51 protein-coding genes (1 of these 51 running past the window's edge) are annotated in these 57671 nt (G+C 61.0%); 3 read left to right on the top strand and 48 right to left on the bottom strand.

What is annotated here, in order from left to right:
- From FGQ61_RS00260 to pyrR, 29 genes are all read right to left on the bottom strand, one after another.
- Nucleotides 1-2753, bottom strand: the 5' portion of a protein-coding gene (locus FGQ61_RS00260; protein ID WP_229025870.1) for an FtsK/SpoIIIE family DNA translocase. It extends 25 nt beyond the left edge of the window; the window shows 2753 of its 2778 coding nt (coding positions 1-2753); it begins with the start codon at nt 2751-2753; its stop codon lies off the left edge, out of view.
- A gap of 1 nt (nt 2754) precedes the next feature.
- On the bottom strand, nt 2755-4425 hold the full coding sequence (locus FGQ61_RS00255; RefSeq protein WP_006235967.1) for a ribonuclease J: 1671 nt from the start codon (nt 4423-4425) through the stop codon (nt 2755-2757).
- Between the two features lie 637 nt (nt 4426-5062).
- Nucleotides 5063-7309, bottom strand: a complete 2247-nt coding sequence (locus FGQ61_RS00245; RefSeq protein ID WP_055309899.1) for a polyribonucleotide nucleotidyltransferase — start codon at nt 7307-7309, stop codon at nt 5063-5065.
- 149 nt (nt 7310-7458) lie between these two features.
- The gene (gene rpsO, locus FGQ61_RS00240; protein ID WP_035138510.1) at nt 7459-7737 is read right to left on the bottom strand and encodes a 30S ribosomal protein S15; all 279 of its coding nucleotides are present in this window, start codon (nt 7735-7737) and stop codon (nt 7459-7461) included.
- A gap of 138 nt (nt 7738-7875) precedes the next feature.
- Nucleotides 7876-8625 carry a DNA repair protein RecO gene (gene recO / locus FGQ61_RS00235; protein WP_117629181.1) on the bottom strand — a complete coding sequence of 250 codons (750 nt, stop codon included), beginning with the start codon at nt 8623-8625 and terminating at the stop codon, nt 7876-7878.
- Nucleotides 8626-8640: 15 nt separating this feature from the next.
- The gene (gene era, locus FGQ61_RS00230; protein WP_171021458.1) at nt 8641-9717 is read right to left on the bottom strand and encodes a GTPase Era; all 1077 of its coding nucleotides are present in this window, start codon (nt 9715-9717) and stop codon (nt 8641-8643) included.
- Between the two features lie 12 nt (nt 9718-9729).
- The gene (locus tag FGQ61_RS00225; RefSeq protein WP_138374188.1) at nt 9730-10107 is read right to left on the bottom strand and encodes a diacylglycerol kinase family protein; all 378 of its coding nucleotides are present in this window, start codon (nt 10105-10107) and stop codon (nt 9730-9732) included.
- Nucleotides 10108-10116: 9 nt separating this feature from the next.
- Complete coding sequence (gene ybeY / locus FGQ61_RS00220) at nt 10117-10626, bottom strand: rRNA maturation RNase YbeY (RefSeq protein WP_138374187.1); 510 nt, start codon at nt 10624-10626, stop codon at nt 10117-10119.
- Nucleotides 10623-11609 (bottom strand): PhoH family protein, encoded by a 987-nt coding sequence (locus FGQ61_RS00215; protein ID WP_138374186.1) that lies wholly within the window; start codon nt 11607-11609, stop codon nt 10623-10625. The genes ybeY and FGQ61_RS00215 overlap by 4 nt, the downstream gene beginning before the upstream one ends.
- Nucleotides 11590-12882 carry a MiaB/RimO family radical SAM methylthiotransferase gene (locus FGQ61_RS00210; RefSeq protein ID WP_138374185.1) on the bottom strand — a complete coding sequence of 431 codons (1293 nt, stop codon included), beginning with the start codon at nt 12880-12882 and terminating at the stop codon, nt 11590-11592. The genes FGQ61_RS00215 and FGQ61_RS00210 overlap by 20 nt, the downstream gene beginning before the upstream one ends.
- 9 nt (nt 12883-12891) lie before the next feature.
- Nucleotides 12892-14040 carry a molecular chaperone DnaJ gene (dnaJ, locus tag FGQ61_RS00205; protein WP_138374184.1) on the bottom strand — a complete coding sequence of 383 codons (1149 nt, stop codon included), beginning with the start codon at nt 14038-14040 and terminating at the stop codon, nt 12892-12894.
- 81 nt (nt 14041-14121) lie between these two features.
- Complete coding sequence (locus FGQ61_RS00200) at nt 14122-15225, bottom strand: DnaJ domain-containing protein (protein ID WP_171021457.1); 1104 nt, start codon at nt 15223-15225, stop codon at nt 14122-14124.
- Nucleotides 15226-15283: 58 nt separating this feature from the next.
- Nucleotides 15284-16516 carry a radical SAM family heme chaperone HemW gene (gene hemW, locus FGQ61_RS00195; RefSeq protein ID WP_138374183.1) on the bottom strand — a complete coding sequence of 411 codons (1233 nt, stop codon included), beginning with the start codon at nt 16514-16516 and terminating at the stop codon, nt 15284-15286.
- A 2-nt stretch (nt 16517-16518) separates the two neighbouring features.
- Nucleotides 16519-17562: a tRNA dihydrouridine synthase DusB gene (dusB, locus tag FGQ61_RS00190; protein WP_138374182.1), complete on the bottom strand. Its 1044-nt coding sequence runs from the start codon at nt 17560-17562 to the stop codon at nt 16519-16521.
- Between the two features lie 4 nt (nt 17563-17566).
- Nucleotides 17567-19378, bottom strand: coding sequence for a translation elongation factor 4 (gene lepA, locus FGQ61_RS00185; RefSeq protein ID WP_117770326.1), 1812 nt, complete (start codon nt 19376-19378; stop codon nt 17567-17569).
- Between the two features lie 96 nt (nt 19379-19474).
- Entirely contained in the window at nt 19475-19741 is a 267-nt protein-coding gene (gene rpsT / locus FGQ61_RS00180) for a 30S ribosomal protein S20 (protein ID WP_022094714.1), read from the bottom strand.
- 133 nt (nt 19742-19874) lie between these two features.
- On the bottom strand, nt 19875-20837 hold the full coding sequence (holA, locus tag FGQ61_RS00175; protein WP_138374181.1) for a DNA polymerase III subunit delta: 963 nt from the start codon (nt 20835-20837) through the stop codon (nt 19875-19877).
- A gap of 78 nt (nt 20838-20915) precedes the next feature.
- Complete coding sequence (locus tag FGQ61_RS00170) at nt 20916-23219, bottom strand: DNA internalization-related competence protein ComEC/Rec2 (RefSeq protein WP_138374180.1); 2304 nt, start codon at nt 23217-23219, stop codon at nt 20916-20918.
- Nucleotides 23216-23929, bottom strand: a complete 714-nt coding sequence (locus tag FGQ61_RS00165; RefSeq protein WP_138374179.1) for a helix-hairpin-helix domain-containing protein — start codon at nt 23927-23929, stop codon at nt 23216-23218. The genes FGQ61_RS00170 and FGQ61_RS00165 overlap by 4 nt, the downstream gene beginning before the upstream one ends.
- Nucleotides 23930-24142: 213 nt before the next feature.
- Nucleotides 24143-25387, bottom strand: coding sequence for a tRNA uracil 4-sulfurtransferase ThiI (gene thiI, locus FGQ61_RS00160; RefSeq protein ID WP_118289040.1), 1245 nt, complete (start codon nt 25385-25387; stop codon nt 24143-24145).
- On the bottom strand, nt 25388-25669 hold the full coding sequence (locus tag FGQ61_RS00155) for a DNA-directed RNA polymerase subunit omega (RefSeq protein ID WP_035138532.1): 282 nt from the start codon (nt 25667-25669) through the stop codon (nt 25388-25390).
- 5 nt (nt 25670-25674) lie between these two features.
- A complete protein-coding gene (gene gmk / locus FGQ61_RS00150) occupies nt 25675-26244 on the bottom strand; it encodes a guanylate kinase (protein ID WP_138374178.1) in 570 nt (189 codons plus the stop codon).
- Nucleotides 26245-26553: an integration host factor, actinobacterial type gene (mihF, locus tag FGQ61_RS00145; protein WP_006236130.1), complete on the bottom strand. Its 309-nt coding sequence runs from the start codon at nt 26551-26553 to the stop codon at nt 26245-26247.
- A 239-nt stretch (nt 26554-26792) separates the two neighbouring features.
- On the bottom strand, nt 26793-27509 hold the full coding sequence (gene pyrF, locus FGQ61_RS00140; RefSeq protein WP_138374177.1) for an orotidine-5'-phosphate decarboxylase: 717 nt from the start codon (nt 27507-27509) through the stop codon (nt 26793-26795).
- The gene (locus FGQ61_RS00135; protein ID WP_006236128.1) at nt 27503-28411 is read right to left on the bottom strand and encodes a dihydroorotate dehydrogenase; all 909 of its coding nucleotides are present in this window, start codon (nt 28409-28411) and stop codon (nt 27503-27505) included. Before FGQ61_RS00135 ends, pyrF begins: the two co-directional genes overlap by 7 nt.
- A 14-nt stretch (nt 28412-28425) precedes the next feature.
- Nucleotides 28426-29193: a dihydroorotate dehydrogenase electron transfer subunit gene (locus FGQ61_RS00130; RefSeq protein ID WP_138374260.1), complete on the bottom strand. Its 768-nt coding sequence runs from the start codon at nt 29191-29193 to the stop codon at nt 28426-28428.
- A 116-nt stretch (nt 29194-29309) separates the two neighbouring features.
- Nucleotides 29310-30599: a dihydroorotase gene (locus FGQ61_RS00125; protein WP_138112661.1), complete on the bottom strand. Its 1290-nt coding sequence runs from the start codon at nt 30597-30599 to the stop codon at nt 29310-29312.
- The gene (locus FGQ61_RS00120; RefSeq protein ID WP_035138537.1) at nt 30583-31527 is read right to left on the bottom strand and encodes an aspartate carbamoyltransferase catalytic subunit; all 945 of its coding nucleotides are present in this window, start codon (nt 31525-31527) and stop codon (nt 30583-30585) included. Before FGQ61_RS00120 ends, FGQ61_RS00125 begins: the two co-directional genes overlap by 17 nt.
- Nucleotides 31528-31531: 4 nt before the next feature.
- Nucleotides 31532-32116 (bottom strand): bifunctional pyr operon transcriptional regulator/uracil phosphoribosyltransferase PyrR, encoded by a 585-nt coding sequence (gene pyrR / locus FGQ61_RS00115; RefSeq protein WP_138374176.1) that lies wholly within the window; start codon nt 32114-32116, stop codon nt 31532-31534.
- Between the two features lie 452 nt (nt 32117-32568).
- Here pyrR and rpmB point away from each other — a divergent pair, with 452 nt between their 5' ends.
- From rpmB to FGQ61_RS00100, 3 genes are all read left to right on the top strand, one after another.
- Nucleotides 32569-32757, top strand: coding sequence for a 50S ribosomal protein L28 (gene rpmB, locus FGQ61_RS00110; protein ID WP_022094725.1), 189 nt, complete (start codon nt 32569-32571; stop codon nt 32755-32757).
- A gap of 411 nt (nt 32758-33168) precedes the next feature.
- A complete protein-coding gene (gene adhE / locus FGQ61_RS00105) occupies nt 33169-35817 on the top strand; it encodes a bifunctional acetaldehyde-CoA/alcohol dehydrogenase (RefSeq protein WP_138112664.1) in 2649 nt (882 codons plus the stop codon).
- Nucleotides 35818-35905: 88 nt separating this feature from the next.
- Nucleotides 35906-36670, top strand: a complete 765-nt coding sequence (locus FGQ61_RS00100; RefSeq protein ID WP_006236119.1) for an aminoglycoside phosphotransferase family protein — start codon at nt 35906-35908, stop codon at nt 36668-36670.
- Nucleotides 36671-36851: 181 nt separating this feature from the next.
- On the opposite strand, the gene FGQ61_RS00095 is transcribed toward FGQ61_RS00100, so the two are convergent.
- The 19 genes from FGQ61_RS00095 to FGQ61_RS00005 form a co-directional block, all read right to left on the bottom strand.
- Complete coding sequence (locus tag FGQ61_RS00095) at nt 36852-38573, bottom strand: proline--tRNA ligase (RefSeq protein WP_229025872.1); 1722 nt, start codon at nt 38571-38573, stop codon at nt 36852-36854.
- Entirely contained in the window at nt 38574-39656 is a 1083-nt protein-coding gene (gene ispG / locus FGQ61_RS00090) for a flavodoxin-dependent (E)-4-hydroxy-3-methylbut-2-enyl-diphosphate synthase (protein ID WP_138374175.1), read from the bottom strand.
- Between the two features lie 13 nt (nt 39657-39669).
- Nucleotides 39670-41031: a M50 family metallopeptidase gene (locus tag FGQ61_RS00085; RefSeq protein WP_138374174.1), complete on the bottom strand. Its 1362-nt coding sequence runs from the start codon at nt 41029-41031 to the stop codon at nt 39670-39672.
- Between the two features lie 24 nt (nt 41032-41055).
- On the bottom strand, nt 41056-42243 hold the full coding sequence (dxr, locus tag FGQ61_RS00080; RefSeq protein WP_138374173.1) for a 1-deoxy-D-xylulose-5-phosphate reductoisomerase: 1188 nt from the start codon (nt 42241-42243) through the stop codon (nt 41056-41058).
- Nucleotides 42243-43142, bottom strand: a complete 900-nt coding sequence (locus tag FGQ61_RS00075; protein WP_233504739.1) for a phosphatidate cytidylyltransferase — start codon at nt 43140-43142, stop codon at nt 42243-42245. The genes dxr and FGQ61_RS00075 overlap by 1 nt, the downstream gene beginning before the upstream one ends.
- 2 nt (nt 43143-43144) lie before the next feature.
- Nucleotides 43145-43939, bottom strand: a complete 795-nt coding sequence (locus FGQ61_RS00070) for an isoprenyl transferase (RefSeq protein ID WP_138374172.1) — start codon at nt 43937-43939, stop codon at nt 43145-43147.
- Nucleotide 43940: 1 nt separating this feature from the next.
- On the bottom strand, nt 43941-44477 hold the full coding sequence (gene frr / locus FGQ61_RS00065) for a ribosome recycling factor (RefSeq protein ID WP_006236112.1): 537 nt from the start codon (nt 44475-44477) through the stop codon (nt 43941-43943).
- Between the two features lie 2 nt (nt 44478-44479).
- The gene (gene pyrH, locus FGQ61_RS00060) at nt 44480-45202 is read right to left on the bottom strand and encodes a UMP kinase (protein WP_035138557.1); all 723 of its coding nucleotides are present in this window, start codon (nt 45200-45202) and stop codon (nt 44480-44482) included.
- Between the two features lie 117 nt (nt 45203-45319).
- A complete protein-coding gene (gene tsf, locus FGQ61_RS00055) occupies nt 45320-46189 on the bottom strand; it encodes a translation elongation factor Ts (RefSeq protein WP_022094736.1) in 870 nt (289 codons plus the stop codon).
- 45 nt (nt 46190-46234) lie between these two features.
- Complete coding sequence (gene rpsB / locus FGQ61_RS00050; RefSeq protein ID WP_006236109.1) at nt 46235-46963, bottom strand: 30S ribosomal protein S2; 729 nt, start codon at nt 46961-46963, stop codon at nt 46235-46237.
- A gap of 219 nt (nt 46964-47182) precedes the next feature.
- Nucleotides 47183-48091 (bottom strand): tyrosine recombinase XerC, encoded by a 909-nt coding sequence (locus tag FGQ61_RS00045; protein ID WP_229025877.1) that lies wholly within the window; start codon nt 48089-48091, stop codon nt 47183-47185.
- Between the two features lie 8 nt (nt 48092-48099).
- Nucleotides 48100-49437, bottom strand: a complete 1338-nt coding sequence (gene trmFO, locus FGQ61_RS00040; RefSeq protein WP_117745959.1) for a methylenetetrahydrofolate--tRNA-(uracil(54)-C(5))-methyltransferase (FADH(2)-oxidizing) TrmFO — start codon at nt 49435-49437, stop codon at nt 48100-48102.
- 14 nt (nt 49438-49451) lie between these two features.
- Complete coding sequence (locus tag FGQ61_RS00035; protein WP_138374170.1) at nt 49452-50387, bottom strand: DNA-processing protein DprA; 936 nt, start codon at nt 50385-50387, stop codon at nt 49452-49454.
- Nucleotides 50384-51907 carry a YifB family Mg chelatase-like AAA ATPase gene (locus FGQ61_RS00030; RefSeq protein ID WP_138374169.1) on the bottom strand — a complete coding sequence of 508 codons (1524 nt, stop codon included), beginning with the start codon at nt 51905-51907 and terminating at the stop codon, nt 50384-50386. The genes FGQ61_RS00035 and FGQ61_RS00030 overlap by 4 nt, the downstream gene beginning before the upstream one ends.
- Nucleotides 51907-52392 (bottom strand): YraN family protein, encoded by a 486-nt coding sequence (locus FGQ61_RS00025; protein ID WP_055285132.1) that lies wholly within the window; start codon nt 52390-52392, stop codon nt 51907-51909. The genes FGQ61_RS00030 and FGQ61_RS00025 overlap by 1 nt, the downstream gene beginning before the upstream one ends.
- Before the next feature lie 189 nt (nt 52393-52581).
- Nucleotides 52582-53370, bottom strand: a complete 789-nt coding sequence (locus tag FGQ61_RS00020) for a ribonuclease HII (RefSeq protein WP_138374168.1) — start codon at nt 53368-53370, stop codon at nt 52582-52584.
- A gap of 93 nt (nt 53371-53463) precedes the next feature.
- The gene (gene rplS / locus FGQ61_RS00015) at nt 53464-53805 is read right to left on the bottom strand and encodes a 50S ribosomal protein L19 (protein ID WP_006236098.1); all 342 of its coding nucleotides are present in this window, start codon (nt 53803-53805) and stop codon (nt 53464-53466) included.
- A gap of 209 nt (nt 53806-54014) precedes the next feature.
- Nucleotides 54015-56765 (bottom strand): pyruvate, phosphate dikinase, encoded by a 2751-nt coding sequence (gene ppdK, locus FGQ61_RS00010; RefSeq protein ID WP_138374167.1) that lies wholly within the window; start codon nt 56763-56765, stop codon nt 54015-54017.
- Nucleotides 56766-57045: 280 nt separating this feature from the next.
- Nucleotides 57046-57671, bottom strand: a 626-nt coding sequence (locus FGQ61_RS00005) for an IS3 family transposase (RefSeq protein WP_138374166.1), incomplete at its 5' end; no start/stop codon positions are given.

The raw sequence follows: 57671 nt of genomic DNA, 5'->3' as shown, positions 1-57671 counted from the left end.
TCACGTGCCATCTCGGCGTCGACAGACTCCAGCGCGGCAAGCCCCTCCTCGTCCAACAGGACCTCGCGCGGCTTGGAACCGTCGGGCGGGCCGACGACACCCTTTTCTTCCAGCATGTCCATAATACGCCCGGCGCGCGCATAGCCAACCTTAAGGCGGCGTTGCAGGCCAGATGTGGAGCCCAGCTGCGATTCCACCACAATATGGGCGGCTTCCCAAATGAGCGGATCATCGTCTTGCGGCTCGGCAACTCCGGTGCGGACAATGCCGCCACCCGCCATGGACATGGAAGCGGGCGCCACAGCCGACAGGATCTCCTCATGGTAGTCGGGCTCGCTTTGCGACTTGACGAACTCGACAATCTCGTTGATTTCATCGTCCGAGACAAAGCAGCCCTGAATACGACGAGGCTTGCCCCAGTCGACCTTGGAGAACAGCATGTCGCCCAAACCGGTGAGCTTTTCGGCACCCATCTGGTCGATGATGACGCGCGAGTCGATGCCCGTGGCGACGTTAAAGGCGATGCGGTTGGTGATGTTGGCCTTAATGAGGCCCGTCACCACGTTGGAGCTCGGGCGCTGCGTGGCCACGATAAGGTGGATACCGGCGGCACGGCCCAGCTGAGCAATACGCACGATCGAGGCCTCGACATCCTTACCGGCGACCATCATCAGGTCCGAGAGCTCGTCGATGATAATGACCAGATAGGGCATCTTTTGCGGCGGGTTATCGTAATGTTCAAACTCGCCGGCGGCCTGCTTTTCGTTATAGGTCGAGATCTTACGTACATTGAGACGCTCGAAGACCTTCAGGCGACGCTCCATCTCGGACACGGCCCATTGCAGAGCGCTCGCGGCCTGCTTGGGCTCGGTCACTACAGGCACGTAAAGATGCGGCAGACCGTTATAGCCCGCAAGCTCGACGCGCTTGGGGTCGACCATGATCAGGCGAACGTCCTCGGGAAGCGCGCGCATGAGCAGGGTCGTGATGATGGAGTTGATCATCACCGACTTACCAGAACCGGTCGTGCCGGCGATCAGCAGGTGGGGCATCTTGGCGAGGTCGGCGACGACCGGCGTACCCTCGGCATCGCGACCGATGGCCAGCTCGAGCGGACCGCCCTTCACATAGGGCAGCACGTCGCCCAGGTTGACGTTCTGGCGCTTGCGATTGGGGATCTCGATACCCACGAGCGACGTGCCGGGGATCGGGGCAAAGATACGAACCGACTGAGCTGCGAGCGAAAGCGCGATATCGTCCTCGAGGCTCGAAATCTTGCTCACGCGCTCGCCCTCGCCAGGTTGCAGCTTAAAGGTCGTCACCGTGGGGCCGGCGATCCAGCCGACCACGCGGGCGCTGCGGCCAAACTCAAGCAGGGTCGACTGCAGCGACTCGGCAGTTTGCTCCAGCTCCTTGTCCGAAGACGCAGCGGAAGCCGACTGCGGGTTGGCATGCAGAATCTCAAGTGGCGGAAGTTTGAGGCCGTCCTCTTCTTCGCCCTCGTTATCTGCGGCGCCGCCGTCCGTTCCCCCATCGCTGGCCGCAGCCGATTCGACAGCACTCAAGGCAGGCGCATCGGCAACCTTGGGATGCTTCAAGAAGTCGGGGATCTGAGGTGCTGCCGAGACAGGATTCACGGCAAACGGCGGCTCGGACTCGTCGATCTTATCGGGGTCGTCTTCCATCGAAAGCTGACCGGTTACCTGGTCGCGCTTTGCATGGCGACGCGGCAGCAAAGTTGTCTTTGCGGTCTCAATCGGAGCCTCGTCGTCCTCGTCATCACCCTCGGTGAGCTCAATCTCGCTCTCGGACCAAGACGGGTCGGGCTCACTCGTATTGAGTTTGGGCGCAGCCTTGCCCTTCTTGGCATGGCGGCGCGGCAACAGCGTTGTCTTGGCCCGCTCGGCCTCCACGGCCTCAGACACGTCGACAAACGGATCTTCGTCCACGTCCTCATCGTCCAGAATCGGATCGACTTCGCTACCCATAACCGTAGTCACGGCCGCATCGGGGCCCTTTTGACGAAGAATGCTCAGGTGCGGACGGGCAACGCCGGGCACCGACAGGGCTTCGTCGTCACCCCACGGGCTGGCGTTGACATCGGCACGGCGGCGCTCGGCAAAATCGGCCGCACGGTCGCGAGCAGAGCGCAAAACGCCGCCAACCGAAAAGCCGATGATGACCAAGCCCACGACGACAAAGCCCAACAGGACTACCATCGCGATAGGCTTACCCAGGGCATTCTGCAGCGCACTCGCAATAAACGCACCGATGTAGCCACCCGAGGCGGACAAATTTTGCGGCGTGAACATAAGGTCACAAGAGACACTCGTACCCGGCACCATCAGCGAAAGAATGGAGACGACGGCGATAAAGACCACGGCGCCGCCCGCAACAGAGCGTACGTTGAGCGGCGAGTCCTCGCCTAAAAAGAGCGTGGCGGCAAACAGCAAAATGACGATCGGCAGCACGTAGGCGCCCAGACCAAAGCCCAGGTGGTAGAAACCGGCAACCGCAGCCGTAACGGGTGCGGTCGCCGGCGAAATCACGGCAATGAAGGACGCAATCGCCAAAACGGCGATGACCACGCCGGCGATATCACGGTTGGCCGAGGGCTCAACCAAAGGCTCAAAATCGTCGAAGTCCGCCTCGTGGCCCTTATTGGCACGCAGATGGGAACCGGCACCCTTAGCAGATGCCGGTTGGTTATTGGCCTTATTGCTTTTGGCGTTTTGTGCAGATCCACGCGCCAAACTAAACCTCCATGACGACCGGGATGATCATCGGACGGGTGCGCGTACGGCTCCAGATAAAGTTAGAGAGCGAATCGCGCACGGCCTTACGAATAGCATCGGAACCGCTGCTCGTAAAGCTGAACTTGCCCTTCTCGATCGTCTTCATGATGGACGCGGAGGCATCCTCAGAGAACTGGTCGTCGATGGCAAACGAGACGCCGCGGCCCGAGAACTCGATGGCCTCGATCTTCTTGTGTTTAAGCGAGACGATGGCAACAGCGGTAACCATACCGTCATTGGCGAGCTTCTGACGATCGCGCAAGACGATGGGGTCGGTATCGCCGATACGAAGGCCGTCGACGTAGACGACGCCGGACTCGACGGGCGTACCGCGCTTGACGATACCGCCGCGCATCTCGAGCGTGTCGCCGTTATCGAGGATAAAGATATGATCGTCCTTGATGCCCATCTTGCGGGCAAGCTGGGCATGGGCGCGCAGATGCACGGCCTCACCGTGAACCGGCATAAAGTAAGTGGGCTTGGCCATGGCCATCAGGAGCTTGAGCTCCTCCTGGCTACCGTGGCCCGAGACGTGGACAAGAGCGCGGTTCTTATCCCACACGTCGCAGCCGAGCTTGGCCAGGCTGTTGACGACCTGCTGGACGGCTTTCTCGTTGCCGGGAACGGGAGTTGCCGAGAGGATGACGGTATCGCCCTCGTGGATAGAGAGCGTCTTGTGCTCGCCATTGGCCATGCGGGACAGGGCCGACAGCGGCTCGCCCTGCGAACCGGTGCACATGACGACGATCTTGTCGTCGGGCAGGTTATCGATATCGAAGGCATCGATGATATCGGCATCGTCGATGTTGAGGTAGCCCAGCTCGCGCGCGACGCGGGTGTTGGTGAGCATGGAACGACCGGTCACAACGACCTTACGGCCGCACTTGCGGGCGGCATCGCAGATCTGCTGCAAACGATGGATATGGCTCGAGAACGAAGCGACGAACACGCGACCCGGGGCGTTCTTGATGGCATGCAGCAGGTTGGGACCAACCTCGGCCTCGGACTTGGTAAAGCCGGGAACCGTGGCATTGGTGGAGTCGGACAGCAACAGGTCGATGCCCTGCTTGGCAAAGCGGCTGATAGCGGCATAGTCGGGCGTGACGCCGTCGATGGGCGTCTGGTCGAGCTTAAAGTCGCCGGTGTGCATAACGGTGCCCTGATTGGTGCGGATGAACACGCCCAGAGCGCCGGGGATGGAGTGCGTCATCGAGAAGAAGTCGAGCGAGATGCCGCCGAGGTTGACATGGCTGCCGCCCTTGACCTCGCGGAACTTGGGTGCGCGGATGCGGAACTCAGAAAGCTTACCCTCGATAAAGCCAAGCGTCAGCTTGCTCGAAAAGATGGGCACCTTGTTGTTGAGGTCCTGCAGCAGATACGGAAGCGAACCGGTGTGGTCCTCGTGGCCGTGGGTAACGACGATACCGCGGAGCTTTTCCTCGTTCTCCAAAACATAGGTGTAGTCGGGAAGCACCAGGTCGATACCGGGCTGGGAGTCATCCGGGAACATGAGGCCGGCGTCGACGAGCACCATGTCGTCGCCGCACTCGAAGACCGTCATGTTCTTGCCGATGCCGTCAAGGCCACCGAGCGGAATGATCTTCAAGGGAGATGATTTTTTAGCTGCCATAGGTTAGTGTGGTTTCCTTTCTTCGAAACGGGTCTGGAACAACCGGCGGGGCGCTTCTGGCAAACCGACCGCCGGGAACGTACAAACATGCATCATAGAGTCGACGCAGTAACCTCAGTATGATACCCATTTGCCCACCAACAGACCACCCATGCATCAAAGCCCCATCTGAACTGGTCCATCCCGCCGGTTTCCCGTGGGGCGGGCACTGATGAAGTTTCCTGCTCTACAGTCCTGCTCACGACGGAGGCCACATTAAGTGGCCTCCTGTTCGTGCGGAACTCGCGATAAACTTCATCAGTGCCCGCCCCACGGGAAACCTGCCAAATAGAGACAGGTTTATTTTGGTCGGTTTTATCTGGGAAGATGCTGCTGCGGCTATCTACAGATCTGTAATCTGACTACTGAATAGACTGTCTAACTAAATAGCGAGCGGCATTAACCAGCCCTTTTGCTTGCGCCCGGGAGGGACGCATATGAAGTTTATCGCGAGTTCCGCACGCAAAGGAAAGCACTTAATATGCTCTCCGTGCGAGCAGGACTGTAGAGCAGGAAACTTTACCTGCGGCCCCGCCGAGAATAGCAAAAGGGCGACCCCCTTAGGAGTCGCCCTTGTTGAGCTGCTTATGTACGGCTGTTACTCGGCGTCGTGGTGACGGCGAGGCTTGCGGCCTCCGTTGTCACCGGGACGGCGCGGACGGTCGCTGCGCTCGGAGCGCTCGCGACGCGGACGCTCACGGCGCTGGAAGTGCTCGCCGTCGCCCTCAGAAGCACCCTCGGCGCGAGCCGGGGCCTCGGGCTTATCCAGACGATCAAGCGAGATCTTGCCACGATCGTCGACCTCGATGACGACGACCTTGACCTCGTCGCCCACGTTGAGGACGTCCTCGACCTTCTCCACGCGGCCCTTGGCGACGCGAGAGATGTGCAGCAGGCCGTCCTTACCGGGCAGCAGGTTGACGAAGGCGCCGAAGGGCTGGATGGAGACCACGCGACCGGTGTACTCCTCGCCCGGCTCGGGAACCTTGATGATGAGCTTGATGCGCTCGACGGCCTGGTCCACGGACTCGCCGGTGCCGCCGACAAAGACGGTGCCGTCCTCCTGGATGTCGACCGAAGCGCCGGTCTCGTCCTGAATACCGCGGATGACCTTACCGCCGGAACCGATGACGTCGCGGATCTTGTCGGTCGGGACCTGGATGGAGACGATGCGCGGAGCGGTGCTGCGTGTGGTGTGGCGCGGCTCGGGGATCACATCGAGCATCTTCTGCAGGATGAAGGCGCGACCCTCCTTGGCCTGCTGCAGGGCGCGGGCCAGGATGTCGAAGGTGAGGCCGGTGGCCTTGTTGTCCATCTGCAGGGCGGTGATGCCCTCGGTGGTGCCGGTGACCTTAAAGTCCATGTCGCCCAGGAAGTCCTCGAGACCCTGGATGTCGGACAGGACCACGGTCTTACCCTCCTCCTGGATCAGGCCCATGGCGATACCGGAGACCGGGCGCTTAATGGGCACGCCGCCGTCCATAAGGGCGAGCGTGGAGCCGCAGGTCGAAGCCATCGAAGAGGAGCCGTTGGACTCCATGACCTCGGAGACGACGCGGATGGCGTAGGGGAACTCGTTCTCGTCGGGAAGCACCGGAAGCAGAGCGCGCTCTGCCAGATTGCCGTGACCGATCTCGCGACGCTTGGGGCTGCCCATGCGGCCAGTCTCGCCGGTGCAGAACGGCGGGAAGTTGTAGTGGTGCATGTAGCGCTTGCCCTCGGTGGGCTCGATGGTATCCAGACGCTGGCCCTCGTTGAGCATGCCGAGCGACAGGACGGAGAGCACCTGGGTCTGGCCGCGCTGGAACAGACCGGAGCCGTGAACGAGCGGCAGGTAGTTGTCCTTCACCATGATGGGACGGATCTCGTCGGCGGCACGGCCGTCGACGCGCTCGCCGGTCTCGACGACCATAGTACGCATGGCCTTCTTCTCGAGCTTCTTGAGCGCCACGGGGATCTCGCGCTCCCAAGCAGCCTGCTCCTCCTCGGTGAACTCGGCGCGGATGGACTCCTTCAGAGCCTCGACCTTGCCGATACGGGAGAGCTTGTCGGCGTCGCGCAAGGCGGCTGCCATCTCGTCGTAGTGGGCGAAGATGCGCTCCTGGACCTCCTCGACGGGCTGGTCGAGCGGGTACTCCTTCTTGACGATGGGGCCGTTGACCTGCTCCCACTCGGCGACGAACTCATCCTGAGCCTGGCAGAAGGCAGCAAGGGCCTCCTGGCCAAACTTCATGGCGGCGAGCATGTCGTCCTCAGAGATCTCCTCGGCGCCGGCCTCGACCATCGAGATGAAGTCGGCGGAGCCGCCCAGCTCCAAGTCCAGATCGGAGTTCTCGCGCTCCTCGTAGGTGGGGTTGACGATAAACTCGCCGGTCTCCACGTTACGGCCGATGCGCACGCAGGCAAGCGGGCCCTCGAAGGGCACGCCGCCGAGCGTCATGGCCAGGGAAGCACCCATGACGTTGATGACGTCAAAGGGGTTGACCTGGTCGGCGACAAGCGAGGTAGCGACGATGTGCACCTCGTTGCGGAAGCCGTCCGGGAAGCTCGGGCGAATCGGACGGTCGATCATGCGCGCGGTGAGCGTGGCCTTCTCGCTGGGACGGCCCTCACGCTTGAGGTAGCCACCCGGGATGCGGCCGGCAGCGTACATCTTCTCGTTGAAGTCGACGGTCAGCGGGAAGAAGTCATAGTTCTTGCGCTCCTTGGAGACGACCACGGTATCGAGCATCGTGGTGTCGCCCTGCTTGACCAGGCAGGCGCCGGTGGCCTGCTTGGCAAGCTCGCCCGACTCAAAGGTGTAGGTCTTGCCGTACAGCTCAAAGGTCTTGGATACGAGTGTCATTGTTCTCCTTTACCCCACAGGCCCCTTGCCTGCGGGCTTCTCATGTGACGCGGACCCCCTGCCCCCGCCACGCTTCAGAGCGTGATTGTTCGCGCCCTTACACAAAAAGAGCGCCCCGCTGCGCAGGACGCTCTTAGCATGTACAAATCCTACTGGATGTTGTCGCGGATGCCCAGAGCCTTGATGAGCTCACGGTACTCGACGATGTCGTTCTTCTTGATGTAGGAGAGAAGACGACGACGACGACCGACGAGCATGAGCAGACCACGACGGGTGTGGAAGTCCTTCTGATGGGACTTCATGTGCTCGGTCAGCTCCTTGATGCGCTCGGACAGGATGGCGACCTGAACCTTGGGGTTGCCGGTGTCGACCGGGGTGTTACCGAACTGGGCAGTCAGCTCCGCCTTGCGCTCTTTGGAAACAGTCATTGTTTCACCTTTCTTTTTGCGTCGCCATCGGGCGACTCGATTCGCCTCGGACTGGGAAGCCGCCGGTGGAGCGAGCAACCAAGGTCGAGGTACCAACAGGTCGGTATGTTACCACAAGCAGCCCGCGCCTGCGCATCATCACCGACCCAACATGAATTCCATCGCACGGAGGCGCTGATCGGTGTGCGTCGCAGCCCAAACATGCGAAAGCCCCAGCAAAAAGGCTGCGGTATGCGGGTCGATTCGCTCGGCCAAAAGCGCATCGAAGGTCATGGACATGAGGGCGCGCAGCCATGCGGCCTCACCGGTCGACACCAGTTCGGCACCTGGAACGCTCGACGCGCACGACCCGCACATGAGGCCGCCCGCCTGGGGCGAAAAATACGACAGCATGGGGTCTCCGCACAGCACGCAGGCCGAAAAATCGGGTCGATAGCCAACGTGCGACAGCAGCTTAAAGACATATGCCGCCACAAGTAGATCCATATGCGCCGTGTCGAGCCCGCTGCCCACCAGGGCAAGCGCTCGCTGCGTGATGGCAAAGGTAAACGGGTCCTCGGCGTCCTCGAACGAGCACACGCGCGCGACCTCGGCGATCGCGCTTGCGGCGCAGGTCGTCTCGTAATCGGGCGCAACGCCGAGCGGCGCCTCCATAAGCTCGGCCTGGGAAACCACGTCGAGTGACCGTCCATGTGCGAGCAGCATATCTACCGTACAGAACAGCTCGCAGCGCGCAGCCAGGCGTCCGCCGGGTTTGCGGGCGCCCTTTGCCACGGCACGAACCTGCCGCCCCCGCTCGTCAAGCATCGTCAAGATCAGGTCGGTCTCTTTGAGCTTAGTCTTATCGAGCACGAGCACTTTCGTGCGATATGTCCGGGAGCCTGCCATGCGCGCCGCGCGTCCTTAGTCCTCGGCGTTATAGCCAAAGCGGCGAATCTGGGCCTCGTCGTCACGCCAGCCGGCCTTGACCTTCACGTCCAACTCCAAAAAGACCTGCGTGCCAAAAATGCGCTCAAGATCGCGACGGGCGTCGATACCGATATGCTTGATCATCTCGCCGCCCTTGCCGATGATGATGCCCTTTTGGCCCTCGCGCTCGACGTAAATGGTGGCGTGCACGCGCAGCACCTTCTTGGTCTGCTCGAGCGCATCGCAGATCACGCCAACGGAGTGCGGGATCTCATCACGGGTGCGGCGCAAGACCTTCTCGCGCACAAACTCGGCAACGAGCGTCTCATCGGAAGCGTCGGTACCCATGTCCTCGGGGAACCAACGCGGGCCCTCGGGCAAAAAGTGGGCAACGGTCTCGATGAAGGCGTCGACGTTGAAGTTCTTCACCGACGAGGTCACGATCTCGTCGTCGTATTCCATAAGCTCATGCGCTGCCTTAAGCTGCTCCATGACCTGCGCGGGGTCGGCCTCATCGGCCTTGGTGAGCACCAGGACCTTCTTAGAACGGGCGCTCTTGACGCGCTCGGCAACCCAGGCGTCTCCCCTGCCGATCGGTTTGGTGGCATCAATCAAAAACGCGACGACATCGACATCGTTCAGCTCGAACAGCGCGCTCTTGTTGAGCTCGGACCCCAGGCCGTCCTTGGGCTTGTGAATACCCGGGGTATCGACAAAGACCAGCTGGTAGCCGGGACGGTTGACGACGGCGCGCATGCGGCGGCGGGTCGTCTGGGCCACAGGCGAGGTGATGGCGACCTTTTTGCCATAGCAGGCGTTGAGCAGCGTGGACTTGCCGGCGTTGGGGCGGCCGACCAGGGCCACGAAGCCGCTGCGGAAACCGGGCTCAACGTCTCCAAAGCCCGCGAGGCTGTCGTCCTCGTCGCACAGGGCGTCGAGCTCCTCGTCGCTCATGCCCTCAAACGGGTCGAACTCCTCGATCTCCTCGTATGCCTCGGCCGCTTCGGCATCCACCGCATCCAGGGACTCGTCATCCAGAGTTTCATCGATAGGCTGCATATTGTCGGACATGGAAATCCCTTTCTAAATAAAGTCGAGCGCGTGGGCAAATACCAGCAATCCCACAATCGCGGCGGTGATGGAAAGCACGTATACGGAGGCGGCGGCGATATCCTTCGCACGCTTTGCCAGCGGATGAAGTTCCTGGGTCGCCAGGTCGACGATCGCCTCCATAGCGGTATTGCACAGCTCGCCGTGAATCACCAAGCCACAGCAGATGATAACTGTGGCCCACTCGGCAATGTCGAGGCCGACAATGCAGCCGGCAACGACGGTGCAAACGCCCGCCGCGAGCATAACCTTAATGTTGCGCTCGGTCTTGACGGCGGTGACGAAGCCCTCCATGGCGTAGGAGAACGACTTTAAGAAGGACGGATGGTCCTTGTTCGATCCGGGAATCATAGACGGCTCCTAGTCGTGGGCGTGGTTGGTGATGGGGCCGACGTGGACCAGCTTGGGGTCCTCGCCGCGCTCGAGCGCCAGATCGCGCAGGATGACGTCCTCACGGGCCTCCATGACCTCGGCCTCGTCGTCCTCAATATGGTCATATCCCAGCAGGTGCAGCATGCCATGCACGAGCATCAGGCGGCACTCGTCGGCAGGGCTATTGCCAAAGCCGGGGGCCTGACGGGCAATGACCTGCGGGGCCAGGATGATATCGCCGAGCTCGAGCGTCTTGTCTGCGGGAATATCCTCATCAAAGGCCGAGTCGCATTCAAACGAGAGGACATCGGTGGTACGGTCGATACCGCGCCACTCGTGGTTGAGCTCGTGCATCTCGTCCTCGTCGACATACGAAAGGGAAATCTCAACTTCACGCTCAACGCCCTCGGCGGTAAGCACGACCTCGCAGATGTGCTCTACCTCCTGCGCGTCGAGCAGCGTATCGAGCTCGGCATCGTTGCTGATCAATACACTCAACGGGACTCCTTTCGATCGTGCACGCGCTTCTCGCGTACATCATCATAAGCATCGTATGCCTCAACGATACGCCCCACCAAGGCATGGCGCACCACGTCGGCACGCTCGAGGTGAGAAAATGCGACATCGTCGACACGGCCTAAAATCCGCTCAACGTCGGCAAGACCGCCGCGACGACCCACCAGGTCGCGCTGACTCAGGTCGCCGGTAATCACAAACTTGGAGTTAAAACCCAGGCGCGTCAGGAACATCTTCATCTGCTCGGGCGTGGTATTTTGCGCCTCGTCGAGCACCACGAAGGCATCGCTCAGCGTGCGGCCGCGCATGTAGGCAAGCGGGGCGATCTCGATCACGCCACGCTCCATAAGCTCATCGGTGCGCTCGCGATCCATCATGTCAAAAAGGGCGTCGTAGAGCGGACGCATGTAAGGATCGATCTTTTCCTCGAGGGTACCGGGCAAAAAGCCCAGGTTCTCCCCCGCCTCGACAACCGGACGCGTCAAGATCAGACGGCCCACCTCGTGACGCTTGAGCGCGGCAACGGCGAGCGCCATGGCCAGATAGGTCTTACCGGTACCGGCAGGACCCAGGCCAAACGTGATGGTATGCGAGCGGATGGCATCCACATAGCGCTTTTGACCGAGCGTCTTGGGGCGAATGACACGGCCGCGATACGAAAGCAGCACATCATCGCGAAGCGATGTAGCCTCGTGCTCACCGTCGCGCAATACGGCCAGGCAGCGAGAGACATCGTCGGCAGAAAGCGTGCGCCCGGAAGCAGCCTCACGAAAGGCATGTTCGAAAAAACGCGCGACCAGTTCGACCTCGTCCGGGTCACCGCTCACGGCGATGCTGTCGCCACGGGCGACCACGTGGGCGCGAACTGAGCTCTCCAGCGCACGAAGGACGCCGTCGCCGGCACCCAAAACGCGCGAGGGGTCAATACCCTCGGGAACGGTAAGTCTAATCTTCGAGGCTTCCATGAACCTCCCTGCGTGCATGGACCAAGCCGGAATCATCGACTCCGATGATAGCAACATCGAGCAGGCACGGGGCTGTAAGTCCACAGGTATCGTCAAGACGGGCATGATGGAACGAGCCGAGCGTCAGGTTGTCACCATACTCGAGCACGGCACGCTCGACCGTGCCCACGCGACGACGAGCGTCGGCAATAGCGAGCTCCTGTGCGGCGGCCCGCATACGGCGGCTGCGCTCGGCCATAACCTCGGGTGGCACCTGGTCGGGCATGTCGGCAGCAAGGGTACCGGGACGCTTGCTGTAGCGGAACACGTGCATACGCGAGAAACCCACACGGCGGCACAGCGCCAGCGACTCCTCGAACTCCTCGTCCGTCTCACCAGGAAAACCGACGATGACATCGCACGAAAGGGACGCCTGGGGCAAGTTGGCGCGAATCATACGCACCGTGTCCTCAAAGGCCTCGGCGCTATAGGGACGGCCCATGCGATGCAGGGTCGCCGTGCAGCCGGACTGCACGGGCAGGTGCAAAAACGGGGCGATACGCTGCGGGTAGCGCGCCATAACCTTAAGCAGGCGCTCGGAGATATCCATGGGCTCGACCGAGGAAATGCGCACATGCGGAATAGACGTGCGCTCCATGATGGCCTCGAGCAGCTCATCGATTTCGACGTGCTCGTCGGTCGCGCTCTTGCCATCGTAGGCACCCAGGTTCACACCGGTCAGCACCACCTCGGGCACGCCGGCCTCCTGGGCCTCGCGAACTTGCTCGAGCACGGACTCGACGGGCACGGAGCGCTCGGGGCCGCGCGCCTTCCACACAATGCAATAGGTGCAGCGATGGTTGCAGCCATCCTGAATCTTCACGCCCAGGCGAGAGCGACCGAGCGTATCGACCACCTCGCCATCGCTGCAGGCGGGAACGCTATCGGACTCAACACCCAGCACCTCGCAAACACGTTCGGCGACATCTATCTTGGACGGCTCGGCAATCACGCGATCCGAAAGCTCCGACAGCTCCTCGGGATGCAAATTGACCACGCATCCGGTCACGACCACATAGGGCTCGTTTGGATGGGCCAGCGCATGACGGACGGCCTTACGGGTCTTAGCCTCGGCCTCGCCCGTAACGGCACAAGTGTTAATGACGATCAGATCGGCATCCTGGGGCTCCACAATAGCAAAGCCCAAACGCATAAGATCGGCAGTGATACGGTCAGACTCAACCCGGTTGACACGGCAGCCGAGGTTGACGACGGAAATATGGGGTGCGAGCACGCGGGCTCCTTAATCGAGGATATCGTCGAGGGCACTCTTGATACGGTCGGTCACCGACTTCTTACCAGAAGCGACGTCATCGCCCATCTCATCGGCAAAAGCACGGAGCAGCTCGCGCTGCTTATTGGAAAGATTGGTGGGAACGACCACGCGCAGTTGCACGATCAGGCGGCCACGCGAACCGCCACCGCCAATGCGCGGCATGCCGTAATTATTGACGCTCACGGTGTCGCCGTACTGGGCGCCGGCGGGAACCGTCACCTTAACGACCTCGTCGGGCATAATGCCCTCGACCTCAATCTCGCAGCCGAGCGCAGCCTGCGCAATCGAGATATCGCTCACCAGGTACAGGTCATCACCGTTGCGCTTAAAGCGCTCATGGTCGGCGACGCGCACGTTGACAATCAGGTCGCCCGAAGGCTCGCCGCGAAGGCCGGCCTCGCCAAAGCCGCTCACACGAAGCTGGCGACCGGTCGAAACGCCGGCGGGAATATCGATGTCGATCTTTTCGTGCGAAGGCGTGCGGCCTTGACCGTCGCAGGTCTCGCAGGGATGATCGATAACCGTGCCCTCGCCATGGCAGTCGGGGCAAGGCGAGGAAGACTGAACCTGGCCCAAAAACGATCGCTGAACCGTCGTGACGTAGCCCGTACCGTGGCAGCGGCCGCACTGCTTTTCCTGTGCGCCCTCTGCCCTACCGGTGCCATTGCAGTCCTCGCAAGGAGCAAGGCGGTCATAGCTGATTGTCTTTTTGCAGCCGAGCGCCGCCTCCTCGAGCGTCACCGAAAGCGAGATGGCCATATCACGTCCGCGACGACGCTCACGACGGCTGCGGGCGCCACCGCCGGCACCGCCGCCAAAGAACGACGAGAACAAGTCGTCCATGCCCATGCCACCAAAGATATCGTTGATATCGACGTAGCCGGAGCCACCGGGGCCGTCGGCAGTGCCGTAACGGTCGTAGTTAGCACGCTTCTGCTCATCGGAAAGAACGGAATATGCCTCGTTGAGCTCTTTGAACTTAGCCTCGGCCTCGGGGTCGTCCGAAACGTCCGGGTGTACGGTACGGGCCTTCTTTAGAAACGCGCGCTTAATCGTCCGCGCGTCGGCATCCTTGTCGACGCCAAGCACCTCGTAGTAATCCCTATTTTCCGACACGACCGAATCCTTCCGACTTTCATTATTGTCACAGTGCGTCCTATACCCAAGCTGGGCCGGCCGCAAACAGAGGGTTTGATGTTATTGCATTGCGTAGGGCGAAAGCATGGCACGTTGCGAGCAGCTCGCAAACCAAACCGACACGAGCGCAAACATAAATCCGTTGGCAAAACCGTTGGCAAACTGCATCGCGCCGCGCTTCCACCACAGCAGGCTGCGGTGCAGCACGCCGTCCGAGAGCACCATGAACAGGCCCATGGCAAACGGAATAAAGCACATCACGGCAAAGGCCGAGAACACGCCCGAGATGGCCGATAGCACCAAAAACGGCGCCACGATGCCCATCAGGTAAAAACCGGTACGGGCCTTGCCTTCCAGGCGCTCGGCCTCAACATGGGCCCGACCGACCAGATCACCGCCAGAGGCGCCGTTGGTGCCGGCGTGACCCATGCCGCCAATACGGACCTCGTCGCCATCGTGCGTGCCGGCGGGAAACTCAATCGTCTGCTCGGAGGTCACACGGGTTCGCCCGCTGCCGCCGCAATCGGGACAGGGGTCGGCGACGACCTTACCGGAGCCACCGCACTCAGGGCAGACAGACTGGAACGTGCCGGCACCAAACAGAAAGGACAGGTCGACATCGATGTGGCCGCGACCGCCGCAGCTCGGACAGGTATGTGCATGCTCGGACGAAACAGAGCCCGAACCGCCGCAGTGACCACAGGTATCGAAGCGCGTATAGCGGACGGTCTTGCGGGCACCGCCCTTGGCCTCCTTGGCGTCGAGCTTAATATCGACGACGACGTTGGCGCCGTTCTCGGGATTATAGGCAGCCTGCCCGCGACGCGGCTGACCCCAGGCGCCACCAAAGGGAAAGCCGCCCTCAAAGGGATTGCCGTAGCCCGCGCTGCCGGCGTAACCGCCGCCATAGGGCGAAGCCGTGGGAGCGCCGGCAAAGGGATTGCCCGAGCGCATGGCGTCGTAGCGCGCACGCTTCTGCTCGTCCGAAAGCACAGCATAGGCCTCGGAAACCTCTTTGAACTTTTCCTCGGCATCCGGTTCTTTGTTGACGTCCGGATGGAGCTTGCGGGCCTTTTGCTGGAAGGCTTTCTGTATATCACGCGAGGTGGCGTCCTTGGAGACACCCAAAATCTCGTAGTAATCTTTTTCGTTCATCGTCGCCATGCGCGGCAACCTCCTGCTCACAGCAGCGTATATATTGCGGTAATTCTACCCGAGCGGCCTAGGCTAGACCCCAAAACAGCTCGAACAGCACATTTCCATCGAGCCAGCCCAAGTGAGTGGGCGCTAAACGAGCACGGACGCGACCTGCGATAACGTCTTTCGAGGTGACGCGCCCCGCATGTCCTTCAATATGATCGGGCACCCAGGTGGCAAGGCCCAACTCGACCGCACGGTCGCAGGCCGCCGCCAACTCATCTGCAGCGATCACGCTTGCCGAGCGAACCAACAGATCGGGCCCAATGCCACGCGTCATGCGACAGGCAAGCATCAAATCCTCGGCCGCCGCCTCGCGCTGCGACAGATACTCGGCATCAAACGTCGTCGCGGCATCGTCGCGTTGCACCAAGCGCACGCGATACGCATCGCCGCGAGCAAGCACGTCGGGAAACAGCCCGGCCAAGCGATCGAAATCCTCGGCGTCGAGCATACCGGCGGCAGAGCGGCCCAAACCCAGATAGCCCTGTCCGGTCCAATAGGCAATGTTGTGGGCGCACTCATGGCCGTCGAGCGCGTAGCTTGCCACCTCATACGGGTGATAGCCGGCCGCACTCAGGCGCTCACGCGCCGCATCCATGCATGCAGCCTGAAAATCCTCGTCGGGCTCGAGCGACTCGTCGCGACACGCCATGCGATAGAGCGGCGTGCCCTCCTCGAGCGTGAGCGGGTACACCGACACATGATGCGGCGCCGCCGCCAACACGCCATCGAGTGTGCGCTGCCAGCTTAGGTCGGTCTGCCCGGGAAGGCCGCACATCAGGTCGCACGACACGACAAGCCCAGCGTCCTTGACCGTCGTGATGGCAGCGAGCGCCCGATCGGCATCGTGAATGCGGCCGATGGCGGTAAGTTCGGCGTTATCGAGCGTTTGCACGCCCAGAGAGACGCGCGTGACACCCACCCCGGCAAGCGCAGTGGCAAGCTCTGCGGTCAGCGATTCGGGATTGGCCTCGCAGGTAAACTCAACAGGCTTGCACCACGCAGAGATACGCCGGGCAAATTCTACCAAACGCTCCCCCGCCAGCGACGGCGTGCCGCCGCCAACATAGACGGTGCGGATCTGTGCAAGCGCGCCTGCGTCGCCAAAAGCATCGAGGCGCGCATACAACTGCTCAAAATAGGTATCGAGCGCAACGCTCATGTTGCACGGAGCAAAACTGCGTGAGTCAAAGTCACAGTACCGGCATTTTTGGGCGCAAAACGGCACATGCACGTACAGCGCGGCAACGGCCACCGTTAGGCCTCCAACGGATGAGCGGGCACCGACTCGCCGGCGGCAAGTGCGGCCTCACAGGCCACCACATCGTGCTCGATATCATCGACCAGTGCCATGAACTCCTCGTATGTGGAGCAACGCACCACCTGAGCGCGCCAGGCGGCAGCATGGGGCATGCCCTTTAGATACCAGCTTGCGTACGTGCGGGCACGCGACATGAGCGGCAACAGCTCGTGCGTGAGCGTCAGGTGCTCGCGCAGGGCATCCAGGCGCTCAACCGAGGAGCGAGAAGGAACCGGCGTGCCATCGAGTGCAAGGGCTCGGGCATCGCCGAACACCCATGGATTGCCGTAGATGCCGCGCGCGATAAACACCGCGCTGGCACCCGAGCTTTGCAGATGCTCAGCAGCGTCCTCTGCCGAGAACACATCGCCCGAACCGATAACGGGAATCTCGACGGCGTCGGCCACCTCATCGACGACCGACCAATCGGCCTGGCCCGTATAGAGCTGCGTGGCGCAGCGACCATGTACCGCCACCGCGGCGGCCCCTGCTCCCTCAAGCATCTGGGCAAACGTCGCGGCGTTGCGGTCTTCGGCGTAAAAGCCCTTACGGATTTTTACGGTCACGGGCACATGCGCCGCGCCCACCGCCGCCTCGACGATCTGCTCGGCCAGATCGGGAGTGCGCATAAGCGCCGAGCCCTCGCCCTTGGTGACGACCTTGCGAGCCGGGCAGGCCATGTTGATATCGATCAGCGACAGGCGATCGCCCACACGCTCCTCGACGGCAGCAACAGCGCTCGCAAACTGATCGGGCTTGGAGCCAAAGAGCTGCACGCAGATCTGCTGCTCCTCATCGGCCGGCAGTACCAGGCGCCACGTCTTATTGCTGGCATAGGCAAGGCCCGCCACGCTCACCATCTCGCTATAGGCAAGATGGGCACCGCGACGGCGGCACATGATGCGATAGGCGGGATCGGTCACGCCCGCCATGGGAGCCATAAGGAACGGCTGCTCGGCATAGGCGCCAAGCAACCGCTTGCTGTATTCAGAAAGTGCCATGGACCTACTCGTCCACCTTGAGAATCGCCATAAAGGCCTCCTGCGGAACCTCGACCGAGCCGATGGCCTTCATGCGCTTTTTGCCCTCTTTCTGCTTCTCGAGCAGCTTGCGCTTTCGCGAGATATCGCCGCCATAACACTTGGCCAGCACGTCCTTGCGGCGCGCTTTGACGGTAGAGCGGGCAATGATCTTGTTGCCGATGGCGCCCTGGATAGGCACCTCGAACAGCTGGCGCGGAATGATTTCCTTGAGCTTGTCGCACAGACCGCGGGCCAGGCCATAAGCCTTATCCTTGTGCACGATAAACGACAGCGCGTCCACCTCGTCGCCCGAAAGCAGGATGTCGAGCTTGACGAGCTCGGAGGGGCGATATTCGTTGAACTCGTAGTCGAGCGAGGCGTAACCCTTGGTGCGGCTCTTGAGCTGGTCAAAAAAGTCCAGAATGAGCTCGGCAAGCGGCATGTCGAAACGCATCTCGACCGATTTGCTCGTGAGATGGATCATGTCGGTTGTAATGCCGCGATGCTCGATAGCGAGCTGCATGACGGCACCCGTATACTCGGGCGGACAGATAATCTTGGCCTTGAGGTAGGGCTCCTCGATGCGCTCGATGCGCGTAGCCTCGGGCAGATCCTGCGGGCTGCGAACATCAATCATCTCGCCGTCGGTCTTGTAGACGTGATAGTCCACCGAAGGGCTCGTGGCAATCAGGTCCAGGTTGAACTCGCGCTCCAGGCGCTCCTTGACGACCTCCATATGCAGCAGGCCCAAGAAGCCAACGCGGAAACCAAAGCCGAGCGCCACCGAAGTCTCGGGCTCCCACACCAACGACGGGTCGTTGACATGCAGCTTATCGAGCGCGTCACGCAGGTTCTCGTAGTCCTTGTTATCGATCGGGAACAGGCCCGTATAGACCATGGGCTTAGCCTCGCGGTAACCGGGAAGCGGCTCGGGGCAGGGGTTCGACGCCCAGGTAAGGGTGTCGCCCACGCGAACGGCCTCGGGGTCCTTCAGGCCCGTGACCACGTATCCGACCTCGCCGACCGTCAGCGCGTCGACCGGCGTCTCGGCGGGACGCTTGACGCCCACGCCATCGACCAAAAAGTCGCCCTTTGCCTGCATCATGCGCAAGGTATCGCCCTTTTTGATGGAGCCGTCAAAGATGCGCACCGTGGCGACGACGCCACGATACTCGTCGAAGTATGAATCCAGAATGAGTGCCTTGAGCGGCGCATTCGCATCGCCCTTGGGCGGAGAAATCAGAAAGACAATGGACTCCAGCAGATCGTGGATGCCCTCGCCGGTCTTGCCCGAGACACACACGGCATCATCGGCAGGGATCGCCAGGTCATCCTCGATCTCGGTCTTAACCTCGTCGGGATGAGCCGAGGGCAGGTCGATCTTGTTGATGGCCGGCACAATGTCCAGATTGGCGTTCATGGCGAGCGTCGCGTTGGAGACGGTCTGCGCCTCGACGCCCTGCGTGGCGTCGACAACGAGCACCGCGCCCTCACAGGCTGCCAGCGAGCGCGAGACCTCATAGGTAAAGTCCACGTGGCCCGGCGTATCGATCAGATTGAACTGATACGTCTCGCCATCGTCGGCGTCATAGGACACGCGAACGGCATTGGACTTGATCGTGATGCCGCGCTCGCGCTCGATATCCATGGTGTCGAGCAGCTGCGACTCCATGTCGCGTTCGTCGACGGTATGGGTGAGTTCGAGGATACGGTCACTGATCGTGGACTTGCCATGGTCGATGTGCGCAACGATTGAGAAGTTGCGGATGTGGGAAATGTCAATTGAAGTATTCATGCGGACTATCTTACCCGAGCGGTACAAAAAATGGAGCCTGTTCCATAAAACAGGCTCCATTTATGCGCGTAATCTGTGTGGTGTGAAATTTACAACTTAGGCGTTGATGCTGTTCACGAGCTTGGCAAGACCGGACTTGCGGTTGGAAGCCTGGTTCTTGTGGATAACATGCTTGGCGGCAGCCATGTCGAGACGCTTGGTGACGGTTTTGAGGGCAGCCTGGGCCTTCTCGGCGTCGCCCTCGGCGACGGCGGACTGGACGTGCTTGGTCAGCGTCTTGAGCTCGGACTTGACAGCCTTGTTACGCATGCGAGCTGCCTCATTGGTGCGGATACGCTTCTTCTGAGACTTGATGTTTGCCACTTCTGGAGTTCCTTTCGAGTTCCTTGCAAAAAATGTATGACACCTCTGAGACACGGTGAGGTCATGCAAGCGCCTACTATAGCACGCTCCCCCTCAAAGGGATAGAACGAATTTGTCAAATAGGCAGGTATCATCACGATTTTCTCAAGATGTTCGTAATCCAGAGTAAAAGCGCGGTCTCAGAATCGGCCGAACCCTTGAGCGCGAGCTCCACATCAACGGCACCCTCGAGCGCTGCGACGAGCTCTGCCATCGAAAAGCGACGTGCCCAGGTCAGGTGATTCTTGACCTGCCAGGACTGGAGCTTGAGCGTTGCGGCCAGCTCACGACCCTGTCCGCGCGCATCGAGCGCCTTGGCAACGATAAGCTCGCGAATGCGGCCGCACAGCAATGTGTACGTCCACACGTAGCTCTTGGCGGGCATTAGATTGAAGAGCTCGAGCGAACGGCGCATGTCACGGGCCGAGACCGCATTGAGAAAGTCCCAGGGTTGAACCTCGGCCGTACGTACAATCCAGCGCTCAACGTCGGCAAGCTCAATCTGGGGCGCCTCGACCATCTGGGCAAGCTTAGCCAAGTCGTTATCGAGCATGCGAGTGTTTTCACCCGAACGCGAGACGAGCTCCTCGGCGGCCGCCGTCGAGATCGACTTGCCGTGCTGCGTCGCCATCTGCTGCACGCGGCGCGGAAGCTCCCAGCGCTTGGTGCCGGAGCAATCGATCACGGCCTTCTTGTCGATCTTGGCGATCGCCTTATACAGGCGCGTGTTCTTGGCAAGCGAGTCAGCAATGATGAGGCAGACCGTTGTGGGGCTGGGACTCGCCAAATACTCGACAAGCGGCTCCGAGACCGCCTTGGCGAGCTTTGAGCAGCCATCAAGGATTACCAGGCGAAACTCGCTGCCCATCGGAAAGGTGTTAAGCGATCCGATAATGGACTCGATATCGGGGTCCTTGGTCATGTCGCGCTCGTCGAGGTTGAACTCAACCATACCCGACTTTTCCAGACGCGCTTTCATACGCGAGACGGCGTGATCGCGCTTGACTCCGTCGGTACCGACAATCAGATATGCCGGCAGCAGACCGGTTTCGGACATTGCGCTCCCCTCCCGCAGGCCTTCGTATTCGCTCCGTGCCATTCTAGCCCAGGGGCCCACCACACGCCAACGACGTCGTCACGGTCGCTGGCATCGCATCGCAAAGCCATTCGCAGCCGGCGTGACGGTAATGTCGCCGTGTTCGATAGTGCACGCGAACACGCCGCCCGCTTCCTTAACGGCATCGATGCAGGCATCGGACGGATGGCCGTATCGATTCCCTTCGCCCGCACTCGCGAGGGAAAGCTCGGGCTTCAGGACGTCCAGCAACTCATCATCGACTGAAACCTTAGAGCCGTGATGCCCAAGTTTAAGTACGTCGATATCCCCCACCTCCTGCACGAATTCCCGTTCTTGGTCGATCTCGGCATCACCGGTGAGGAGCATACGCAGGCCCTTGCCTTCCTGAACATATGAGAGCAGCAGGACAAGCGAGTCCTCATTTCCCTCGCCATCCACGGACTCGAATGGCCACATCACGCGGGCGCAAAATGAGCCGATATCGACCGTATCCCCACGGCGCACCTGCCGATACTCCACGCCAGGTCGGTTCAATACCTCGGCAGGAGCATCCTCCAGCGCATCCGCCGCCACGGCAATCGTACCGACCGAAAACTGTTCGAGCACGGCAGGCAGACCACCCCAGTGATCCTCATCCCAATGCGTCACAAAGACGGCATCGATATGGTGCACGTTATTGCGAACCAACGCCGCCACCACGCGCTCGTCGAGCCCGCAGTCGACGAGCGCCACTGCGCCGCCCTGGCGAATAATAATCGCATCGGCCTGGCCCACATCGAGCACCGTCACCGAAGGCGGAGCGAATCGATCCCAGTAGACGTACGGAATCGCAGCCAAGAGCACCAGGCATGCAAGCCCCACCGCCATAGGACGTGCACGGGGACGCGGCCACCAGACAAGCAGAACCGCCAGCAAACACGGCACTAGGTAAATCCACATGCTATCGGGCGGCACGCTCACGGATGCACCCGGCACGGCGGCAAACAGCTGCTCAAAGAACAGCGCGCAACGGGCGGCAATCATGGGCACAACGAGCGCCCAAGTCCGCAACGGCGCCAGGAGCGAAAAGGGAACCAGCACGATCGATACGGCGAGCAGTGCGCTCACCACCGGACCGAGGACCGCATTTGCGAGCGGAGCAATGAGCGAGAACGTACCGAAGGCAGGAATGGTAATGGGAAGTGTCGCCAGTTGCGAGCACAGCGTGACGGAAAGCATGCTGGCAACGCCCGACGGAACACTCAGCTCACCCAAAGCGTAGGTCGCATAGGGGCAAAAGCACAGAATGGCTAAGACGCTGGCACATGAAAGCTGAAAGCCCATCTCGAACAGAACCGTCGGCCGCAGCAACACAAAGATGGACATGGTAACGAAGAGTGCCGATGCGCCGTGCCGGCGCCGCCCCGCGCCGTTTACGACAAGCGTCGCGAACACCATGCAGCACGCGCGCACGGCAGAGGGAGACGCGCCCGTAAAAGCAGCGTAGCCCACAAGCGTTATCGCCAATATCGCCCGTTGAAGACCGCGTGAACACCGAGTCTTTTGCAATACACCCTCGATTACAAACCCCACGATTGCCAAATGGCTGCCCGAGACGGCGATAAGATGCGCCGTTCCCGTCACCGAAAACCAGTCGCCCGCCGGCTGGGCGCGCAGCTCGGCCGAACGACCGCAGACGACACCGGCTATGAGTGCACGCGCCGGGTCGGTCGCAGGCGCGATGGACGCAAGCAGCCCATTTCGCAGCCGAAGCAGCGGCCCCGGAGAGTCTTCATCGACCGACAAAATCCGAACGACTTTAACCTTGCGCACCTCGCCTCGGAGCACGCGCGATCGTCCATACGCATCGTTCTCAAAACGTGAAACGCGACCGATAACACGCACGTGCGCCCCGACCTTGAGCTCGAGGTCGCACGATAGGCGAACCATTGCCAAGTTCTTACCGTCCGTGCGTGCCTCGCAGGTATAGGAATACACGTCGTCGTTTATGGATGGGTCACCCTGCACGACAAACTCAAGGCTGCTTGCCGCTCGACCGTCGAGCGCCTTCGAGGCGCTTAGCACGCCCACAGCCCACCACGCCGAGACGACCGCTCCCGCCACGAGACCGACGGACGCGGCATACAGCCACCGCTTCCAAGGGGCAAGCCGCGCACAAGATTGAGCCAGCACAACGAATACCGCCGCCGTAACGGGAATGGCCCATAGCGGCCCGACCGCCGAAGCCCGCTCCCACAGCAGCGCATCGGCGGCCACGTTGAGCACCAAGGCGCAGCTCATGCACATGCCGGCACACAGGGCCATCGTCCACGGCATCAGAGGCCGCGGAGGCATCACATGCTCGCGCTCGGTCGCACTCATACGCAGATGGAATCTTTGATTTTGGCAAGCTTCTTCTCGCCGATTCCCGACACACGCATCAGATCGTCAACCGAGGCAAAACCACCGTTCTTTGTCCGCTCATCGATAATCGACTGGGCCATGGAGGGACCGATGCCCGAGAGCGTCTGCAGCTCTGCCGCGCTTGCCGTATTGATATTTACTAGGCCTGTTACGCCACTCACGCCCGATGATGCGGAAGCCCCACCATCAACACCAGCTTCCGCAATGGACGCCTGCTGCTCCCCTACCGTTGGAACGTGAATCTTCTGTCCATCGACGACCTTAGATGCCCGATTGAGCCCCGTAACGTCTGCCTCGGGCGCCAGCCCGCCGGCGGCATCAATCGCCTGAGCCACCCGCGCGCCGTCCTTGAGACGATATACACCGGGCGACACAACGGCGCCATCAACATCGACATAAACCTCTGCCGCGGCAGACGCCTTAGGCGAAGAGCCTTCGGATGTCTTTCCGCTCGAGGCATCGCCGGATCCCGGCTCCACTAACGAACCCGAACCATCAGTGTGCTCAAACGACACACTGCCGGCACCGCCGCCAAGGTTCGCCATCGCCAGTCCACTCGCCATCGCAATGACGACCAGTATCGCCATCACCACTGCCTTATGACCGAGCAGCTTGTCCGCCAAGCGGTCCATCCGTTTGACCCGTTCGTGTTGTTCGCGCTGCGCCATAGCAAAACCTCCCAACAACATCGTGTCAGGAAAAGAGTCCTGCAACAGCCATTCTCCAAAACCGGTTTTCGCGGTCAAACCAAAAGCCGACCAAAACCTTGCGAAATACTGTCCATTTATTCAGGCACACGTCAGCAAATGAACACTTAGCCGCAAAATGCCCAGATAGCAAAAGACCGACGATGCAGACGCATCGTCGGTCTATGCACAAAATTACTCGTGATCTTGGTAAATCTCACGCGGAGCAAGCTCCGAATGTTTGCGTTTTAAGGTCTTAGGGGCCTTATACGTGTTGCTCTCGAAGTCGATGTACTCGGTCTGCTTGAGCAGGCGCTCGATCATCTCCTCGTGATCGAACAACTCCCAGGCCTCATGCACGGCATCGAGTTTAGCGTGCGTCTCGGGACGGCGCGGCATAAACAGCGTGCAGCAGTCGGGAGCGGCCTCAGTCGAGATATCGAACGTACCGATCTCCTCGGCGCGCGCGATGATCTCCTGCTTGTCCGAACCGATGAGAGGACGGAACACGGGGATCTTCACGGCCTCGTTGACAGCCATGATGTTCTCAAGCGTTTGGGAGGCAACCTGCCCAAGCGATTCGCCCGTAACGATGGCCTTAGCGCCCTCGATATGCGCGATGCGCTCGGCAACCGAATACATAATGCGGCGATACATGATCACGCGAAGGTTACTGGGACAGGTGACCGAAATCTCACGCTGGCAGTCGCCAAACGGCACCACGTACAGGCGGCCGATCTGGACACCCGGCTCAAGCGCACGGATGATATCCTGCACCAAATACTCGCTCGTATCGGGCGTCTGCGGACGACCGGAGAAATGTACCGGCACGCACACCGCGCCGCGACGCGCGAGCATCCAGGTCGCCACCGGAGAATCGATACCTGACGACAGCAGCGTCACGACCTTGCCGGCAGAACCCACCGGCAGACCGCCCACGCCGCGCTCGGAGCGCGCGTACACATAAACGCTACCCTGGACCACCAGTACGTGCACCATCGCATCGGGGTCGTGCATTTGAACCTTTTTATCGGGGAAGGCCTCACACAACACCTCGCCCACCTGACGATTGATGTCAATCGAGGTGAGCTCATAGTCGGTATTGGAGCGCTTAGCGTGCACCTTAAACGAATCGAAGGAACCAAACTCGCGCAGCGCCTTGACGGCGGCGGCGCAGTACTCCTGCGGGTCGCGGTTAGTGTGATACGCCAAAGACACACGAGCAACGCCGGGAACGGTGCGAATAACACGCGCCGCATCATCGGCCTGATGCTCGTTAAAGGTCACGAGGATATAACCGGAAATTCGAGACACGGCGTTCACGGAAAAGGCGGCCAAAGCCGCCTTAATGTTATCCATGAGGATATGCTCAAAATGTGCGCGGTTCTTGCCCTTCAGTCCAACCTCGTGATAGTGGACCAGGCAGACGCGAGCCGCCATTTAGGCTTCAGCAACCTTGTGGCCGAGCGCCTTCTCGTAACGGGCCTCGTCGTAAGAGATGTCGCCGTCGACAATCTCGTCCATAGCCATCGAGATGGTATCGGCACCGGAAAGCCCGATGGTGATGTCATCGACATCCTGGACGGCAAGCACGCGGTTGTGCTGGCCACGCAGCATGCTATTGATGTCGCAGGCGCGCTTGGAGGCAAGCGAAGCGAGCAGGAAGCGGTTGTGATCGGTCTTCTCCAGAAGATCGTCAATGCAAGGCTTTACAACGGACACGGACCTCAGATCCTTTCATGCATATCGAGAACGCGAACGAGCTCATCGGTCGCGCGGTCGAGATCGTCATTAACCACGACGTCGTCGTAGCGGTCGGCAAGGGCAAGCTCATCGGCGGCGTTTGCCATACGCAGCTCAATCGTCTCGGGCGTCTCGGTACCGCGACCGACTAGACGCTCGCGGAGCACCTCAAGCGAAGGCGGCTTGATAAAGATCAGCACGGCCTCGGGGAAACGCTCCTTCACCTGCAGGGCGCCCTGGACATCGATCTCCAAAATCAGAGACGAACCAGAGGCGAGCTTGGACTGGACCTCGCTCACCAACGTGCCGTAGCAGTTACCGTGGACCTCGGCCCACTCAACAAACTCACCGTTTGCCACGCGGCGGTCGAACTCCTCGCGCGTCAGAAAAAAGTAGTTGACGCCGTCGACCTCACCTTTGCGTGGTGCTCGCGTGGTAGCCGAAACCGTCAGGCCCAGGTTCGAGCGGCGCTCGCGCACACGAGTGACGAGCGTACCCTTGCCTGCGCCTGACGGTCCAGAAATCACAAAGAGCTTGGAATCCTGAGCGCTCACTTATTTGGTCAGCTGCTCGAGGAGCTGCTCGCGCTGACGGACGCCGAGGCCCTGGACGCGACGGGTAGCGGAGATACCGAGCTCCTCCATGATCTTGGCGGCCTTGGCCTTGCCATAACCAGGAAGAGACTCGATGAGGGTGGAAACCTTCATGCGGGAAGCGATGGGGTCATCGGAGTTGAGCACGGACTCGAGGGACTTCTCGCCCTTCTTGATCTGCTCGCGAAGCTCAGCGCGGGCGTGACGTGCGGCAGCAGCCTTCTCAAGAGCCTGCTTGCGCTGCTCATCGGTAAGCTGAGGGAGTGCCATTCGTACCTCCAAGTAGTTGGGTTATATCTGATTCAATAATTGGCATTTTAGCACGTAGAACGTACAAAATGCCCAATCGCGGCTCCATAGGTTAGACGATACCCGCAAAAAGTGCAATATACTGCGCCCAAAGTTAAGCCCCTGACCTGCGATTCCACACAAAGGATGGGAAAGTTTACGCAGGCACAGGGGCTATTTTGTGCTAATGAGACCCAAAAGTGGTGACTTGGGGGAATCTTTTACGCGACGTTTTCGACCAGCTCGGCGACGATGGCGTCAAAGGCGGCAACCGGATCGTCGGCGCCGGTGATGGGACGGCCCACCACAATATGACTTGCGCCGCGCTCGATAGCCTGGGAAGGCGTCGCCACGCGGGACTGGTCACCAAGGGCGGCACCCACCGGACGCACGCCCGGAGTCACGATCAGGGCATCAGAACCCAGCAGCTCACGCATGTCGTGAGCCTCCATCGGCGAGCACACGATGCCATCGATGCCGTTGGCCTGAGCGAGCTTTGCCAGGCGGGCGGCCTCCTCGGACACGGGCGACTCGACGCCGATCTCGCTCAAGGCATCCTGATTCATGCTCGTGAGAACGGTGATGGCGACGAGCTTGGCGCGGTCCTCGCGCGCCTCCTCGGCACCCTCGCGGCAGGCAGCGAGCATGGCGCCCGAACCCAAGCCGTGAACCGAGAGCAGGTCGGCACCAGCAAGCGAGGCCGAACGGGCGGCGCCGCGAACCTGATGCGGAATATCATGGAACTTAAGGTCGAGGAAAACCTTAAAGCCCAAATCCTTGAACGTCTTGACGATCTCAGGACCCTCGGCGTAATAGAGCGTCATGCCAACCTTGAGCCAGGCGGCATGGCCCGAAAGCTCGTGGGCAAGCTCGAGCGCACGCTCACGGTCGCAGTCGAGAGCGACGATAACACGGTCGCGGGCATCGGTCTCTAGCATTCGAACGCACCTACCAGTTCGTTGATGTCCTTCACGCCCTGAGACTCGGCCCAGGCCTCGAGCTCGTGCGCGATCTTGAGCGAAGCGCACGGATCGACGAAGTTGGCCATGCCGACCGACACGCAGGTGGCGCCGGCCAGAATAAACTCGGCCGCATCCTCGCCCGTCATGACGCCGCCGACACCGTTGATGGGGATATCGACGGCCTGGGCAACCTCCCAGACCATGCGCACGGCGATGTGGTGGCACAGCGGGCCCGAAAGGCCGCCCTTGGGCTTGGCCACGCGGGACTTGCGGGTATGGACGTCGATGGCCATGCCCTGGATGGAGTTGATGACCGAAAGGCCGTCGGCACCGGCAGCCTCGAGGGCCTTGGCAATCTCGGCAACGTTAACCGGAGCCATCTTTACGAACAGCGGCTTATCGGTCACCTTGCGGCAGGCAGCCATAACGGAAGAGGCGCCCTCGGGCGTGGAGCCCATGGCGGCACCGCCGGCGGCGATATTAGGGCAGCTCACGTTGATCTCGTAGCCGGCAGCCCAGGGGCACAGTTCGACATACATCTCGAGTGCGCGGACAAACTCGTCAACGGAGTGGCCGGCAACCTGACAGATGACCTGGCAGCCGTCCTTGGAGAGCTGCTCGAGCCACGGACCGGACTCGCGGGCAAAGGCGGCCACGCCGGGGTTCTGAAGGCCCACGGAGTTGATCATACCGCCGGGAATCTCGGCCATGCGGGGCGCGGGGTTGCCGGGCCAGGGCTCGGCAGCGCAACCCTTGGTGGTGATGGCGCCCAGCTGGGAAACATCAAAGAAGTTCTGGAACTGCCAACCGTAGCCAAAGGTACCGGCTGCGGTGTTGATGGGGTTCTGCATCTTGACGCCGCCGAAATCGACGGCCATGTTCACGGTACCCACTAGAAGACCACCACCTTGGAAGCATCGAACACGGGGCCGCACATGCAAGCACCCTTCATACCGTCGACCGTTTCGACATTGCAGGTGTTGCAGGCGCCAAAGCCACAGCTCATCATGCGCTCAAGCGACACCTCGCAGTACGCACCGGCCTCGGCAGCGGCAGCGGCGACTTTCTTCATCATGACAGCGGGGCCGCAGCTGGCCACATAGTCGTAGCCGCCCTCGCCGAGCAGCTCGGCTGCCGGGTCGGTGCAAAAACCGTGCGTGCCCAGCGTGCCATCGTCGGTGCACACGTTAACCGTGGCGCCCAACGCACGGAACTCATCGACACCCACGGCCTTGGAAGCGGTGCCAAAGCCCAGGCAAACGTCGACATCCACGCCCTGCTCGACAAGAATGCCGGCGAGGCACAGCACGGGCGGAACACCGATGCCGCCCGCCACGAGCAGCGCCTTCCTGGTGCCCTCGGGAACAAGCCAGCCGCGGCCGCCAGGGCCCAACAGGTTGGACTTGGAGCCAGGGCCCATCTGGGACAAACGACGGGTATCGTCGCCCACGACGGCGTACCACAGCTCGACGGTGCCGGCCTCGGCGTCGGCGCGGTAGTAGCTCAGGGGCACGCGAAGCAGCGAGGACGCATCGCCGGGTACGGCGATGTTCACAAACTGACCGGGCTTGAGCGCACTTGCAAGCTTGGGGGCCGAGATGACGAGCGAGAAGATGCCGTCGGCAATCTCCCGGTTCGAGACGACCTCGAAGTCGTGCATGCGTGCAGTGGAAGGTGTGGGCATAGACGCTCCAATCCCCCATGCGGTTGCATGGTCCAAACGAATAGAAAGCGCGGCACCGCAAGGGCACCGCGCATAAAAGCGATAAGGCTATGCTAGCAGATGCAGCCGTCGGCAAGCGTCTGCTTACCGCCGACAAACACATCGGTGGCACGACCGGTAAGCGTGCGGCCGGCAAAACCGGAGTTCTCGGCGCGTGACTCGTAACCGTCCTCGCCAACCGTCCAGGTTGCGGAGGGGTCGAACACGGTCAGGTCGGCAACGGAGCCCGCCTTGACCTGAACCTGGTCGAGGCCCAGAATCTCACGCGGCTTGATGGCCATGAGCTCGACCATGCGAGCCATGCTCATCTTGCCCGTGTTGACCAGCTCGGTGAGCACGAGCGACAGCGAGGTCTCGAGACCGATCATGCCAAAGGGCGCAAGCTCGAACTCGCGGGCCTTCTCCCACGGGGTGTGGGGAGCGTGATCGGTGACGATAACGTCGACGGTACCGTCGATGACACCCTGACGGATGGCCTCGGCGTCCTCGTCGGTGCGCAGCGGCGGATTGACCTTGAGCGAGGTGTTGTAGGTCTCGTCCAGGTCGTTCTCGGTCAGGAACATGTGGTGCGGGGTAGCCTCGCAGGTCACCTGGACACCGGCGGCCTTACCGGCACGCACGAGCTCCAGGCCGTGAGCGGTGGAGATGTGCTGGATGTGCAGCTTGGCACCGGTCAGCTTGGCGATCTCAATGTCGCGGGCGATCTGAAGCTCCTCGCCGGCAGCCGGCCAACCCTCGAGGGCCAGACGAGTCGAGACCTTGCCCTCGTTGATCTGACCGTGGCCGACCAGATCCTCGTCCTGGCAGTGGCTCATAAAGACCTTGCCGAACATCTTGCCGTAGTCCATGCAGCGACGGAGCATGCCCGCGCCCTGCACGCCGCGACCGTCGTCGGTGAAGGCGACGGCGCCGTGGGCGACCATATCGCCCATCTCGGACATGGCCTCGCCCTTAAGACCGCGGGTCATGGCGCCCGACGGATAGACGCGGCAGTGGCCGACCTCGGCAGCGCGGGCCTTGACGAACTCCACGACAGTGCCGTTATCGGTGACGGGATCGGTGTTGGGCATGGCGCACACGCCGGTGAAGCCGCCCTTGGCAGCAGCACGGGTGCCACTCTCGATATCCTCTTTGACCTCGTAGCCGGGCTCGCGCAGGTGCACGTGCATATCCACCAGGCCGGGGACGAGATACTTGCCGGAAAGGTCGCGGACCTCGGCTCCCTCGGCGGCGAGGTTCTCGCCGACCTCGGCGATCTTGTCGCCGTCAATCAGGACGTCGACGACACCGTCAAGCTCGACGGACGGATCGACGACGTGGGCGTTCTTAAGAAGCAAGGCCATTATCGGCACCTCCAAGCAGCAGATACAGGATAGCCATACGCACGCAGATGCCGGCGTAGACCTGCTCCAGGATGACGGAGCGTTGCGGGTGGTCGGCCATATAGGAGTCGAACTCGACGCCGCGGTTGATGGGGCCCGGGTGGCAGATGATCGCATCGGGCTTCATGAGCTTCTCGCGATCCTTGGTCAGACCGAAGAGCTTGTGGTACTCACGAATCGTGGGGAACGGTGCGCCCTCGAGGCGCTCCTGCTGCACGCGTAGCATATAGACGACGTCCAGCTCGGGCAGGACGGAATCGAGGTCGCTCGTCACGTGGTCGCAGCCCAGGACCTCGGGCGCCGGCGGCAGTAGCGTGCCGGGGGCGACGGCGTAGGTCTCGCAGCCCATGATCTTAAGGGCGGGGATCAGCGAGCCGCACACGCGGGAGTGCGCGATATCGCCGACGACGGCGACCTTCAGACCGTGGAAGTCACCCTTGTGCTCCCAGATGGTATACAGGTCCAGCAGGGCCTGCGTGGGGTGGTTGTGCTTGCCGTCGCCGGCGCAGATAACGCTCGCGGGCGAGTTCTGCGTGACGATGTAGGGCGCGCCGGCGTGCTTGTCGCGCACGACGATGCAGTCGATCTTGTAGGCGTTGAGGGTCTCGACGGTGTCGACAAGGCTCTCGCCCTTGACCGTGGAGGTCGAGGAGCCGCCAAAGTTGAGGCTGTCGGCCGAAAGACGCTTCTCGGCGAGCTCGAAGGAGCTGCGGGTGCGCGTCGAGGGCTCGTTGAACATGTTGACGATGGTCTTGCCCTTGAGCGTGGGGACCTTCTTAATCGCACGCTCGTTGACCTCGGAGAACGCCTTGGCGGTCTCGAGGATGAGCTTAATGTCCTCTTCGGAGTACTCGGTAATGTCGATCAGGTGCTTATGGTTGAACGCCACGGTACTACTCACCTCCCAGCGGCGCAGAACCCACGTGGGAGCCCGGCGCGACGTCGTTGATCTCGACAGCGGTACGGCCGTCGACTTCCTTCATATATAGGTGCACGTTCTCCTCGTGCGACGAGGGAACGTTCTTGCCGACAAAGTCCGGCGAGATGGGGAGCTCGCGGTGACCGCGGTCAACGAGAACTGCCAACTCAATGCGGCTCGGACGGCCCAGATCCATGACGGCGTCCAGAGCGGCGCGAATGGTACGGCCCGTGTACAGGATGTCATCCACCAGCACGACGCGCTTGCCGTCGACGCTGAAGGGAATGTTGGTAGCGTGGATCGCGGGAGCGAAATTGGTCGCATAGTCATCGCGATAGAAGCTGATGTCCAGGCTGCCAAGCGGAACGTCGACACCCTCGATCTCCTTGATCGCCTCGGCGAGCTTCTTTGCCAGAAGGTCGCCGCGCGTGACGATGCCGACCAGAGCGAGGTCTTCACAGCCCTCGTTGCGCTCGAGGATCTCGTGCGCGATGCGGGTCATCGCTCGGTTGACGGCGGTCTCGTCCATGATGACCGCCTTGGGGGAAGTCGTGCCCATCGATCTCCTTCCTCACATGTCTTGACTGTTGACACAGTCAAAAAAATAGATGCCCGACCGCTCAAAGCGGACCAGACACCCACAAGGAAGGGCTGCTCTATGGCAGCTATGTAATTCCATGTGGGTATCTCGTACCCCTTTAATGGTCAAGGGATAGTGTAGCCAACCTCGAGCTTAATTGCGAGCATAAATACGGAGCAATCCGTAAACGGAGCCCAACGCTCAATAAACCTATATATATTTGTGGGACGAGCTTGAAAACCTTGTTGCGAGCTGGCATAATCCCCTCTGCTGCACGCAAATCGGATCTACGTCCAGGGCCGTGGCGTGGGCACTATCGCCAAAAGAGAAATATCTCTGTGTAGATTACGCACAGGGAGCTGCTTCTGTGCTATAGTTCAGGCTTGTTTGTTAACGCGACATGTTCGTTTGTCGCCCAAGGAGGGTCAGTTATGTCCAAAGTTTGCGAAGTTTGCGGTAAGCACCCCGTTGCCGGTCGCTCCATCAGCCACTCTCACCGCGTCACCAACCGTAAGTTCCGCCCCAACATCCAGCGCGTTTACGTCGTCGTCGACGGTCACCGTCGCAAGATGAACGTTTGCTCCACCTGCCTCAAGTCCGGCAAGGTTGCGCGCTCCTAAATAAGGTCTTACCAACAAGTACCTCGGACTCTCCGGGTCAAAGACCTCGCGTTCACATAGAACTTACCAAAGGCGCCCTCCCCTACGGAGGGCGCCTTTTTGGTTTATTGACTACCAACTGATCGTAAGACGACAACTACTAACATATGAATATGCAAAAGTCGTTCTCGATAACCCGACGCCTTTAAGCCAAAAACCCTCTGGAACCAAATGCTGGCCAATACGGCTTCAGGGCACCTACAAGGCGCAAAGCATCCGATCTTTCCTACGCTAAGTAGCATAATTTAGTTGAAACGGTTCATTTGATTGAAGCGTTTTAGTATGCCTTTTACGGGAATCTGACCGTTTACCGAATTATTTCTTGCTATCATGCAAGGCGTAGGGTAAATCTCCGATCGCAAGGAGACACAAATGGTGAAAAAGTCACCGGAAAACACTACTCCCGCCATCGTGGACAACGTGGAGGCGCTTGAGGCCAAACTCAAATCTATGCGTGAGGCCCAGGCTAAATTCGCTGAGTACACTCAGGAGCAGGTAGACAAGATCTTCTACGAGGCTGCTATGGCCGCCAACAAGGCTCGTATTCCTTTGGCCAAGCTCGCCATCGAGGAGACAGGCCGTGGCGTTCTCGAGGACAAGGTCATCAAGAACCACTACGCCGCTGAGTACATCTACAACGCTTACAAGAACACCAAGACCTGCGGTGTCATCGAGCGCGACGACGCTTACGGCATCACCAAGGTCGCCGAGCCGATCGGTATCGTTGGCGCTGTCATCCCGACCACCAACCCGACCTCCACGGCCATCTTCAAGACGCTCATCTGCCTGAAGACCCGTAACGCCATCATCATCTCCCCGCACCCGGCAGCCGCCAAGTGCACCATCGCCGCCGCCAAGCTCGTTCTCGACGCAGCTGTCAAGGCCGGTGCTCCTGAGGGCATCATCGGCTGGGTCGACAAGCCGTCCATCGAGCTGACCAACATGGTCATGCGCGACGTCGACATCATTCTCGCAACCGGTGGCCCGGGCATGGTCAAGGCTGCTTACTCCTCCGGTAAGCCCGCACTCGGCGTCGGCGCCGGCAACACCCCGGTCATCATCGACGATACCGCGGACATCAAGCTCGCCGTCAACTCCATCATCCACTCCAAGACGTTCGACAACGGCATGATCTGCGCTTCCGAGCAGTCCGTCACCGTCCTCGACTCCATCTACAAGGATGTCAAGGCTGAGTTCCAGCGTCGCGGCTGCTACTTCGTCAAGCAGGGTGCCGAGATGGACGCCCTGCGTGCCGCCATGTTCAAGAACGGCGCACTCGATCACCGCATCCCCGGCATGGCTGCCGCCAAGATCGCCGAGCTCGCCGGCATCGAGGTTCCCGCCAAGACCAAGATCCTGATCGCCGAGGTCACCTCCACCGATCCCGAGAAGGAAGAGTTCTCCCACGAGAAGCTCTCCCCGGTCCTCGCTATGTATCACGCCAAGGACTTCCAGGAGGCCGTTGACAAGGCAGAGCACCTCGTCCTCGCAGGTGGCCCGGGCCACACCGCCTCTCTCTACGTGCACCCGGCACAGAGCGAGAAGATCGCTAAGTTCCAGCACGTCATGAAGGCCTGCCGCATCGTCATCAACACCCCGTCCTCGCACGGCGGCATCGGTGACCTCTACAACTTCGGCATGAAGCCGTCTCTAACCCTGGGCTGCGGCTCCTGGGGTGGCAACTCCGTCTCCGAGAACGTTGGGGTGAAGCACTTGATCAACGTCAAGACCGTGGCAGAGCGCCGCGAGAACATGCTGTGGTTCCGCGCACCCGAGAAGGTCTACTTCAAGAAGGGCTGCACGCCCGTCGCGCTCGACGAGCTCGGCACCGTAATGGGCAAGAAGCGCGCCTTCATCGTTACCGACCAGTTCCTCTTCAAGAATGGCAACACGCGTGCCATCGAGGCCAAGCTCGATGAGATGGGCATCGCTCACGACTGCTTCTACGACGTTGAGCCCGATCCCTCCCTGCAGTGCGCACGTCGCGGCGCCAAGCAGATGACGCTCTTCGAGCCGGATGTCATCATCGCCGTCGGCGGCGGTTCCGCAATGGACGCCGGCAAGATCATGTGGATGATGTACGAGCACCCCGAGGCGAACTTCGAGGACATGGCCATGGACTTCATGGACATCCGCAAGCGTATCTTCACCTTCCCCGAGATGGGCAAGAAGGCTTACTTCGTCGCCGTCCCGACCTCTTCGGGCACTGGCTCCGAGTGCACGCCGTTCGCCATCATCACCGACAAGGAGACCGGCATCAAGTGGCCGCTCGCCGACTACGCGCTGCTCCCCAACATGGCTATCGTCGACGCCGACAACTGCATGACCGCCCCGAAGGGCCTCACCGCAGCTTCCGGTATTGACGTCATGACCCACGCCATCGAGTCCTACGTCTCCATCATGGCTTCCGATTACACCAAGGGCCTCTCCGAGCGCGCCGCAAAGCTCGTCTTCGAGAACCTCCCGAGCTCCTTCACCAACGGTGCCAAGGATCCGCACGCTCGCGAGGAGATGCACAACGCATCCTGCATGGCCGGTATGGCATTCGGTAACGCCTTCCTGGGCCTCAACCACTCCATGGCCCACAAGCTCGGCGCTTTCCACCATCTGCCCCACGGCCTCGCAAACGCCGTCATCCTGACCCGCGTCATGCGTTACAACGCCGCCGAGGCTCCTGTCAAGATGGGAACCTTCTCTCAGTATCCTTACCCCAACGCGCTGCACAACTACGCCGAGATGGCTCGTTACTGCGGCATCGACGGCAAGGACGACCGTGAGGTCTTCGAGAACTTCATCACCAAGCTCACCGAGCTCTGCGACTTCATCGGTGTCAAGCACACCATCGCTGAGTACGGCGTTGACGAGAAGTACTTCCTCGACACCCTCGACGAGATGACCGAGCAGGCATTCAACGACCAGTGCACCGGCGCTAACCCGCGCTACCCGCTCATGAGCGAGATCAAGGAGCTCTACCTGGACGCCTACTACGGCCGAGAGCCTCAGGATTACGCCGTCTGCTAGTTCTAGCACGGTTTTTAACGGCGGGGGTGCACGGGTGTTTCACACACCCCCGCCGTCGCTTCTATCGCATCGTTGAAAGGATGCAACCATGCTGCTACCCGATTCCAAGACCGAGCTCGTCCGCCGTGGCAACAAGGTCGTTTACGACCTGGGCGACAAGATCGTCAAGGTCTTTAACGAGACCAAGCCCGTCTCCGACGTGTTCAACGAGGCTTTGAATCTTGCCCGCATCAATGAGTGCGGCATCCGCAGCCCCAAGGCTCTCGAGGTTTCCCAGCTCGAGAACGCCAACGGCTGGGCGCTCGTGACCGAGAAGGTTCCGGGCACTACCCTTGCCGAGAAGATGACTGCCGAGCCCCAGCGCTTCGGTGAGTACCTCGAGATGTTCGTCGACCTCCAGATCGAGATCCACGGCTACACCTCCCCGCTGCTCAACCGTCAGCGCGACAAGTTCGCCCGCATGATCGACAGCCTTGATCAGCTCAATGCCACCACGCGCTACAACCTTCAGGAGCGTCTGGACGGTATGACCAAGGAGTTCAAGGTTTGCCACGGCGACTTCAACCCCTCCAACGTCATCGTCGGCGACGACGGTCAGCTGTACGTCTGCGACTGGGCACACGCCACCCAGGGCTCCCCTGCTGCCGACGTTGCCACCACCTACCTGCTCTTTGCCCTCAACAGCAAGGATCAGGCCGAGGCCTACCTGGAGCTCTACTGCGACCGCGCCGACATGCCCATGCAGGTCGTGCGTCAGTGGACGAGCATCGTTGCCGCTTCCGAGCTCGCTCGTAAGCGCAACGTGAACGATGAGTTCCTTAAGAACTGGATCGACGTCGTCGATTATCAGTAATATCTGAGCGATTCATTTCGCATCGGAGGCACAAAGGAAAACCCCGCAGCTCGCATGGGCTGTGGGGTTTTTCCTTTTAGCGATTGAGCGCGCCGACAAGATAAAAGGACGGCCCCGCATCTCCCCTATCTGGAGAAATGCGGGGCCGTCCCGTATATCGAACTACAAGCGAAATCGCCGATTAACGGCGGGCAGCCTTCACAAGCTCGGCGACCTTGGCGACGACCTCGTCGATCGCCACGTCCTCGCGCTCGCCCGTGGCACGGTCCTTGAGCTCAACGGTGCCGTTCTTAAGGCCACGCTTGCCGAGCACCACCTGATACGGGAAGCCCATAAGGTCATTGTCGGCAAACTTAAAGCCGGGACGCTCATCGCGATCGTCGACGACAACCTCGATACCCTCGGCGCACAGGCCATCAACGATCTGTTCGCAAACGGTAGCGCACTCCTCCTTCTTGGGGTCGAGCGGAATCACCGCAACCTCGTACGGGGCAACGGAGACCGGCCAGACGATGCCATGCTCGTCGTTGTGCTGCTCCACGACGGCAGCGAGCGAGCGAGACACGCCCACGCCGTAGCAACCCATGATAAGCGGCTTCTCCTTGCCGTCCTCGTCCATAAAGGTAGCACCCATGGCCTCGGAGTACTTGGTGCCCAGCTGGAAGACCTGGGAAACCTCGATGCCGCGAGCAGCAGAGAGCGGCTTGCCGCAGTGCGGGCAGGGATCGCCGGCGACGACGGTGACCAGATCGGCCCACTCGTCGACGGTAAAGTCGCGCTCGGGGCAGGCACCGGTAAAGTGATAATCGACCTCGTTGGCACCGCAGGCCCACTGCTTGGACTCGCGCAGGCTCTCATCGCACACCAGACGAATGCCATCGGGCAGGTTAACCGGTCCGATAAAGCCCTTGTGCAGACCGTTCGCCTGAAGCTCCTCGTCGGTCATCATGCGATAGCCCTTGCCAAAGACGTGCTCGGCCTTGCAATCGTTGAGCTCGTGATCGCCCGGAACAATGGCCACGACCGGCTTGCCCTCGGCGTCGATGAGTGCCAGCGACTTGCGCGTGCCGTTCTCGGGGAACCCAAAGAACTTAGCAACAGCCTCAATGGTGCCCATGCCCGGAGTCTCAACCTTGGTGAGCGTACCGTCACCAGGACCCTCGGTCACGACGACCTTGGTGCTTGCAGCCTCGTCATCGGCAGCGAAGCCGCAATCGTCGCAGTAGACGAGCGAAGCCTCGCCGGCGTCAGCCAAAGCCATGTACTCGACGGAGGTATCGCCACCGATCTCGCCAGAATCGGCGACGACGGGCAGAGCCTTGATGTAGCAGCGCTCGCAGATGTTGGCGTAGGCCTGCTTCATCTTGTCGTACTCCTCCTGCAGACTCTCCTGCGTGGCAGAGAAGCTGTAGGCGTCCTTCATGATGAACTCACGGCCGCGCATCAGGCCAAAGCGGGGACGGAACTCATCACGGAACTTGTCCTGAATGTGGTACAGGTTGACGGGCAGCTGCTTATAGGAGCGCAGCTCGTTGCGCACCAGGGCCGTGACGGTCTCCTCGTGCGTGGGGCCCAGCACAAACTCGCGACCATGACGGTCGTCAAAGCGCACGAGCTCCTTGCCATAGGCATCGATGCGGCCGGACTCACGCCACAGCTCGGCATCGACCATAATGGGCATCATGAGCTCCTGGGCGCCGGCGGCGTCCATCTCGTCGCGCACGATGTTCTCGATCTTACGAATCGAGCGCCAAGCGAGCGGCAGATAGGAATACAGACCGGCGGCCTCCTTGCGGATCATACCGGCACGAAGCAGCAGACGATGGCTTGCAAGCTCGGCGTCGGCCGGATCCTCTTTGAGCGTCGGCGCATAGAGCTTAGACATATACATTGCTCGGGTCATTTATTTCTCCTCAATAAGCTTGTCGACCTCGGCCATAAGCGCGTCGACAATTTGGTCCTCAGCTACTTTACCAATGATCTGGCCATGCGAAAAGAGCAGAGCCTGACCACGTCCGCAAGCAACGCCCAGGTCGGCATCAGAAGCCTCACCGGGGCCATTAACGGCACACCCCATGACGGCAATCGAAAGCGGCGCGGCATAGTTCTTAAGCCGCTCGGTTACTTCCTCGGCGATTGCAATCAGGTTAACCTGGCAGCGGGCGCACGTGGGGCACGAGACAATCTCGGGTCCACGGCGACGCAGGCCCAGAGACTGCAAAATGCCCCAGGCGACCGGCGGCTCCTCGACCGGATCGGCCGTGAGCGAGACGCGCATGGTGTCACCGATACCCTCAGACAGCAGGATACCAAGGCCCACCGAGCTCTTGATGGTGCCCTGCAGCTTGGTACCTGCCTCGGTTACGCCCAGGTGAAGCGGAACGTGGGGAATCTCACGCGACAGGGCTCGATAGGCATCGAGCGTCGTTTGCACGCTGTGGGCCTTGGCTGAAAGCACAATGTTCGTAAAGCCGCGGTCTTCAAAATGCTTGACGAAACGCTCGCTCGACATCACGAGCTTTTCGGGCTGCGTGAGGTCTTCGCGCTCGGCGATATCCTGCTCAAGCGAACCGGCATTGACGCCGATACGAATTGCGCAGCCCGCGGCACCCGCAGCATCGATCACCGCGTCAACCTTGGCCCAATCGCCGATATTGCCGGGGTTGATGCGCAGCTTGGCAGCACCGGCCTCGACGGCACCAATGGCGAGCTTATGGTTAAAGTGGATGTCGGCGACAATCGGCACCGGAGACTCGGCACAGATGGTGCGGAAACCCTCAAGCGCGGCCTCGGTGGGCACGCTCACGCGCACGATATCGCAGCCAGCCTGCGCCAACGCGCGCACTTGCGCAAGCGTTGCCTGGGCATCAGCGGTATCGGTGCAGGTCATGGATTGGACCACCACCGGCGCGCCGCCACCGATCTGCACGCCGCCCACATGCACGGGGCGCGTCAGCTCGCGAGGCAAAGGATGGGATAAAGACAATCCAAACACTCCCCTACAAAATAAATCGAAGGACGTCGGAACGAAGCATATAGACAAACAACAGCGCAAAGAGCGCGATGCCCACATAGCTCACAATCGTCTGGACCTTGAGCGGAAGCTCGCGGCCCGCAATCTTTTGAATGATCTCGATGACCAGCTTGCCGCCATCGAGCGGTGGGATGGGCAGCAGGTTCATAAAGCCAAGCGAGAACGAAATGAGGGCGGCAAACGAGAGGAACGTGGCAGGACCGGCAGCAGCAGCCTGTGAGGACATAACGCTAATACCCACGATCGAAGAGGACTGGTCGAGAATCTCCATCGTGTGCTGCGGCTGGAGCAGGCGCATCACGCCCTCCGCTGTCTGCACGACATAGGAGAACGACAGGCGAGCCGACGTGATGGGGTCCAAACGGACCACCTGCGTAGAGGCGTACACACCTAGGCGCTCGTCCTCTTTGAGTGCAACCGTGGTCGAATGCTGCTTGCCATCACGCTCGTACTCGATGGCGATATCGTCCTTACCGGCAGCCTTGCCGATGGCGTCGTAAACGTCTATCCAGGTAGAGCACGATACTCCGTCGACCGAAAGGATCGCGTCACCGCCCTCGATTCCCGCCGCGGCGGCAATCGAGCCTTCGTCAACCTGACCGATCACATTGGTATCCAACGGCACCGCGACACCTGCGATGGAATAGATGCTCATAAGGAGCAAAAAGCCCGTCAGGATATTGACGACAATGCCCGCGAGCAACATAAAGGCTCGCTTGAGAAAGCCTTGGCCCAAATAGGTGTGCGAGCGCTCGCGTGCGAGGAATTCAGCCTCGCCGCACGGCAGTTCCCATACATCGCCCTCGGCAGTCGCATGCTCTCGATCGAACTTGCGACCGTCAAAGGTGGTATATCCTGCAGCATCGCGCGGCAGCGTCTGGTACTTGGTGGGGTAATAACTCGGCGAGGGTTTCTCCCCCTCCTCGTACCAGGGAGCGATGGAACCCCACCCCAGCAGCAAGGCACAGGCCTCGAGTACGTCCTCCTCGGGCAGTTCGAGCTCGGCGGCAAGGTCGGCCACGGTCACGCGACCGTGACGATAGATTGCCGCAAGCACGCAATCGGCACACGAGACGTCCGTGGGATCCATGCCGCAGATGGCAGCATAGCCGCCCAGCAGCAGCGGCGTCACGCCAAACTTGGTTCCGATGCGACGCGACGTGTGATGGATGTCAAAACGGCACGGCAGGCCCAAATAGAACTCGGTCACACGGACGCCGCAGGCACGCGCCGCCAAAAAGTGGCCGCCCTCGTGCAAAAACACGAGGACGGAAAGCATCAGAAGGCCCCAAAAGACCGATGAGAGAACGCTCAGAACAGTATCCATAAATCGAAAAAGAAATCCTTATGGTTAGGAATGGGTTGCGGCGAGCACCAGAGCGGCCTTTTCGCGCGCCCAGGCATCGATGTCGCGAAGCTGCTCAAACGAGGTAACCGCCTGTGTGTCATGCGCATCCATGCAGGATTCCACAACGCGGTCGATATCGGTAAAGCTACAGCCGTCGTGTAAGAACGCATCGACAGCGACCTCGTTGGCCGCATTAAGCACGCACGGCATGGTGCCGCCCGTCTTGCCGGCACGCTCGGCCAGCGCCAGGCAGCGGAAGGTATTCATGTCGGCAGCATCAAACGTGAGCTGCCCCAGCTCGCGGAAATCGATACGAGGCGCCGGGGTATCCCAACGCTCGGGATACGAGAACGCGAACTGGATGGGAATACGCATGTCGGAAGCACCGAGATGCGCCATCACGGAGCCGTCGGCAAACTCGACCATAGAGTGAATCTTGGACTGACGCTGCACGACCACGTTAATGAAATCGAGGTCGCAGTTAAACAGATGCATGGCCTCAATGCGCTCCAAGCCCTTATTCATGAGGGTGGCGGAGTCGATGGTGATCTTAGCACCCATGGCCCACGTGGGATGTGCGAGGGCATCGGCACGCGTCACGCGATCTAGCTCGTCGCGCGTGCGGCCAAAGAACGGACCGCCCGAGCAGGTGAGCCAAATACAATGAGCCTCGCGCGGGCTCTCCCCCAGATAGCACTGGTAGATGGCGGAGTGCTCAGAGTCGACTGGAATAAGCTGGCCCGGTTGCGCCAACGGCATAAGCAAGTCGCCACCGACGACGAGGGACTCCTTGTTGGCAAGGGCAAGACGCTTATTCGAGGTCAAGGCCGCATGGCTCGCCTCGAGACCGGCGGCACCCACAATAGCGACGAGCACGCAGTCGACATCGTCGCGACGCGCGAGCTCGCAAACCGCCTGCGCGCCAACGCCGAGCTTCGTTCCCTCGGGCAACTCCTGCAGCACGGCGTCATCGCCATGAGCGACATCGGCCACGGCAACCGCCGGAACCGAGAACTCGCGGGCAGCGGCAACGAGCTCGGAGGTACTGGAGTTAACGGATAGCGCCGTCACCTGCAGGCGATCGGCATGCTGACGGCACACATCGAGCGCCTGAGTGCCGATAGAGCCCGTACAGCCCAGGATGGCAACACGGAGACGTCCATCGGAGCCATACGTCGTCTGGAATGACATTACAGCACGCCTCCGATCATCAGCATCAGCTGCGCTGTGATGCAGCCGAAGATAAGCGAATCGCTACGATCGAGCATGCCGCCGTGGCCCGGGATAAGGTTACCGGAATCCTTAACGCCCACACCGCGCTTGATGCGAGACTCGATAAGGTCGCCGATAACGCCCAAAATGGACACGACCACGCCGCACAGCAGCGCATAGGGCAGGCTGAGCTTGTAGAAATGCGTCGCCCACAGGATGAGCCAAATCAAAACCGAGCCCAGGATGCCGCCGACAAACCCCTCCCAGCTCTTTTTGGGAGAAATCTTGGGAACCATCTTGTGTTTACCGATACGGCTGCCCACGATGTAGGCAAACGAATCGGAGACCCAAAGGGACGCACAAACGCCCACCGAAAGCAGGGCGCCGGCAAAACCGGGCACGGCATCGCGCAGCAGCACGATAGCCGACAGCATAAAGCCAGTGTAGATGGGACCCATGAGCGTCACGGCCACATCAGAGATGCGGGTACGCGGTGACCAGACATACCAAATGCCCACAGCGAGCATCAGGGCAAAAAGCAGGGCATTCAGCAACATTGAATCGCCCAACGCCGACAGCGGAAAGAGTACGGCGGCAGCGATACCCATGCGCTCGTTAGCCATCTTGCCATCGAGCCTCGTCATACGGAAAAACTCATAGCAGCACAGACCGCTCATGACAGAAACAAAGATGGCCGTGGGCACAATACCCAAAACCAAGCACAGGATAAAGACAACGGCGTAGACGATACCGGCAGCGGCACGGGTAATAAAGCCCGCCAGCCACGAACCGGTGCCGCTCTTCGCTGCAGGCGCTCCCGCAGTGGCAGCTTTGCGCGCAGGCGTCTTGGGAGCAGATGCCTTGGGACGATCAGACACGATTAAGCCTCCTCGGTCTTGCTCAGTCCACCAAACCTACGGTCACGGCCCTGATAGGCCAAAATGGCGTCGACAAGGCCCCAACGATCAAAGTCGGGCCAATAGGTATCGGTGACGTAGAACTCTGAATAAGCCACCTGCCACAGCAGGTAGTTCGAAAGGCGAAGCTCACCAGAGGTGCGAATCACAAGCTCAGGATCGGGTAGGCCGGCGGTATAGAGGTGGGAAGCCACCATGTCGTCATCAATTGCGCCAGGATCGATCTTACCGGCGGCAGCGTCGAGTGCGATCTGACGGACAGCGCGGGTAATCTCGGCACGCGCGCCGTAGTTGACGGCAAGCGCCAGCGTCATGCCGGTGTGATTGGCGCACTCGGCAAGACCGCGTTCAAAAACGTCGCGGGTCTTCTTGGGCAGCGCGGAAATGTCACCCAAAAAGATAACGCGCACGTTTTCGCGCTTCAGAAGCGGCAGCTCGTCGATAAACGTCTTGGCAAACAGGTGCATCAAGACGTTGACCTCATGCTGCGGGCGGTTCCAGTTTTCGGTAGAAAACGCATAGGCCGAAAGCACGTCGACGCCCAGACGCACGCAGGCGGTAATAATCTCGCGAAGGGAGACGATACCCGCCTTGTGGCCCTCGGTGCGTGCAAGACCGCGCGATGTGGCCCAACGACCGTTGCCGTCCATGATGCACGAGATATGGTGCGGAATGTTATTGAGGTCAAGGTCGGAAAAACCGACGCCCGCGGGGGCGTCGGCAAAGTACTCGACCAGTTTATGCTCGTCGTATTGCACCTTAGATCTCCATGACCTCGGCTTCTTTTTCCTTCAGAAGCTCCTCGACCTTGGCGACATACTCATCGGTGTGCTTCTGGACCTTGGCCTGCTCGCGACGGACATCGTCCTCGGTGAGCTCCTCATCGCGCTCGAGCTTGTTGTTGAAGTCGCGACGGATGTTACGGATAGACACCTTGGCCTGCTCGGCGTACTCGCGGCACTCCTTGACGAGCTCGCGACGACGCTCCTCGGTGGGAGCCGGGAACGGCAGACGAACGACGGTGCCATCGGAGTTGGGGGTAATGCCCAGATCGGAAGCGCCGATGGCCTTGACGATAGCATTGATGAGCGCCTTGTCCCACGGCTCGATGAGCAGCATGTGGGCCTCGGGGGTCTTGACGGCGGCAACCTGCGTGACCGGCGTGGGAACACCGTAATAATCGACGGTGATGTCGGACAGAATGTTGGCATTGGCGCGGCCGGTACGGACCTTGGAGAAGTTATGCTTGAGGGACTCGAGCGACTTGTCCATATGGGCGGTGATGTTCTCTGCCATGCTTAATCCTCCTGATAGACGAGCGTGCCGACGGGCTCACCCGAAAGCGCGCGCTTGACGGTGTCCTCGCCATCGATGTTGAGGACCAAAATCGGCATACGGTTATCCTGGCACAGTGCCGTAGCCGTGGAATCCATAACCTGCAGACCGCGGACGAGAACCTCGTGATAGGTGATCTTGTCAAAGCGGACGGCGTCGGCACACTTGACGGGGTCCTTGTCATAGATGCCGTCGACCTTGGTGGCTTTAATCAGAATCTCGGCGCCGATCTCGCACGCACGAAGAGCCGCGGCGGTGTCGGTCGTAAAGTACGGATTGCCCGAACCGGCGGCAAAGATAACGACGTTGCCCTTGGAAAGGTGGTTGATGGCGCGACGGCGAATATAGGGCTCGCAGATCTCGTTCATCTGGATAGCGCTCATCACGCGGCAGGGAACATCGTTGTGCTCGAAGGCATCCTGCAGGGCGAGCGCGTTCATAACGGTCGCGAGCATGCCCATATAATCGGCCTGAGCACGCTCCATGCCACCGGCAGCGCCTGCCATGCCGCGGAAAATATTGCCGCCGCCGACAACGACGCCGACCTCATGGCCAACGGCGAGCAGCTCCTTGACCTGCTTGGCAAGATGGTCGGTAACCTTGGGGTCGATGCCATATTGGCCGTCGCCCATCAGTGCTTCGCCGGAAAGCTTAAGAAGCACGCGTTTATATCGGATGTCGGACAAAGCGATCCTCCTTTAATTAGACTCTCAATATGATATCAAAGGCTCTGATAAGAGCCATGAAAAAGCAGGCTGTGAGTAAAACCCACAGCCTGCTCATTACCAGCTACAAGAGCTTATTTACTCGCCACGGACCAGACGGTCAAAGGCAACGACGGTAATGGTGTCGCCGAGCTCCTTGGAGACCTGCTCAGCGTACTTCTTGATGGTGAGGGAGCTGTCCTTGATGAACTCCTGCTCGGTGAGCACGGACTGCTTGTAGAACTTCTCCAGACGGCCGACAGCCATCTTCTCCTGGATAGCCTCGGGCTTACCGGACTCGGCAGCCTGAGCCATGTAGATCTGCTTCTCGTGCTCGACGGTCTCGGCCGGAACCTGATCGCGGGTAGCGCAGATCGGGGCGACGGCGGCAACCTGAAGGGCAACGTCGTGAGCGAAGGTCTTGAAGGATTCAGCCTGAGCGGTCTCAGCCTTCTCGAAGGCGAACTCGACGAGGACGCCGATCTTACCACCCATGTGGATGTAAGAAGCGAGCGCTCCGTTCTCAGCCTTGCGGGCAGCGAAGCGGGAGATCTTCATGTTCTCGCCCATGATGTGAATCATCTCGGTGAGCTCGGAGGAAACGGTCTCCTCGCCCATCGGCTTCTCGAGCAGAGCGTCGACGTCAGCAGGCTCGGTGGTAGCGACAACCTCAGCGACCTTGGAAGCAAAGCCGGTGAACTTGGCGTTAGAGCCAACGAAGTCGGTCTCGCAGGAGAGCTCGAGCAGAGCGCCGGTCTTGCCATCCTCGGAGACGAACGCGGCGACAGCGCCCTCGTTGGTCTCACGGCCAGCCTTCTTGGCAGCCTTGGCAAGGCCGTTCTTACGCAGAACGTCGACAGCGGCGTCCATGTCGCCGTCAGCCTCGACGAGAGCCTTCTTGCACTCCATCATCGGGGAGTCGGTCATCTCGCGGAGCTGCTTGACCATAGCGGCGGTAATCTGGGCCATTGTGGTTCCTTTCAAAGAGATGAAAAAGAATTAACTAAGACTGATTTACTCGGCCTTGGGCTCAGCGGCCATCTCGGCCTCGGAGACCTGCTCCTTGCCGGAGCCAGCGAGGCAGGCGTCAGCCATGAGCTCGCACATAAGGGTGACAGCGGAGATAGCGTCATCGTTGCAGGGGATGCCGTACTCGACCTCGTCGGGATCGGAGTTGGTGTCGATCAGAGCGACGACGGGGATGTTCAGGCGCTGAGCCTCCTTGATGGCGTTCTCCTCGCGCTTGGTGTCGATGACGAAGAGAGCCTGGGGCAGACCCTTCATGTCGCGGGCGCCGCCGAGGTTGGTCTGGAGCTTGGTGAGCTCCTTGCCGAGCACAGCCTGCTCCTTCTTGGGCAGAACAGCCATGCGGCCGTCCTCGACCATGGCCTCGAGCTCCTCCATGCGGTTGATGCGGGAGCGGATGGTGACGAAGTTGGTCAGCATACCGCCGAGCCAACGCTGGTTGATGTAAGGCATGTTGGCGCGCTCAGCAGCGTTCTTGACGGCCTCCTGAGCCTGCTTCTTGGTGCCGACGAACAGCACGTTGCCACCCTTGGCGACGTTCTTGACGAAGGTGTAGGCCTGGTCGGCGTCGAGGATGGTCTGCTTGAGGTCGAGGATGTAGATGCCGTTGCGCTCACCGAAGATGAACGGCTTCATCTTGGGGTTCCAGCGACGGGTCTGGTGACCGAAGTGGCAGCCGGCCTCGAGCAGGGTGCGGATATTAATCTTGGTAGCCATGTTAAACCTCCTGTGGTTTGCCTCCGCGCGGGGTCATCCTCCAAAACCAACCCGGACATGTGCTACCAAAGCCCGGGCACCACGGTATGAAGTAGCCGCGCGTGCGTGATAAAAACATGTTGCCGTGAAGCAACCCGATGAATGATAGCAGGAATGCTTCCTCCTGCCAACCCGCAATCAAAACCACACACCTGAGTGCGGCGCGGGACGTCCCAGCCACTATTCGCCGCGGGGATGGGCTTGAGCCACAGCCCGCTTAAGCCGATCGGGTGTGAGATGCGTGTAGATCTGCGTCGTGGACAGGCTCGCATGACCCAGCAGCTCTTGAACCGAGCGCAGGTCCGCACCGCCCTCGAGCAAGTCGGTCGCAAAGGTATGGCGCATCGCATGCGGGGCGATGTCGGCCGGAATGCCGGCGCGCGTCGCCAGCGTATGGAACCGCCGCCGGAGCATGGCGGCGCTCATGCGGTTGCCGCGCGCCGATACAAGCAGCGGATGCGGCCCGGTAGCGAGGTCACGGCGCTTTGCCTGAGCGAGCAACTCCGGCCTCCCCTCCTCAATATAGAGACGCGTCACTTCGAGCGCACGACGATACAGAGGGACGATACGTTCCTTGCCCCCCTTGCCCCACAGGCGCAGCGTGCATTCGGACCAAGCGATGGACTCCACATTGAGTGCTGCGAGCTCAGAGATACGAGCACCCGAGGCATAGAGCAGCTCGAGCATCGCCGCATCGCGCAGTCCCGCGGGCGTCGAGGTATCAGGCGTCTTGAGCAGCGCCTCGACCTGCTGGGTCGTAAGGACGCCCGGCAGGTCGCGCGGCAGCTTGGGCGATGCGATCGCCGAGACCGCATCACCCTCGATAATCCCCTCGGCAGTCATCCACCGATAGAGCGAGCGAATGGCAGACAGATGCGCCGCAAGCGTTCGGGGAGCCACCTGTTCACGCGAAAGCTCGGCAAGATAGCGACGAATGGTGCGCACGTCGGCAGCGAAAGCATCGATATCCTCGCGCTCGCACCAGGAAGCAAAGCGCTCCAGCCTCGAGCCATAGGCCGTCACCGTGTTGGGAGAAAGTCCCTCGACACGTGCGATATAGGCGATAAACGAGTCGACGGCATCGTACAGGTCAAAGGCTATGACCGGTCGCCTCCAAACAGATCGGGGCGAGTGGCCAGATAGGCATCAAGGGCCTCAAGCGCACGGTCCGCATAGGCCTGGTAGCGGTCGCGCTTGCTGCGACGCTTACCGTCCTCGAGCGGCGGCACCAGGCCAAAGTTGACATGCATGGGCTGGTAGCCCACGGTGGCAGGATCGGTCGCATAGCCCACGAGCGCGCCCAGGGCGCCCACGCGGGGCAACTCGACGGAATCGGCGCCGATAGCCTCTGCATAGGTGTTGAGCGCCGCGAGCAGACCGGTCGCCACGGCTTCCATGTACCCCTCGGTGCCGGTGATCTGACCGGCCAGGCGCACGCCGGTACCGGGCACGGCAAAGGTGCCATCGAGCACGTGCGGGGCGTCGACAAAGGTATTGCGGTGCATGACACCGTAGCGGAAGAACTCAGCGTTCTCCAGGCCCGGCACCATATGGAAGACGCGCTTCTGCTCGCCAAAGGTCAGGTTGGTCTGGAAGCCCACCAGGTTATAGGCGGTCTTCTCCTTGTTCTCGGCACGCAGCTGAATCGCCGCCCAAGGGCGACGTCCGGTACGCGGGTCGGTGAGGCCGACGGGCTTCATGGCGCCAAAGCGAATGGCGTCCTTGCCGGTGCGCGCAACCTCCTCGGCAGGCTGGCAGGCCTGGAACAGATCGCCGCCCTCAAAGTCCTTGAGCACCACGCGGTCGGCCGTGGTGAGCGCCTCGATAAAGGCCTCGTACTCCTCCTTGTTGAGCGGAGCGTTGAGATAGTCGCCGCTCCCCTGCTCCTCGTAGCGCGACTGCGAAAACAGCACGTCCATATCGAGCGTGGAGGCATCGACGATCGGCGCCGCGGCATCGAAGAACGCAAGGGCGTCGCCACCGACGAGCTTCATGACCTCTTCGCTCAGCGCCGGTGAACACAGCGGGCCCGCGGCAATGACCACGTGGCCCTCGGGGATCTGGGTGACCTCGCCGTGAACGACCTCGATATTGGGGCGGGCGGCAACCTCAGCCTCGACGAGCTCGGAGAATGTAACACGGTCGACCGCCAGGGCGCCACCAGCGGGAACAGCAGCGCGATGGGCGCAGTCGAGCAGGACTGAACCCATGCGCTCAAGCTCGGCCTTCAGCAAACCAGCCGCGGAATCCGGACGGGTCGACTTAAACGAATTGGAGCAGACGAGCTCTGCCAGGTGATCGGTATGGTGAGCCGGGGAGCTCACCTGGGGGCGCATCTCGCACAGCTTTACGGCAAACCCGCGGTCTGCCAGCTGGATCGCGCATTCCGAACCCGCCAGACCGCCACCGATAACCGTCACCTGATCGAACTGCATCTACAAACACCTTTCTAATTGACACGTTTTCCATTGTGACCGAAGGGCGTCTGGGCGTGAAGGGCAAACTTGGAGGGCGCATACCTTCCATCCATCATGCGCTCGATAAGGCCCTCGAGTTCAAGCGAACCCAAGAGTTTGAGTACGCCGACAGCATCGAGTGAGACGAGCGCCGCGATGTCGTCGACCTTGAGCGGAGAGGCGATGAGCGCATGCATCACGGTCTGCTGTGTTGGATTCAGGTCGGCAATGCCGGGAGCATCGGGGCGCGAGTAGCGCAGGGTGCCGTATATGCGAGAGATAGCCATCTCGATGGACTCCTCGTCGACAATGCAGCAGGCACCGTTCGCAATGAGGTAATTCGTGCCACGCGACTCGGGCGATAGGATCGACCCCGGCACGGCAAGAAGTTCGCGCCCCAAATCCATAGTAGCCTCGGCTGTAGAAAACGTCCCGGAAGGCATACCCGCCTCGGATACAAAGAGGGCTTGCGACAGGGCCGCGATCACGCGATTGCGACGCGGAAAGGCAAACTTGCGCGGACCCATGCCCCACGGAGAGATCGACACGACCGCGCCGCCCGTATCGAGCGTGCGCGTAATAAGCCCCGCGCTCGAACGCGGGTAGACCACGTCGGCGCCCGTCCCCAGCACCACGACGTGTTTGCCGCCGGCGTTGACCGCAGCCCAACCCGAGGCCTGGTCACAACCGACCGCACCGCCCGAAACTACCGTCACTCCCGCCTCAACCGCCACCTTCGCCGCAAGCTCTGCCACGGCAAGACCATACGGCGAGGCCTTTCGCGCACCGATGATGGAGAGCGCGGGCGTCGAAAGCACCTCGGGGTTGCCGCGCACATAGAGCGTCTGGGGTACATCAGATAGCTCCAAAACGCTCTCGGGATACAACGCATCACCTGGATGCAGCTCGAAGGTCCCCTCAGCTATCATTGGTCCCTCCTTCCCTGGTACATCGCCGCCTCGAGCACGTGGTCCTGCGTCACTTGCTCGCTCTCGGCGACGTCAGCGATTGTACGCGCGATACGCACCAGGCGTACGATGCCGCGGCCCGTGAGATGCGTGCGTTTGGATAGGCCAAGTACGCATTTCTCGGCAGCATCATCGAGCTCGAAGGTCGAAACGACGCCGTCAATAGACCGCGTCTCGTCATCCTCGGCCTCGGCATCCGCATCGTCCATACGGAACTCGCGCCAGGCGCGAAAGGCACGACCGCGCACAACGTAGTCACGTAACTCGGCCGACGACATACCCTCCGCACCCTCGATAATCACTTGAGGGTCGGGACGGGTCACATCGATCATCATGTCGATACGGTCGGCCAAGGGACCGCGCAGTTTAGACCGATAGCGCTCGACCATCGCCGCCGAGCAGCGACACGGTACCTCGCGATCGCCCAAAAAGCCGCAGGGGCAGGGATTGCTCGCAGCCAGCAGCTGAAAGCGCGACGGGAAGGTAAAAGCCCCGTCGACGCGTACGATCCTCACGTAGCCACGCTCGATGGGCTGACGCAGCGTCTGCAGCACGCCAGTGGGAAACTCGGCAAGCTCGTCCAAAAAGAGCACGCCGCCATGAGCAAGGCTGATCTCACCCGGGTGCACCGGGCGCCCGCCGCCGATAAGGCCTGCGGTCGAAATACTGTGGTGGGGACTGCGGAAGGGGCGGTGCCCCGCCAACAAGCCATCAATGTTCTCACCCAAAACCGAATGGATGCACAGTGCCTCCTGCTGATCCTCAACGGAAAGCTCGGGCAGGATGCCGGTCATACGGCGTGCGAGCATCGTCTTGCCCGATCCCGGAGACCCGATCATGAGCAAGCCGAGTTCTCCTGCCGCCGCAAGCGCCATGCCGCGTTTAGCGACTTCCTGCCCCAGCACGTCTGCATAGTCGAGCTCGGGCTCAAAGGTCGCCTCGACACCCTCGGAATCCAAGTAGTGCCGTGCGGCATCGCCCATGCCGTGAGCAAGCTGAGACAGATGGTCGATAAAGCCGCAATCTACGCCCGCGAGTGGCACATGCTGGTCGGACCTGCCGGCGATAAAAGACAGCCCCATGTCGCGAGCCAATAGCTGAAACGCCACCTCGCCCTTGACGGGAAGCACCGTACCGTCCAGACCAAGCTCACCTGCGATAAGGCAGCGATCGAGGTTGTCACGGGGAATCTGCTCATCGGCCGCTAGAACCGCGATGGCGATGGGCAGGTCAAAGCCGCTACCGGTCTTGCGGATATCGCCGGGTGCCAGGTTAACGGTAATGCCCGAGCGCGGGATCTCGAACCCGGCGGAGCGCATCGCGCAGCGAATACGACCGCGTGACTCCATCACCTCCATACTCGGGATGCCGAGCATCTGAATGCCCGGAACGCCGCCGGCAAGCGAGACCTCGACCGTGACGTGAATCGCCTCGACGCCGCGGATGCAGGCCGCGTGAACGGCAAACGTCTCGAACGCCATCACGACACCTGCCAATCGAACGCGTTGTACTGATGCTCGATCTCGGCGATATGCCCGCCGCGAATGGTGACACCCACTGCATCGAAGCGGATCGCCTTGAGCGGATAGTGCTCCATGAGATAGCAACTTGCGATACGGCGATACCGACGCTGCTTTTGGGCATCCACGGCCTCCTCGGGAAAGACCCGCGTGGTGCAATCCAGGGCGACGCGCCTGGTCTTGACCTCGGCCATCACCACGACATCGTCAAGCTCATCGAGCAGCACCAGATCGGCCTCGCCCTCGGTGCAACGATAACCCTGCTCCAGCAAGGTGTAGCCGCGCTCGTTAAAGTAGTCGATGGTGATCAGCTCGCCCAGCATGCCCAGCTCACGGGGACTGAGTCCCTTGATAAACTCGGGCGTCATCGCCCCGCAGTCGAGCTCGCCGTTTTCCCAACGCTCCTTGAGCTGCTGCGTCTTGCTCTTTTTGCTTGCGGCACTCATGGGGTCTCCTTTCCCGCACACTGCATTGCCCCGATGATGAGGGCACCTTTCATGCGGGTAAGTACAGGAAGCAAACCAAAAGCTGACCAAATGCCGTCAAAAAAAGGGCCGTACGCAGCAATGCTGTTGCATACGGCCCGCTACCAGCAGGTTTATAAAACCCTAGAGGTCCCTGTCTCCACAATTGACCTAGAAAAGGCGCTCAGTCTGCAGAAAGTTTCCGCAAAAGCTCACACGATGCAGTGGACAAAGTCCATGTTTTCGAATGGCCTCGATGTGCTCGGGGCTCGCATAGCCCTTCGATTCGGCCAGATGGTACTCGGGGTACTCGGCGTCGTACTCGACCATCATCTCGTCACGCGTGACCTTTGCCATGATGGATGCCGCGGCGATACAGGCGATCTTGGCATCGCCCTTCACCACGTCGCGCTCATTGGGAACGGCGCCCAAGGGGTTGCCATCCATGAGGACGCAGTCGGGTTCAAGTCCCGTATCGGCCACCGCACCCGCAACGGCAGCGCGGATGGCGCGGGCCATACCCATCTCATCGATATCTGCAGGAGCGATATGGCAAAAGCCGATAGCAGTCGCCACCTCGGCAATCTTAACCGAGAGCAGCTCGCGGCGCGCCGGCGTGAGCTTTTTGGAATCGTTGATGCCCCAGATGCGCGGCTCCATCGGAAGGCACACGGCACACACGGTCAAGGGCCCCGCTACCGAGCCACGGCCCACCTCGTCGACGCCCACGACCACGCCATCACCGCCGAGCTCATGCATAAGCTCGTACATGCCGTTGACGCGCTCGCGCTCGGCAAGCTCCTTGGCATGGCGCTTAAGGGCACGCTCGCAAGCCTTGATCACCTGCTGGCGCGGATCCTCGCGATAATGCTCCACGAGGGCGGGAATCTCCTCGAACGTGGCACTCGCCAGCTCGCCGGCAACCTGCGATGCCGAAACCGAGCTCGTCATATTGGCCATACCAGGCCCTCCTTGCATGCAAATCAGATAAAAAGAAGGGCCACCCGAAGGTGACCCTTACGTCCAAACGAGTGGACAGACGCTGCGATCTTCTTAGCGCTTCTCGGGGATGCGAGCAGCCTTGCCCACCTTGTCGCGGAGGTAGTACAGTTTGGCGCGACGGACGCGACCATGACGAACGACCTCGAGCTTGGCGATCTTGGGGCTGTGAAGCGGGAAGGTACGCTCAACACCGACACCGAAGGACATCTTGCGGACAGTGAAGGTCTCGCGGGCACCGGCGCCGGCCATGCGGATGACGTCGCCCTGGAAGACCTGGATGCGCTCGCGGTCGCCTTCCTTAATGCGGTAGTGAACCTTGACGTTGTCGGCGACGCGAACCTGAGGAATGTCCTCGCGGATCTGCTGACGCTCGATTGCGCGGATGTAATCCATGTGCAATTCCTTACTCTTCTAGAGGTGCCGTACCACCTTGGCCGGCACGTAGTTGAACAAACGTATTCGAGTATACACGCGCGGGTTTCTGCTGCAAGAACAATTTTTTACGCAGACAAAAAGACAAAACCCGCACATGATAACCGCCCGCCTCGCGAATGAGACGGGCGGCATGAAGGGGGCTACGCTAGGCGTCTAAACCCAAAACGTTAGGCGGAGCGCTTCGCCTCGAGCTTGGCCTGAGCGGCCGCCAGGCGCGCGAGGGGCACGCGATAGGGCGAGCAGGACACGTAGTCCACATCGGCCACGTTGAACAGGCCCTTAATGGATTTGGGGTCGCCGCCGTGCTCGCCGCACACGCCAAAGTGCATGTCGGGGTTGGTGGCGCGACCCTTCTCGACGGCCATGCGCACGAGCTCCAGCACCGCCGAGTCGATGGTCTCGAAGGGGTTGTCCTTCAAGATCTTCTTGTGCATGTACAGCGGGATGAACTTGGCCTCGGCATCGTCACGAGAGAAGCCGAAGGTCGTCTGGGTGAGGTCATTGGTGCCAAAGCAGAAGAAGTCAGCATGATGGGCGATCTCGTCGGCAACCATGCAGGCACGCGGCAGCTCGAGCATCGTGCCCACGGGAATATTGAGCTCGACGCCCTCCTCGACGGAAACCTCGGCGATCACGCGCTCGATGACCTCGCGGGTCTGGACATGCTCCGCCGTGATGGAGACGAGCGGGACCATGATCTCGGGACGCGGATCGACGCCCTCCTTGATGAGGCGAGCGGCAGCCGTGGCGACGGCGCGAACCTGCATGAGTGGCAGATCGCTAAAGACAACGGACAGGCGCACGCCGCGCAGGCCGAGCATGGGGTTCGACTCGACCATGCCATCGATACGGCGCAGGCGGGCACGCAGGACGGCAAGCTCTTCCTCGCTGGCGCCAGCGGCTTCCTTCTTGGTGATGGCGACCTCGAGCTCGCGAGGATTATCCAGGAACTCATGAAGCGGCGGATCGAGCAGGCGAACAACTACGTCGCGACCGGACATGGTCTTGAACATCGCCAGGAAGTCCTCGGTCTGAACCTTAAGCAGGTCCGCCAGGGCCTGCTGCTTCACGGCCTCATCATCGGAGAGGATGAAGCTCTGGATGATGTTCTTGCGGTCGCCCAGGAACATGTGCTCGGTGCGGCACAGGCCGATGGCCTCGGCGCCAAACTCGAGCGCGAGCGCGGCATCCTCGGGGTTGTCGGCGTTGACGCGCACATGGTTGGCGTGGCCGCCGGTCTCGTCCAGGCGAATCTCGTCGGCCCAGGACAGGATGGTGTCCAGGTCGCCGGTGAGCTCGGCCGAAACCAGATCAACGGCGCCGTCGACGACGATACCCTGGGTGCCGTCGATGGAGATGACATCGCCCTCATGCAGCACGCGGTCGCTGCCCTCGATGCGCACGACCTTCTCGGCGGCGTCGATATGGAAGCGCTCAACGCCGCAGACGCAGGGCGTACCCATGCCGCGGGCAATAACGGCGGCATGGCTCGTCTTGCCACCGTGGCTGGTCAGAATGCCCTCGGCGGCGACCATGCCCTTCAGGTCGTCGGGGTTGGTCTCCCAACGAACCAGAATGACCTTGTGGCCCTCGTTGGCGCGCGCGACGGCGTCGTCGCTCGAGAACATGACCTCGCCCACGGCGGCACCGGGGCTGGCATTAAGACCGCTGGCGAGAGCCTCGTACTTCTTGGAGGCGTCGAACTGTGGGTGCAGGAGCTGGTCGAGCTGCGCGGGATCGATGCGGCTCACAGCCTCATCGCGGGTGATCAGACCCTCCTCGACCATCTCGATGGCGATGCGCAGGGCGGCGGTGGCAGTTCGCTTGCCCACGCGGGTCTGGAGCATCCAGAGCTTGCCCTGCTCGATGGTGAACTCAATGTCGCACATGTCGCGATAGTGATCCTCGAGCGTCAGGAAGACGCGCTCGAGCTCCTTGCCTGCGGACTCGAGGCCCGGGGTGGCCTTGAGGTCGGCGATGGGCTCGGTGTTGCGGATACCGGCGACGACGTCCTCGCCTTGGGCATTAACCAAAAAATCACCGTAGAACTCCTTGGTGCCGTCGGCCGGATTGCGCGTGAAGGCAACGCCGGTCGCAGATGTCTCGCCCTTGTTGCCAAAGGCCATGGCCTGTACGTTGACGGCGGTGCCGAGTTCGTCGGAAATGCCATGCTGCTTGCGGTAGATGCAGGCACGCTCGTTCATCCAGCTGCCAAAGACGGCCTGAATTGCAAGGCGTAGCTGAAGCTCCGGGTCGTGCGGGAAAACGGGCTTGCCGTCAGCGACCTCGAGCTCGGGATACAGGGAGGCATCGACGTTCTCGGAGAAGATGCCCTTAAAGGTCTCGACGAGCTCCTGCAGATCCTCGGCCGAAAGCTCGGAGTCGACGCGGACGCCGGCGACCAGGCGTGCCTGGGTCAGCGCGTTCTCGAACAGGTCGGCGTCAACGCCCATAACGACGTTGGAGAACATCTGAATAAAGCGGCGGTAGCTATCCCAAGCAAAACGCGGATTTTGCGTCTGGGCGATGAGCCCCTGAACGGAGTCGTCGTTGAGGCCTAAGTTGAGGACCGTGTCCATCATGCCGGGCATGGAGAACGGAGCGCCCGAACGAACCGACACGAGCAGCGGATCGGAGGCGTCGCCGAGCTTCTTGCCGCAGCGGGCCTCGAGGTCCGCCTCGGCAGCAACGATCTCATCGAGTGCACCCTCGGGCCACACGTTGCCGGCACCGGAGTACTCGACGCAAGTCTGGCAGGTAATAGTAAAGCCACCGGGAACCGGCAGGCCGATACGGCTCATCTCGGCAAGGTTAGCGCCTTTGCCGCCAAGCGCGAAGTTCATGGACTTGTCGCCCTCGGTGACACAGGTGCCCTGGGCGTCGGTTCCAAAACGGTAAACCCTCTTGCAATCGCTCACGACACTTCCCCTTCCATGCGCTCTCGCGCACGACCGTGGTAACGAATCGACCCGCCGAATGCGGGCCGTGAGGGAACTATACGGCGGGTTTTGGGCAGGCTTGAGCAGAGGGTGCGCGGTTTGGTAAACGTGCTAAAACTGGCGGTAAACGGTAGGTAAAGGTGGTTACCTTATGAAGATACCACTGCAATAAAAAAGCAGGTCAAGTGCGATGTTTTTGCTAAATCGCTTTATCAAAATGCTACTACTATGGGGGTGCGGACGATTTCTTGGACCGCGCCTAGGCGTATCCAAGCTTCCTGCGGTACTCCATCGGGCTCAGCCACCCGAGGGACTTCTTGATCCGCTCCTCACGATAGTACACGAGGTAGGCCTCGAGCCTTCCCATGAACTCCTCGGCCGTCACGCCCTCCCAGTCCCTGTAGTGGAAGAACTCGTTCTTGAGGCGCCCGAAGAAGCCCTCGCAGGCCGAGTTGTCCGGGCTGCAGCCCTTCGCGGACATGCTCCTGATCAGGCCGTTCTCCTCGCAGATCCCGATCCACTCCGGCCAGCGGTAGTGGCCGCCCCGGTCCGAGTGGATCGTCGTGCGCGCGCCCGCCGGCCTCGCCGCGCAGGCCTTGAGCAGGCTCGAGTTCGCGAGGCGCTTGTCGGGGTGCAGCCCGATCGACCAGGCGACGGGCATCCCGTCGAAGCAGTCGACGATCGGGCTCAGGTAGACCTTCTCGCCGCCCGGGAGCCTGAACTCGGTGATGTCGGTGAGCCACAGCCGGTTGGGCTCGTCGGCGTGGAAATTCCTGCTCACGAGGTTCTCCGGCGCCTTGGAGACCTCGCCGGCGTAGGAGCTGTAGCCCCGGGCGCGCCTCTTGTTGTAGACGACCTCGAGGCCCTCCTCGCGCATCACGCGGG

The organism is Collinsella aerofaciens (genome assembly GCF_005844325.1).
Lineage (GTDB): Bacteria > Actinomycetota > Coriobacteriia > Coriobacteriales > Coriobacteriaceae > Collinsella > Collinsella aerofaciens_G.
This window is presented reverse-complemented; position numbering and strand designations above follow the sequence as displayed.

Excerpts from the sequence above, each read along its gene's own strand:
- FGQ61_RS00170 (WP_138374180.1), bottom strand. The coding sequence starts at position 23,219 with ATGAGTGCGACCGAGCGCGAGCATGTGATGCCTCCGCGGCCTCTGATG.
- FGQ61_RS00100 (WP_006236119.1), top strand. The coding sequence starts at position 35,906 with ATGCTGCTACCCGATTCCAAGACCGAGCTCGTCCGCCGTGGCAACAAG.
- dusB (WP_138374182.1), bottom strand. The coding sequence starts at position 17,562 with ATGGCACTTTCTGAATACAGCAAGCGGTTGCTTGGCGCCTATGCCGAG.
- era (WP_171021458.1), bottom strand. The coding sequence starts at position 9,717 with ATGTCCGACAATATGCAGCCTATCGATGAAACTCTGGATGACGAGTCC.
- FGQ61_RS00030 (WP_138374169.1), bottom strand. The coding sequence starts at position 51,907 with ATGGCGTTCGAGACGTTTGCCGTTCACGCGGCCTGCATCCGCGGCGTC.
- FGQ61_RS00085 (WP_138374174.1), bottom strand. The coding sequence starts at position 41,031 with ATGGATACTGTTCTGAGCGTTCTCTCATCGGTCTTTTGGGGCCTTCTG.
- frr (WP_006236112.1), bottom strand. The coding sequence starts at position 44,477 with ATGGCAGAGAACATCACCGCCCATATGGACAAGTCGCTCGAGTCCCTC.
- rpsB (WP_006236109.1), bottom strand. The coding sequence starts at position 46,963 with ATGGCTACCAAGATTAATATCCGCACCCTGCTCGAGGCCGGCTGCCAC.
- FGQ61_RS00165 (WP_138374179.1), bottom strand. The coding sequence starts at position 23,929 with ATGGCGCAGCGCGAACAACACGAACGGGTCAAACGGATGGACCGCTTG.
- FGQ61_RS00255 (WP_006235967.1), bottom strand. The coding sequence starts at position 4,425 with ATGGCAGCTAAAAAATCATCTCCCTTGAAGATCATTCCGCTCGGTGGC.
- rpmB (WP_022094725.1), top strand. The coding sequence starts at position 32,569 with ATGTCCAAAGTTTGCGAAGTTTGCGGTAAGCACCCCGTTGCCGGTCGC.
- mihF (WP_006236130.1), bottom strand. The coding sequence starts at position 26,553 with ATGGCACTCCCTCAGCTTACCGATGAGCAGCGCAAGCAGGCTCTTGAG.
- FGQ61_RS00035 (WP_138374170.1), bottom strand. The coding sequence starts at position 50,387 with ATGATAGCTGAGGGGACCTTCGAGCTGCATCCAGGTGATGCGTTGTAT.
- adhE (WP_138112664.1), top strand. The coding sequence starts at position 33,169 with ATGGTGAAAAAGTCACCGGAAAACACTACTCCCGCCATCGTGGACAAC.
- FGQ61_RS00125 (WP_138112661.1), bottom strand. The coding sequence starts at position 30,599 with ATGGCCTTGCTTCTTAAGAACGCCCACGTCGTCGATCCGTCCGTCGAG.
- pyrF (WP_138374177.1), bottom strand. The coding sequence starts at position 27,509 with ATGCTAGAGACCGATGCCCGCGACCGTGTTATCGTCGCTCTCGACTGC.
- FGQ61_RS00095 (WP_229025872.1), bottom strand. The coding sequence starts at position 38,573 with ATGACCCGAGCAATGTATATGTCTAAGCTCTATGCGCCGACGCTCAAA.
- lepA (WP_117770326.1), bottom strand. The coding sequence starts at position 19,378 with ATGAATACTTCAATTGACATTTCCCACATCCGCAACTTCTCAATCGTT.
- FGQ61_RS00245 (WP_055309899.1), bottom strand. The coding sequence starts at position 7,309 with ATGACACTCGTATCCAAGACCTTTGAGCTGTACGGCAAGACCTACACC.
- FGQ61_RS00020 (WP_138374168.1), bottom strand. The coding sequence starts at position 53,370 with ATGGCCAATATGACGAGCTCGGTTTCGGCATCGCAGGTTGCCGGCGAG.
- trmFO (WP_117745959.1), bottom strand. The coding sequence starts at position 49,437 with ATGCAGTTCGATCAGGTGACGGTTATCGGTGGCGGTCTGGCGGGTTCG.
- holA (WP_138374181.1), bottom strand. The coding sequence starts at position 20,837 with ATGTCCGAAACCGGTCTGCTGCCGGCATATCTGATTGTCGGTACCGAC.
- tsf (WP_022094736.1), bottom strand. The coding sequence starts at position 46,189 with ATGGCCCAGATTACCGCCGCTATGGTCAAGCAGCTCCGCGAGATGACC.
- FGQ61_RS00200 (WP_171021457.1), bottom strand. The coding sequence starts at position 15,225 with ATGGCGACGATGAACGAAAAAGATTACTACGAGATTTTGGGTGTCTCC.
- rplS (WP_006236098.1), bottom strand. The coding sequence starts at position 53,805 with ATGGATTACATCCGCGCAATCGAGCGTCAGCAGATCCGCGAGGACATT.
- FGQ61_RS00215 (WP_138374186.1), bottom strand. The coding sequence starts at position 11,609 with ATGGAAGCCTCGAAGATTAGACTTACCGTTCCCGAGGGTATTGACCCC.
- pyrR (WP_138374176.1), bottom strand. The coding sequence starts at position 32,116 with ATGGGCACGACTTCCCCCAAGGCGGTCATCATGGACGAGACCGCCGTC.
- FGQ61_RS00130 (WP_138374260.1), bottom strand. The coding sequence starts at position 29,193 with ATGCACGACTTCGAGGTCGTCTCGAACCGGGAGATTGCCGACGGCATC.
- FGQ61_RS00025 (WP_055285132.1), bottom strand. The coding sequence starts at position 52,392 with ATGAGTGCCGCAAGCAAAAAGAGCAAGACGCAGCAGCTCAAGGAGCGT.
- thiI (WP_118289040.1), bottom strand. The coding sequence starts at position 25,387 with ATGGCGGCTCGCGTCTGCCTGGTCCACTATCACGAGGTTGGACTGAAG.
- recO (WP_117629181.1), bottom strand. The coding sequence starts at position 8,625 with ATGGCAGGCTCCCGGACATATCGCACGAAAGTGCTCGTGCTCGATAAG.
- dxr (WP_138374173.1), bottom strand. The coding sequence starts at position 42,243 with ATGTCATTCCAGACGACGTATGGCTCCGATGGACGTCTCCGTGTTGCC.
- FGQ61_RS00225 (WP_138374188.1), bottom strand. The coding sequence starts at position 10,107 with ATGATTCCCGGATCGAACAAGGACCATCCGTCCTTCTTAAAGTCGTTC.
- rpsO (WP_035138510.1), bottom strand. The coding sequence starts at position 7,737 with ATGACTGTTTCCAAAGAGCGCAAGGCGGAGCTGACTGCCCAGTTCGGT.
- FGQ61_RS00135 (WP_006236128.1), bottom strand. The coding sequence starts at position 28,411 with ATGGCCGTCGATTTCGGCGGCGTCAAGATGCAGAACCCCATCAACACC.